This window comes from Flavonifractor sp. DFI.6.63 (genome assembly GCF_024462255.1).
GTDB lineage: Bacteria > Bacillota > Clostridia > Oscillospirales > Oscillospiraceae > Lawsonibacter_A > Lawsonibacter_A hominis.
Genome location: NZ_JANGBE010000004.1, coordinates 55851 through 109782, shown reverse-complemented (window position 1 = coordinate 109782; position 53932 = coordinate 55851). Strand labels below are relative to the sequence as shown.

The 53932-nt window shown below is 55.2% G+C and carries 69 protein-coding genes (2 of these 69 only partly in view); 3 read left to right on the top strand and 66 right to left on the bottom strand.

Annotation, left to right across the window (positions count from 1 at the left end; translation table 11 throughout):
* From NE547_RS03405 to NE547_RS03220, 38 genes are all read right to left on the bottom strand, one after another.
* On the bottom strand, positions 1-2806 hold the 5' end (the start) of the coding sequence (locus NE547_RS03405; protein ID WP_256174754.1) for a DUF2185 domain-containing protein. 3407 nt of this gene lie to the left of the window's left edge; the window shows 2806 of its 6213 coding nt (coding positions 1-2806); the start codon lies at positions 2804-2806; its stop codon lies beyond the left edge, outside the window.
* Between the two features lie 3 nt (positions 2807-2809).
* A complete protein-coding gene (locus tag NE547_RS03400) occupies positions 2810-3280 on the bottom strand; it encodes a DUF4259 domain-containing protein (RefSeq protein ID WP_119979909.1) in 471 nt (156 codons plus the stop codon).
* A 42-nt stretch (positions 3281-3322) separates the two neighbouring features.
* Positions 3323-4291: a hypothetical protein gene (locus NE547_RS18525; RefSeq protein ID WP_370866815.1), complete on the bottom strand. Its 969-nt coding sequence runs from the start codon at positions 4289-4291 to the stop codon at positions 3323-3325.
* Positions 4292-4963: 672 nt separating this feature from the next.
* Positions 4964-5269: a hypothetical protein gene (locus tag NE547_RS03390; RefSeq protein ID WP_256174752.1), complete on the bottom strand. Its 306-nt coding sequence runs from the start codon at positions 5267-5269 to the stop codon at positions 4964-4966.
* Positions 5270-5434: 165 nt separating this feature from the next.
* On the bottom strand, positions 5435-5845 hold the full coding sequence (locus NE547_RS03385) for a hypothetical protein (RefSeq protein WP_256174751.1): 411 nt from the start codon (positions 5843-5845) through the stop codon (positions 5435-5437).
* A gap of 14 nt (positions 5846-5859) precedes the next feature.
* Positions 5860-6546 carry a hypothetical protein gene (locus NE547_RS03380; RefSeq protein ID WP_256174750.1) on the bottom strand — a complete coding sequence of 229 codons (687 nt, stop codon included), beginning with the start codon at positions 6544-6546 and terminating at the stop codon, positions 5860-5862.
* Between the two features lie 16 nt (positions 6547-6562).
* Positions 6563-6859, bottom strand: a complete 297-nt coding sequence (locus NE547_RS03375; protein ID WP_256174749.1) for a hypothetical protein — start codon at positions 6857-6859, stop codon at positions 6563-6565.
* Positions 6860-6877: 18 nt separating this feature from the next.
* Positions 6878-7207 (bottom strand): hypothetical protein, encoded by a 330-nt coding sequence (locus NE547_RS03370; RefSeq protein ID WP_256174748.1) that lies wholly within the window; start codon positions 7205-7207, stop codon positions 6878-6880.
* Positions 7197-7640: an Imm51 family immunity protein gene (locus tag NE547_RS03365; protein ID WP_256174747.1), complete on the bottom strand. Its 444-nt coding sequence runs from the start codon at positions 7638-7640 to the stop codon at positions 7197-7199. The genes NE547_RS03370 and NE547_RS03365 overlap by 11 nt, the downstream gene beginning before the upstream one ends.
* Before the next feature lie 10 nt (positions 7641-7650).
* Complete coding sequence (locus NE547_RS03360; protein WP_370866813.1) at positions 7651-7902, bottom strand: hypothetical protein; 252 nt, start codon at positions 7900-7902, stop codon at positions 7651-7653.
* Entirely contained in the window at positions 7899-8498 is a 600-nt protein-coding gene (locus NE547_RS03355; protein ID WP_256174745.1) for a hypothetical protein, read from the bottom strand. Before NE547_RS03355 ends, NE547_RS03360 begins: the two co-directional genes overlap by 4 nt.
* Before the next feature lie 31 nt (positions 8499-8529).
* A complete protein-coding gene (locus tag NE547_RS03350) occupies positions 8530-8946 on the bottom strand; it encodes a hypothetical protein (protein ID WP_087237206.1) in 417 nt (138 codons plus the stop codon).
* Positions 8947-9034: 88 nt separating this feature from the next.
* Complete coding sequence (locus NE547_RS03345; protein WP_256174744.1) at positions 9035-10516, bottom strand: hypothetical protein; 1482 nt, start codon at positions 10514-10516, stop codon at positions 9035-9037.
* 15 nt (positions 10517-10531) lie between these two features.
* Positions 10532-10768 (bottom strand): hypothetical protein, encoded by a 237-nt coding sequence (locus NE547_RS03340; RefSeq protein WP_256174743.1) that lies wholly within the window; start codon positions 10766-10768, stop codon positions 10532-10534.
* Positions 10769-10776: 8 nt separating this feature from the next.
* Positions 10777-11736, bottom strand: coding sequence for an NTF2 fold immunity protein (locus NE547_RS03335; protein ID WP_256174742.1), 960 nt, complete (start codon positions 11734-11736; stop codon positions 10777-10779).
* A 14-nt stretch (positions 11737-11750) separates the two neighbouring features.
* Entirely contained in the window at positions 11751-12515 is a 765-nt protein-coding gene (locus NE547_RS03330) for a DUF4241 domain-containing protein (protein ID WP_256174741.1), read from the bottom strand.
* Between the two features lie 3 nt (positions 12516-12518).
* Positions 12519-12869, bottom strand: coding sequence for a hypothetical protein (locus tag NE547_RS03325; protein ID WP_256174740.1), 351 nt, complete (start codon positions 12867-12869; stop codon positions 12519-12521).
* A 5-nt stretch (positions 12870-12874) separates the two neighbouring features.
* Entirely contained in the window at positions 12875-13099 is a 225-nt protein-coding gene (locus tag NE547_RS03320) for a hypothetical protein (RefSeq protein WP_256174739.1), read from the bottom strand.
* Positions 13100-13104: 5 nt separating this feature from the next.
* Entirely contained in the window at positions 13105-13431 is a 327-nt protein-coding gene (locus NE547_RS03315) for a DUF5713 family protein (RefSeq protein WP_256174738.1), read from the bottom strand.
* Positions 13432-13445: 14 nt separating this feature from the next.
* Positions 13446-14447, bottom strand: a complete 1002-nt coding sequence (locus NE547_RS03310; protein ID WP_256174737.1) for a DKNYY domain-containing protein — start codon at positions 14445-14447, stop codon at positions 13446-13448.
* A complete protein-coding gene (locus NE547_RS03305) occupies positions 14444-14998 on the bottom strand; it encodes an SUKH-3 domain-containing protein (protein ID WP_256174736.1) in 555 nt (184 codons plus the stop codon). The genes NE547_RS03310 and NE547_RS03305 overlap by 4 nt, the downstream gene beginning before the upstream one ends.
* Positions 14999-15020: 22 nt before the next feature.
* Positions 15021-15617, bottom strand: coding sequence for a hypothetical protein (locus tag NE547_RS03300; protein ID WP_256174735.1), 597 nt, complete (start codon positions 15615-15617; stop codon positions 15021-15023).
* A gap of 55 nt (positions 15618-15672) precedes the next feature.
* Entirely contained in the window at positions 15673-16083 is a 411-nt protein-coding gene (locus NE547_RS03295) for a hypothetical protein (protein WP_155817720.1), read from the bottom strand.
* Positions 16084-16099: 16 nt separating this feature from the next.
* Positions 16100-16603: a DUF2004 domain-containing protein gene (locus NE547_RS03290; protein WP_040343324.1), complete on the bottom strand. Its 504-nt coding sequence runs from the start codon at positions 16601-16603 to the stop codon at positions 16100-16102.
* Positions 16604-16616: 13 nt separating this feature from the next.
* Positions 16617-17456 (bottom strand): DUF2262 domain-containing protein, encoded by an 840-nt coding sequence (locus tag NE547_RS03285; RefSeq protein ID WP_256174734.1) that lies wholly within the window; start codon positions 17454-17456, stop codon positions 16617-16619.
* Positions 17457-17468: 12 nt separating this feature from the next.
* On the bottom strand, positions 17469-18089 hold the full coding sequence (locus NE547_RS03280) for a hypothetical protein (protein ID WP_256174733.1): 621 nt from the start codon (positions 18087-18089) through the stop codon (positions 17469-17471).
* A 4-nt stretch (positions 18090-18093) separates the two neighbouring features.
* The gene (locus NE547_RS03275) at positions 18094-19173 is read right to left on the bottom strand and encodes an ankyrin repeat domain-containing protein (RefSeq protein WP_256174732.1); all 1080 of its coding nucleotides are present in this window, start codon (positions 19171-19173) and stop codon (positions 18094-18096) included.
* A 7-nt stretch (positions 19174-19180) separates the two neighbouring features.
* Positions 19181-19525: a hypothetical protein gene (locus NE547_RS03270; RefSeq protein WP_256174731.1), complete on the bottom strand. Its 345-nt coding sequence runs from the start codon at positions 19523-19525 to the stop codon at positions 19181-19183.
* Positions 19526-19562: 37 nt separating this feature from the next.
* Positions 19563-20702, bottom strand: coding sequence for a hypothetical protein (locus NE547_RS03265; RefSeq protein WP_256174730.1), 1140 nt, complete (start codon positions 20700-20702; stop codon positions 19563-19565).
* A 10-nt stretch (positions 20703-20712) separates the two neighbouring features.
* Positions 20713-21300 carry a hypothetical protein gene (locus NE547_RS03260; RefSeq protein ID WP_256174729.1) on the bottom strand — a complete coding sequence of 196 codons (588 nt, stop codon included), beginning with the start codon at positions 21298-21300 and terminating at the stop codon, positions 20713-20715.
* On the bottom strand, positions 21291-21686 hold the full coding sequence (locus NE547_RS03255) for a hypothetical protein (protein ID WP_256174728.1): 396 nt from the start codon (positions 21684-21686) through the stop codon (positions 21291-21293). The genes NE547_RS03260 and NE547_RS03255 overlap by 10 nt, the downstream gene beginning before the upstream one ends.
* A gap of 249 nt (positions 21687-21935) precedes the next feature.
* Positions 21936-22766 (bottom strand): hypothetical protein, encoded by an 831-nt coding sequence (locus NE547_RS03250; RefSeq protein ID WP_256174727.1) that lies wholly within the window; start codon positions 22764-22766, stop codon positions 21936-21938.
* A 13-nt stretch (positions 22767-22779) separates the two neighbouring features.
* Positions 22780-23004, bottom strand: coding sequence for an Imm17 family immunity protein (locus NE547_RS03245; RefSeq protein WP_195446563.1), 225 nt, complete (start codon positions 23002-23004; stop codon positions 22780-22782).
* Positions 23005-23022: 18 nt separating this feature from the next.
* Positions 23023-23865, bottom strand: a complete 843-nt coding sequence (locus NE547_RS03240; RefSeq protein WP_256174726.1) for a DUF2262 domain-containing protein — start codon at positions 23863-23865, stop codon at positions 23023-23025.
* Between the two features lie 10 nt (positions 23866-23875).
* On the bottom strand, positions 23876-25258 hold the full coding sequence (locus NE547_RS03235; protein ID WP_256174725.1) for a DUF6138 family protein: 1383 nt from the start codon (positions 25256-25258) through the stop codon (positions 23876-23878).
* A gap of 14 nt (positions 25259-25272) precedes the next feature.
* A complete protein-coding gene (locus NE547_RS03230; RefSeq protein ID WP_256174724.1) occupies positions 25273-26388 on the bottom strand; it encodes a hypothetical protein in 1116 nt (371 codons plus the stop codon).
* Positions 26385-26579, bottom strand: a complete 195-nt coding sequence (locus NE547_RS03225; protein ID WP_081958389.1) for a hypothetical protein — start codon at positions 26577-26579, stop codon at positions 26385-26387. The genes NE547_RS03230 and NE547_RS03225 overlap by 4 nt, the downstream gene beginning before the upstream one ends.
* A gap of 49 nt (positions 26580-26628) precedes the next feature.
* Positions 26629-27117: a hypothetical protein gene (locus tag NE547_RS03220; RefSeq protein ID WP_033120494.1), complete on the bottom strand. Its 489-nt coding sequence runs from the start codon at positions 27115-27117 to the stop codon at positions 26629-26631.
* A gap of 193 nt (positions 27118-27310) precedes the next feature.
* On the opposite strand from NE547_RS03220, the gene NE547_RS03215 reads away from it, so the two are divergent.
* Together NE547_RS03215 and NE547_RS03210 are read left to right on the top strand one after the other, a co-directional pair.
* Positions 27311-27634, top strand: coding sequence for a helix-turn-helix domain-containing protein (locus NE547_RS03215; RefSeq protein WP_006876442.1), 324 nt, complete (start codon positions 27311-27313; stop codon positions 27632-27634).
* A gap of 192 nt (positions 27635-27826) precedes the next feature.
* Positions 27827-28969: a DUF4317 domain-containing protein gene (locus tag NE547_RS03210; protein ID WP_033120495.1), complete on the top strand. Its 1143-nt coding sequence runs from the start codon at positions 27827-27829 to the stop codon at positions 28967-28969.
* A gap of 180 nt (positions 28970-29149) precedes the next feature.
* Here NE547_RS03210 and NE547_RS03205 read toward each other — a convergent pair whose 3' ends face one another.
* From NE547_RS03205 to NE547_RS03140, 14 genes are all read right to left on the bottom strand, one after another.
* Positions 29150-29371, bottom strand: a complete 222-nt coding sequence (locus NE547_RS03205) for a hypothetical protein (protein WP_006876437.1) — start codon at positions 29369-29371, stop codon at positions 29150-29152.
* A 12-nt stretch (positions 29372-29383) separates the two neighbouring features.
* Positions 29384-29638: a helix-turn-helix domain-containing protein gene (locus NE547_RS03200; RefSeq protein ID WP_033120497.1), complete on the bottom strand. Its 255-nt coding sequence runs from the start codon at positions 29636-29638 to the stop codon at positions 29384-29386.
* Between the two features lie 14 nt (positions 29639-29652).
* Positions 29653-31461: a type IV secretory system conjugative DNA transfer family protein gene (locus NE547_RS03195; protein ID WP_370866812.1), complete on the bottom strand. Its 1809-nt coding sequence runs from the start codon at positions 31459-31461 to the stop codon at positions 29653-29655.
* Positions 31462-31751: 290 nt separating this feature from the next.
* Entirely contained in the window at positions 31752-33197 is a 1446-nt protein-coding gene (locus NE547_RS03190) for a DUF3991 and toprim domain-containing protein (RefSeq protein WP_256174723.1), read from the bottom strand.
* 179 nt (positions 33198-33376) lie between these two features.
* Positions 33377-35104, bottom strand: coding sequence for a MobP3 family relaxase (gene mobP3 / locus NE547_RS03185; RefSeq protein ID WP_256174722.1), 1728 nt, complete (start codon positions 35102-35104; stop codon positions 33377-33379).
* A 22-nt stretch (positions 35105-35126) separates the two neighbouring features.
* Entirely contained in the window at positions 35127-35534 is a 408-nt protein-coding gene (locus NE547_RS03180; RefSeq protein ID WP_256174721.1) for a hypothetical protein, read from the bottom strand.
* Between the two features lie 71 nt (positions 35535-35605).
* Entirely contained in the window at positions 35606-35881 is a 276-nt protein-coding gene (locus tag NE547_RS03175) for an LPD11 domain-containing protein (protein ID WP_256174720.1), read from the bottom strand.
* Between the two features lie 440 nt (positions 35882-36321).
* Positions 36322-36999, bottom strand: coding sequence for a hypothetical protein (locus NE547_RS03170; RefSeq protein ID WP_256174719.1), 678 nt, complete (start codon positions 36997-36999; stop codon positions 36322-36324).
* Between the two features lie 148 nt (positions 37000-37147).
* Positions 37148-38590, bottom strand: a complete 1443-nt coding sequence (locus NE547_RS03165) for a hypothetical protein (RefSeq protein WP_256174718.1) — start codon at positions 38588-38590, stop codon at positions 37148-37150.
* On the bottom strand, positions 38587-38850 hold the full coding sequence (locus NE547_RS03160; RefSeq protein WP_033120317.1) for a DUF6103 family protein: 264 nt from the start codon (positions 38848-38850) through the stop codon (positions 38587-38589). The genes NE547_RS03165 and NE547_RS03160 overlap by 4 nt, the downstream gene beginning before the upstream one ends.
* 13 nt (positions 38851-38863) lie before the next feature.
* The gene (locus NE547_RS03155; protein WP_256174717.1) at positions 38864-40327 is read right to left on the bottom strand and encodes a hypothetical protein; all 1464 of its coding nucleotides are present in this window, start codon (positions 40325-40327) and stop codon (positions 38864-38866) included.
* Positions 40328-40348: 21 nt separating this feature from the next.
* Positions 40349-41095, bottom strand: coding sequence for a hypothetical protein (locus tag NE547_RS03150; protein ID WP_256174716.1), 747 nt, complete (start codon positions 41093-41095; stop codon positions 40349-40351).
* Positions 41096-41100: 5 nt separating this feature from the next.
* The gene (locus NE547_RS03145; RefSeq protein WP_256174715.1) at positions 41101-42186 is read right to left on the bottom strand and encodes a M23 family metallopeptidase; all 1086 of its coding nucleotides are present in this window, start codon (positions 42184-42186) and stop codon (positions 41101-41103) included.
* On the bottom strand, positions 42183-43577 hold the full coding sequence (locus tag NE547_RS03140) for an ankyrin repeat domain-containing protein (RefSeq protein ID WP_256174714.1): 1395 nt from the start codon (positions 43575-43577) through the stop codon (positions 42183-42185). Before NE547_RS03140 ends, NE547_RS03145 begins: the two co-directional genes overlap by 4 nt.
* 149 nt (positions 43578-43726) lie before the next feature.
* Between NE547_RS03140 and NE547_RS03135 the strand changes: the two genes are divergently transcribed.
* Complete coding sequence (locus NE547_RS03135) at positions 43727-43924, top strand: hypothetical protein (RefSeq protein ID WP_006876421.1); 198 nt, start codon at positions 43727-43729, stop codon at positions 43922-43924.
* Between the two features lie 101 nt (positions 43925-44025).
* On the opposite strand, the gene NE547_RS03130 is transcribed toward NE547_RS03135, so the two are convergent.
* From NE547_RS03130 to NE547_RS03065, 14 genes are all read right to left on the bottom strand, one after another.
* A complete protein-coding gene (locus tag NE547_RS03130) occupies positions 44026-45852 on the bottom strand; it encodes a type VI secretion protein (protein ID WP_256174788.1) in 1827 nt (608 codons plus the stop codon).
* 135 nt (positions 45853-45987) lie between these two features.
* The gene (locus NE547_RS03125; RefSeq protein WP_256174713.1) at positions 45988-46569 is read right to left on the bottom strand and encodes a hypothetical protein; all 582 of its coding nucleotides are present in this window, start codon (positions 46567-46569) and stop codon (positions 45988-45990) included.
* Positions 46566-46856 carry a hypothetical protein gene (locus tag NE547_RS03120; protein WP_033120321.1) on the bottom strand — a complete coding sequence of 97 codons (291 nt, stop codon included), beginning with the start codon at positions 46854-46856 and terminating at the stop codon, positions 46566-46568. Before NE547_RS03120 ends, NE547_RS03125 begins: the two co-directional genes overlap by 4 nt.
* Positions 46857-46867: 11 nt before the next feature.
* A complete protein-coding gene (locus NE547_RS03115; protein WP_033120322.1) occupies positions 46868-47434 on the bottom strand; it encodes a hypothetical protein in 567 nt (188 codons plus the stop codon).
* Between the two features lie 18 nt (positions 47435-47452).
* Positions 47453-49429: a DNA cytosine methyltransferase gene (locus NE547_RS03110; protein WP_256174712.1), complete on the bottom strand. Its 1977-nt coding sequence runs from the start codon at positions 49427-49429 to the stop codon at positions 47453-47455.
* On the bottom strand, positions 49429-49818 hold the full coding sequence (locus tag NE547_RS03105) for a DUF4406 domain-containing protein (RefSeq protein ID WP_033120324.1): 390 nt from the start codon (positions 49816-49818) through the stop codon (positions 49429-49431). The genes NE547_RS03110 and NE547_RS03105 overlap by 1 nt, the downstream gene beginning before the upstream one ends.
* On the bottom strand, positions 49815-50720 hold the full coding sequence (locus tag NE547_RS03100; RefSeq protein ID WP_256174711.1) for a conjugal transfer protein TrbL family protein: 906 nt from the start codon (positions 50718-50720) through the stop codon (positions 49815-49817). The genes NE547_RS03105 and NE547_RS03100 overlap by 4 nt, the downstream gene beginning before the upstream one ends.
* A gap of 119 nt (positions 50721-50839) precedes the next feature.
* A complete protein-coding gene (locus NE547_RS03095) occupies positions 50840-51268 on the bottom strand; it encodes a hypothetical protein (RefSeq protein ID WP_033120326.1) in 429 nt (142 codons plus the stop codon).
* Positions 51269-51282: 14 nt separating this feature from the next.
* On the bottom strand, positions 51283-51828 hold the full coding sequence (locus NE547_RS03090) for a DUF4259 domain-containing protein (protein ID WP_256174710.1): 546 nt from the start codon (positions 51826-51828) through the stop codon (positions 51283-51285).
* A 44-nt stretch (positions 51829-51872) separates the two neighbouring features.
* On the bottom strand, positions 51873-52337 hold the full coding sequence (locus NE547_RS03085) for a hypothetical protein (RefSeq protein ID WP_256174709.1): 465 nt from the start codon (positions 52335-52337) through the stop codon (positions 51873-51875).
* Between the two features lie 34 nt (positions 52338-52371).
* Positions 52372-52713: a DUF3852 domain-containing protein gene (locus NE547_RS03080; protein WP_033120328.1), complete on the bottom strand. Its 342-nt coding sequence runs from the start codon at positions 52711-52713 to the stop codon at positions 52372-52374.
* 356 nt (positions 52714-53069) lie between these two features.
* Positions 53070-53312, bottom strand: coding sequence for a hypothetical protein (locus NE547_RS03075; protein ID WP_256174708.1), 243 nt, complete (start codon positions 53310-53312; stop codon positions 53070-53072).
* A 154-nt stretch (positions 53313-53466) separates the two neighbouring features.
* Positions 53467-53799: a hypothetical protein gene (locus tag NE547_RS03070; protein WP_369699396.1), complete on the bottom strand. Its 333-nt coding sequence runs from the start codon at positions 53797-53799 to the stop codon at positions 53467-53469.
* Between the two features lie 12 nt (positions 53800-53811).
* On the bottom strand, positions 53812-53932 hold the end of the coding sequence (locus NE547_RS03065; RefSeq protein ID WP_256174707.1) for a hypothetical protein. 1574 nt of this gene lie beyond the right edge of the window; only the last 121 of its 1695 coding nucleotides appear in the window; its start codon lies off the right edge, out of view; the stop codon is at positions 53812-53814.

Here is a 53932-nt window from a genome sequence, read left to right as displayed (position 1 = left end):
TACACTCCCGAATTACTGCCGGGGCATTTTCGTCCTCGGGGTCCAGCTCCGCCCACCGCTCGGCGTAGGGGATGGCCTTTTCCTCCTGACCATAGAGATACTGATAGCCATAGGCCATCCGCATATTCCACTCCGCCTTGTCCTGGCCTTCCTCCCGGACGGACTCCAGCACCTCAATGGCCCTCAGAAGGGCTTTGTCTCCCTTGGATTTCAAAGTACCTTCGTCATGGTCCCCGATGATGGCGTAGTTCTCCAGTGCACGGGCCAGGGCGTAGGCGGTGCGGTAGTTCCTCCAGTTCTCCGGGATGGCATTCAGTGCCTGGATACAGCGGGTGTACTCGTCTTCGTCGTTCCACTGCTCCAGCTGAGCGAAGAATGCTTCGGCGTTCTGTTGGGTGTAAGGAATATAGTCCATGCCCGTCAGCGTTTCGTCCAACTCGTCATCCTGATTCTCAGTTTCTGTCCCATCATCTTGTTGCTTTAGGGATACAGAACCGGCTTCACGGCGGAAGGTGTGGAAGATGGCCCATGGGATGTCCGTGCCTTCAAAGAACTCTTTCGCCATGTTCAGCGCCTCTTGGATGTCCCAGGCGATGAAGTCCACATAGCCACAGTAGAGGCCGGTAGCCCCGCCGGTGAGAGTGAGCACTTCCGATCCTTCATCAGTGGTAAACACTTCTTCCAGCTTGTCCCGGAAGTCGAAGATCTTCTGACTGTCTTCCTCCTCCCGCAGGGTATCCAGGGGATAGCAGAAGAAGCCCGCCACCGTGCCGTCGGCGTGGAGATCGTCCATGAAGTCATTGTCGGCATTCAGATAGCCGTTGATGAGCGGCACACAGCAGGTAGAGCCCACCATGGTATCCAACCGCCAATCGGCGTCGGGATCTTCATTGGGTTCCATTTTGTAGCCAAGATAGCTCTCCAGATAGGCTTTCGGATCAGTGGAGAGCTCCAGGCCCTGCTCCCGCAGTTTGTCGGGCAGCTGGGACAGGAGGAAGGACGGCTCTGCCTTGGGTCCCTCCAGCACATCAAAGCTGTCTATGTATCTCATGTGGGGGATCTCGCCCAGCACCTGATCGGTGAGAGTGGTGAGCATCCACCAGGCCCGGCCTTCCTCCTCCCGGAGCATAGGCAGCAGTTTTTCACAGTACGCGGAGATGGCGAAGCTGTTTTCGCCCTGCTCCTCCAGCCAGATCTGCACATCCTCCCCGGAGATGTCCCAGCCATCGTCGGTGCGCAGTCCGATGTTCTGGAGGGGCTGACGGCCTACCAGGATGTTCCAGTGCTCCAGCACCTCCTTGGGGGCGTGTTTCTGGAAATAGACCAGCTCAAACAATTTGACCTTATCCCCCTCCGGGGTGAGGATCAGCTCATGCTTTTCGCCATTGAACCCCATCTCGAAAGAGATCTCATCAAAGACCAGATTCAGGGTTTCCTGCATTTGGGCCACGAGTTCGGCGCCGCGGGTGTGATCCTTGTCCTCGTCCATCATCTGGCGCAGTTGGGCCTCCTGCTGGGCAAAGTCCTTCCATGCAGATTCCGTCCGCTCCCGGAAGCACTCCCAGAACTGCGGCAGAGAAATACCCTTCTTGCACCGTTCGATAAACTCTTTGGTGTCATCGTCACCAGGGCGGGCTTCCAATGCCTTTTCAAAATATCGCAGAGCCCGGCCCTCCTGATCCAGATAAAAGTAGGAGTAACCCATGCGGAAGTTCCAGTAATAGTCGTCCTCGAAGTATTCCTCATGGGGCTTTAGCAGAGCGAGGGCCTTTTTGAGCATTTCTTTGCAAGTTGGCTTATGTGGGTCTGCCAGATTGTTATAGGCACGGGCTAACTCGCTGTCCATCTCAGGGGTACGCTCCTCGGCGGGGATGGCCTCCAGCGCATCAATAATTTTATGTTGTTTGCTCTCCTCATGCCACTTCTGGCACTGCTTCAAAATATCCATATCCGGGTCCTCCTCGTCCTCGTCCGGTTTCCAGTTTTTGATCTGCTGGAACACGCCGTTCTCATCCCGCTCAAAGGCGCAGGGGGCGGGGGTGTTCAGCAGAGGAATGATGTCGGGATCGTCGTTGCAGATCGTATTCAGTTTGTAGATCCCGGCGTTGTTGGGATCGTCCATGTACGCCTCACTCTCGTCACCAGCGGTGAAGCGCCAGCCACTGTCCCAGCCGCCGTCCGGCTTCTCCCGGTAACAGTAGCCGACCTTGTAGCCCTCCACCGTGATACGGTTGGTGGCGATACAGCCATCGGCACCCTCCCAGTCAGGGAGCAGATGTTTTACATCTTCCGCCTTTACATGGTAGTTCCGATTACGGCCGGAGGCTTCGTACAGCTCTTTCCGCAGCATCTCCACCTGATAAGCCATATCTGTGATCTCATCCTCGCCCATCATCTCGCTGATGTCGTATTCCAGCGGGTTCTGGGCAAAATCCGCCAGGGACTTGTTCATTGCGTCATGCTCCTCTGGCGTAGCAGTGATGCGGATACGGCGGATGGGGGTGTTGTACTCGTCCAGATCCTGAAGGTTTACACTGCCACTGACGCTGCACTCCAGCAGGATGGCGGCCAGGTCGGTGACCACATCAATGGCGAAGTGGAAGTCCATTTCCACGCCATCGGAATGTGTAAACTCCAGGTACTCCACGGTTTGGCGAAAGTCCCAGTTCTGCTTGTCCAGACCGATCTTGGCGAAAATCTCGCTGAGGGGGATCTCCTCCTTTTTCTGATCCTCTAAAAATGCCACAAGGTTCAGACTGTCATCGGAACCGCCAATAAAGTTGCCCCAATATTTTTTGATATACATCTGTCACGCCTCCTGTTCTGAATCCAGTCGATCAATGAGCTGATTCAAGTGTTCCAACCACGCAGGAGCGATCTCACCGCTGTCCTCGTTCTTCCAAAGATCCACAATCTCACGGATGCCGTCCTCGTCCGGCACCTCATTTTTGATGTCGGTGAGCTGCCGCAGCAGGAAAGCAAGGGCTTCTTTGGATGCTGTGAAACCGGTGACTTTATCCCATATAGCTTCTTCATGATCGTAGTCCAGTTTGCTGTTATCCTTCCATTGGAAATACAGCTCCGCCAGAGCCATCGCAGTATTGTCAAAGAGGAAGTCGATTTGTGAGAAGTCAGATCCCAGCATGACTTCCTCTTTCATCAGTTCGATCATCTCGCCCAGATCCATTACCGGATGCTCCGGTACATATTCATTTTTGAGGATGTCCAGTACATCCAGCCCTTCGTCACGCTCTAATGCTTTTATGCCCCATGCTCCCATGTCGGCACCTCTCTTTCTTTATTTCGTATCAAGCTTCTATTGTCAATCATAGTTCTCCAGACGAATGATAGGCCGATAAAAGTCATAATCTCCGTTTAGTTCATTGTCCTCCTGCACTTCCGGCTTACAGTGAGGCGAACAGGGCAGGAAACCGAGAAATGGGCCCAGCCCACCACAGATATTGCATCCGCCGTCACCGCCGCAGGTGGTAAGTCTATCAGCCTGCACCACTTCCCGCATATAGGGATCGTAGGCGATGGACAGGCCGAAGAAGTTGGGTTCCTCCATGTCATAGGGCCGGTTCTCATCCTCATCCATGTCCTCAAACCAGTGCAGACGCATGGAGTAGTCTAACCCATCTCCCCATGGGAACAGGGTGCGGCACCCGCCGCCGCACAGGTAGGCCCACTCGTCCGCCGTGGGCAGCGAAAGGCCCTGTTTTTGCAGCTGGCTCCGAAAGTCCGAATAGTTCATCCGATGGTAGAGGGCGGCCTGCCAGCCGTCCCCATCCCGCTCGAAGCGGGCGTGGCCCACCAGGGTCAGGCTGTCCCGTCCGGTCAGGGCGAATTGCCGAAACTCCTCCAGCCACTCTGGGCGCAGGTGGGGATCGTCCAGCGCCACTGGCTCCCAGCACAGTTCCTCCAACTCCCGGCCTGCCAGCATGGGGCCAATGGCTGCCTGCCGAACAGGAGCCATGCTTTCCCGGATCATCTCCTCCGGGTCCTGTTCCATCTCCCATTCCCGGAACAGATACTCCAATTCCTCCCGGCTCTCCTGATTCAGTCCCACGGCGAACCGTTCCCAGCCCAGGGTGACGGTGTCGCCGGGGACAAAGACAAACTCCCGGCCATCTTTCTCGAAGATGCCGGTGGTGCAGCTCTGGCCCCAGTGGTCAAAGGTATGTAGACCGAGAAAAGTCATCGTATAACGAGCAGCAAGGCTTTCCATCAGCGCCTGCTTCTCAGTAGTATCCATTTGATTGAATTGGGGACGGGACAGTTTTTCGTTCATGGCAAGTCCTCCTTCGATTCGTTTTGCGTGTTCCAGCAGATAGCGCCGGCCATCCTGCTTGGCCTGCTCCAAGTATTGTGGAAGCAGGCCGGAATGGATGGCATCCAGCGAGACCAGAACCGCGATCCGCTGGTATTCCTGTAATTCGAGGGAATAACAGTTCCGCTCCCAGAACAGCGGAGCGAACTGTTCCACACAGTCAGGACGCAGAGCGGGCATCGCCAAAAGCGCTCGACGGCTCACATATTCATTGGGGTCCTTTGCGAAGTCCAGGATCATGTCTTTGACTTCCTGGCTGCACGGACATTCTGGCAGATAAGCGGCAAACTGCCACTTGACCTCACTCTCATTGGAGGCTGCGGCCCTGCGGCAGAGGCACTCGAACCATTGGGGATGGGAAGTGGTCTCCTGTATAACCCCCTCAGCTTCGTTGTCCCTGGCGATCAGATAGACCATCTCATCCAGTAGGACGCTGTCTGCCGTTTCTGCATCCATTTGGGTCAACACATGGCAAAAGGCATCAAATATATCATTCCACGCAGGGTAATCGACCTCCCACGCACCGCCAATCTCCTCGGTGGTTTTTCCGGGATAAGTGATTTCTTGCCACTGATGAAATTTTCTTGCCTGCTCCAGCAGGCACTCCCTGATGTCCTTTGCCATGTACTTACCTCACAATTCTTTGCACAGGTTTCCCAGTTCTAATGCCTGTTCCACAAGGTCCAGGAGCAGGCTGGAAAAATTCTCGGCAATCTCCTCCAGATCGGCATAGTCACAGTTATAGCCCCGGACTCTGCCGCTCTCCAAGTCGATAAATACGATACTCCCGTCACCCAATCCTCCGATTGGAAAGGCGGGGCTGTGGTCATATTTGCTCATGTAATCCTCATAAGCCTCTTGAAAAATCGGGTAGGCTTCTTCCAACTCTTTCAGTGTGAAGATCCACGGCTCCGCCAAATAGCAGCCGCCGAAGTTCAAAAGCAGCCAGCGGTACTCTGCGGGGATGGGAGTATACCTGCTTTCAAATCGTTTCCCAGCATCCTCCGGTTCTGGGCAGGTACCCTTTGTGAAGGGGCTTACTTTATAAGCAGTTTGAATTTTACTGCGTTTTTTTCCAAATTCATGTCATGCATTGTATTTCCCTCACAGAGCATCCAGGTTTTCCTGTAAATCGCCCTGCATCAAGTGCTGGGCAATGGCTTGGTTCAGTGGCTTATGGGGGTGATAGGCTGCCTGCTCTACATCGTGCAGGCACTCCTCCATCAATGTCTCTGGCGAAATGCCTTCCCGTTTGCCATAAAGATGGCCGAAGGCATAGCACATGGACTTGAGAAAGCCGAAAATATAGTCATGATTTCCACGCATACTGGGCAGGTCATTGAACGAGCCCATGCCGCCGTATGCCCGAAGATGGTGGGCAACCTCACGGCGCTGGGTCCAGTCCTGAATATCCCTCTCCAGCCAGTCGATCCAGTTCTTGAATTCCGGATGGTCTGCCAGAAGGATGGATCGCAGACAGATCAGAGCCTCGGTATAAATATCTGTCTGTTTCATCAGATTCCTCCTAACTATTCTCCGAAATGTTCCAGATACAATTCCCGCACAGAATAAGGGCCTACAAGAGTCGTTTCCTGCCGGCCATCCCAGGAATACACATGAATTTTGCCTTCATCCCCCATGTACTGTTGTTCCTCAAAGGAGGCAGGGAAGGGGAATCTCTCTACCACGCTCCAGTCGATCTTGGGTTTCAGCCAATCAAACTCCTCGCGCTTGAGCCTTTTGAAGTTAAACACCAATACTGCCCCAATCCCATCGAACAGCAAGTCTGTGTATTCTCTGGGAGTGATGCTCTCGCTCACATTGGCAGCGTCAATATTGACATCCAGAACCTTGTTACCGCAGTTTGTCCAGATTTTATCGGGAGCGAACCAGGAGGTGCGTTCCTCAGAGTCTGCAAAGTCCTCACGGGGATACCATCCGTTTGCGCTGTCCGGCTTGACGCCTTCCCGAAGCGTCCCGTTGTACGAGGAAAGCGGATAATATCGGTGCCTCACCGGATTAAATCGATTAAAGGAAATTTTCAGCAGATACCCATGCTTTTCGCTGCGCATGAGCTTATGGGGCTTCACGATATGTTCTTCGATCAAACTCCAAATGTACTCATCCACATGGATGGATACACGGGGGCGGCCGAATAGTGTGATTTTGTTGGTGTCTGTATCCACATTGATCCAGACGCGATTGATCTCAACCATTGTCATTCCTCGCTTTTCAAAATGCTCCGCTATAAAATCGGCTTTCCCAGATGGCCTCAAATTCCGCCTGCTCTATGATGCAGGCGTGGAATTCCTCGCCCCAGACATGGACGTTCAATTCCTCCACGGTGGGGATCGTCATGATCTCGATGACACCGTCGTAAAGGTCAGGGATGTTGTGGGTGCGGCCATCTGCAAAAATGTCGATGGAGCGATGGGCCAGCCGCTCATTTTCGGTATCCACTTCATAGAGGATGACCGATGGTTCTCCCTCCGGTGCGCCCTCCCAAAAGAGCTTGATGTACTCGGTCATCTCGATCCCCTCATCGTATCATTTGAAATAGTAATACCAATTCCCGCCAAATTCCCGGTCACATTCCTCCTGTGAGGCAAAGGTGCAGTCCTTGATTCCCTCAATGGGGTAATGACGCTTTATCATCTGCTCTCTGTGATAGGAATTGATCTGTTCTGTCAGGCCGCTCCGCCGCGCTGTCTCTAATTGCGAGTCTGTGGCAAAGATGTAGGACACAAAGTAGTTGTCCGGCTGGATGTAGCAGCCAAACTCAATGGCCTGCTGGATGTCATCGAAGTGGTGTTTCACATCCTCCATGCAGGCTTCTATTACTTTTCGCCATGCCATCTCCTGCTCCTTATTTCTCATGTTCCACCTCACCTATACCCAGATAAGTCCCCATCGTTTTTTCGTTGTCACAGGTTGCCCGGATCATTTTGGACAGCAGCATCAAATCGTCGATGTATTGGGAGTACACGCAGAACACATCTTCGTCGGAGTCGAAGTGAAACAGATCCACGCCGCTGTTATTTTCCTCGAACTCCTGGATCACGCCTCGGACAAGCCGCTCCCAGTCTCCGCTGCTACCGGTCAGTCCCAGCCGGCAGAATTCTTTTGTCCGGAACCCATCACTGATCTTCAGCAGAAGGGAGATCGCATAGGGGTGGTGGGGAACGAGAAAGAATGGTGTGATCTGCTCCGGCTTCACCCAGATTTTGAATGGCGGGCGCGGGTCAGGTATCCAGGGCAAGATTTCCCATTCGTCCTCCGGCCGTTTTCCATATTGGCAAAGGTCTTTCATAGTGTTCTCCTCATTCGGTGTCGTTTCGTTCTTCTTTTACATCCAGTGGAGCACCGTCCAGAGATGTGATCTGTGACAGTTCTGTTTCCGTCAGATTCTTCAGGAAAATGCAGTATTCGTCCGGGTGGCCTCCCACAAATTCCATTTTGGGCATCCCGATCTGCTCCGGGTCGGTGATCCACAGGCAAGGTTCTCCTGTTGCCCAAAACCGGGTCAGAGTAAGACGCTGACCACGATAAAGGACATTCTGATCCATCCTCATCCCTCCTGTAGCTTCTTCAGCCGCTTCACGATCCGCTCCCGGTTCTTTGCGGTTTTCATGAAGGTGGGGAGATGGTCGGCCTGGGTCATTTTCGCTCTTCCCGGCGGCTTTTCCCGCAGGTCGGCGCTGAGATAGTCGATCAGATAGGCAAGGTGCTCCCGGTTGAGGGCCCAGACCGGCTTACCCTGGAATGAGGTCAAAAACCACAGTTCCAGGCCGAACCAGGGGTCCTTGCCGCCCTGAATCTCCCCGCCATAGGAGAAAGCCTCCGCCGTCTTGTGTACCTCGCCCGGCATGGTTGTTCCGCAATAGGGGCAGGCCACATGGAGGACGGGAAAATGCTGCCTTGCCCCATCTTCAATATCCACCCGATAGTACCTGCCGCAGTTTTTGCACTGGTTATGGACATCATAGCGGTAGATCGTCCGGTCGCGGGTCTCCTGATGGCCGCAGCTCAGGCACCGGAAATAGGCGTTATCATCGTCCGCTGTCACCACACCCGCGCCATGGCACTTGGGGCATTTTACCTGGATGCCGGTGGTGAAGGCGCTGTAGGCACTGTGGGTGAAATAGGGTTCATCAACGATTCGGCTCATGCGACCGCACATTCCTTTCTCTACGACTGAACTAAAGATGCACAACGATTTCTTCCTCGTCCTTCCTGCCGAAATAGACAAGATATACCTTTGGATGTTCTTTGATATAGTCACTCAATCCGGAAATCTGTTTCTGTTCCAATGACTCGCCACAGATCGGGCAAACTTGAGTGGAGTCAATGTAGAAAAATGCATTGCCGCTAAAAATTTTCTCCGCCCGCTTTGGCATGCTGTCATTCCACCCAAAGCGGAGCTCATTTTCGGTAAGCTCCATAATCACAAGGGTTGATGACTGCGGCGCATAAACACTGCTAAGAAATATTGGCACCATATCGGTATCCGATGTAGATACAGCCTGAACAAACACATTCTTGCACTTTTTACAGCTGTACCTATGAACTACCATTAAACAAAATGTAAGTCGCCTGACTTGTTCGTTACCTTTCATGAGGTTTGTCCTCCCTTAATGGCCGTATTTGATGCCAATGCTGAACTCATTCCGGTGAAAAAGACACCTCCATAAAGACAATGCCGCATCAAAAATCATGAAGCTCATCGAACTTCGCAATCAGGGCATCTTTCTGGAGTATATCGCCTGGCAGGGCATCCAGGATACCCCGCAGGGCCATATAGATTTCATCCCGCTCCTCAGTTTCGATAAAGCCCATCTTGTTGAAGGTCTGAGTGTAGGCTGCCACCGCATCCAGTGCCTGGGCCTGAGCGTCCTCGCCCGGCTCAGTGGCCAGCTTCATCAGCTGGGAACGGGTCTTGCGGTATTGATTGGCTGCCTTTTTCGCAGCAGAAGCAGGGATATGCTCCGCACCGTCCCAGCCTCGGAATGGATTATCCAGGTTTTGCGCCAGCCACTCCGGTTTCCGGGGCTTGGTGATCCGCAGATCCATTCCCGGCTTGCTTTTCCAGAGCTGTTTTGCCGCTTTTGCCGCCGTCTCCGGCAGGCTGGTCATCCAGAACCAGCGAAGTTCCGGCATCTGCGCCGGGGTGGGGATGTCCTCCGCCCCGAAACCAAACAGGTCGAAGGTAGAGAGATTCGTCAGTTCCCGGAACCCTCGCACAGCGGAGAAGTTCCCCAGGTTTCCCGGCGCACCCCAGAGCCTCAGTTCCTTCAGGTGGGGATGAACAGCAGCCAGTCCGGTGAGATCAAAGTCCTTCAGCTCGATGCCATGCAGCCCCCGTAGGTTCGGCAGTTCCGTGTGCGGGCGGTATTCCCCGATAAATTGGAGGGTCAAACCGCTGCCATCTTCGGGGGCATGGATGGCACAGGCGTCCGGCCCCTTGTTCTGGAACAGGAGCAGCTCCGTTCCCTCACACAGCCACAGCTCCTCCAGCCCGGTCATGTCCAGCATCAGCTTTCTGATGCTGGTGCCTCGCAGATCAAGTGTCCTCTGACCGTGGTTCAGCAAAGTCACTTCATCAACAAAGGGGGTTTCCCGCAAAAACTCCAGCAGATCCGGGTGCCACCGCTCGCAGATGAGGGTGGAGAGGCAAGGCAGCGCCTTTAGTTCCAGCGCCGAATCGAATGGTGCGTACTGGTCCATTACACGATGGCTGCTGACCTTTAGCGGGATGCCGCCGATCTCCGTTTGCTCGTCGCTCTCCATGGCCTCCTTGAAGGCCCGCCGCCGTTTTTCCGGGATGGCCTGCCACCGCATCTGCAAATATACCTCATAGCCGTTGTCCCAGCCGCCGTAGGAGCGGCAGGGCTCATCGGTGAAGGGCGGAAGTGTACCCACCAGCGTGTACTGGGGTGGGATTTCTACCGGCACCCGCAGTAGGTGGAGGTCGCGGGACCAGTACATGAAGTCCTTGTAGAGCGGACGGAGATGGGGCAGTTCCTCTGCCGTCAGAGGGGCGTCACCCGCCCAGTCCAGAGAGAGGACCACCGCCCAGGGTTCCTTGCTCACCGAGTCCGGCGGCGCAATATAGGCCACCTGGCAGGCGGTGTAGCGTTTCAGATATTGGTTATAGACTGTATAGACCTCTCCGGCATTGGCTTTCATGGATTCACACTCCTCTCATCCGTTCTTTTCCAGATAGAATCCCCATACGCAGTTGGAGAACTCCCCGGCAGCAAAGCGGCGAATCTGCCCGTTGATCTCCACCTGCCAGACCTCGAAGGTATGGTCTTGGTGATAGATCGGGTCTTTGACTTTTACTCGCTTGCCGGTAGTTTGCCAGTCGTAGTCAAAGATGTTCACACCAAACAATTTGCATTGACCGTCTGGGCCAAAAGTTTCATATTCCCAAGCCATGTGATGCCTCACAATCCCGTGCGCTGCCAGCCGTCCAGCCGCTCCTGAACCCCGTCGATCCTCCAGCCCTCGCCCACACGCTTCATGAGGAAACGGCGGTCAAAGCCGGTGTTTTTCTCTCTGGTGTAGATGTAGTGCTTGTTCTTGGTGATCTGCTCCGCGTCAAGGAATTCTTCCCCGTTGTAGGTGCCCTGAGCACTGTATGAGAGGCCCAGAGGCCGGTAGCCCGGACGGGGCTTTTCGCTCACATACTTTTCCCAGATCGCCATCAGGCGGGGCACAGCCTCGGCATCCTCAAACCCGGCCTGCTCCATGTACTGCTCCCATTCTGTCATCTCGGCAAAGAAGGCGGACAGCACTCTGCGGCATTCTGCTGCCGCCTGTTCGTCCAGCTTGGTGGGCATTTTGGCCTTTTCCCGCTGCAGCTGGGAGAAGTGTTCCATCTGCTCCTTGGTGAATTGCACATGGGCCACCGGCTCGATGCGGCTGTTGCCGGCGATGGCCAGCAGGCCCTCATAGGTAACGACGGTATGGTCGATCTGAATGTGGGAGAGTTTGGGAATGGAGGCCGCCTGGAGTAGACCGGCATCATCCAGCCCGGTGCGGTTGAGAGTGATAAGGTCCAGCTTGCAGCCTTGCAGGGCGGACAGGCCGCTGCCATGGATGGCGGCATTGCCGTCCAGCAGCAGATAGCGTAGCTTGGGCATAGCGGAAAAAACAGGGAAACAGGCGTCGGTGAGCGCACCGTCCTCCACGCCGAAGTTGGCCATGCTTTTATGTCCGGCAAAGGGGGCAAGCAGTTCATCCGTCACCGGATAGCCTTTCACATGAAAGCCCACCAGGGCGTAAGCGGCCAGCTGCTCCATGATCTCTGCGGTCAACTCCGGGATTTCAAATTGCTTTTCGCCGTCTAAGGTCAGGACACCGCTCTCCCAGTTCGCCGTCCGCGCCCGTTTCGGCCATTCCATCACTGTTTCCCTCCTTACACCTGCTCCTTGTAACTGGCTTCAATGTCGATGAAGCGCACATACACAGCACAGACTTCGCCCTTTGCGTCATAGCCGAAGTAGACAGGATAGTAGCCGTCCCCCCAGCCGGAGGCGAAGATGGGCAGATTGCAGTCTGTGTCCGGCACCGTCCAGTTGAGCCAGTCGCCATAGTTCCCTTGATATTTGGGGTGGGCTTTGGCGTTTTCCTCAAGAAGATCGCAGAACAGGTCGTTGTAGGGGTCGATGTCCGGGTCTTCCTCCAGCTGCTTGGCCCAGTATGTCTTGAAGGCCGCCTGGGTCTGGATGTCCGCAACGCAGCCCATCCCGGCGTCTACGCCAAAGCCAAAATAATCGTCCTCGCCCAGTTCCTCGTCCAAATCCTCTTTGCCGGTCATGCCCAGTTCATAGCGGACAGGCTTTTCCCCGCTGACCTCTACCTTGACACAGGCGTAACGGTCGCCATATTTCTCACTGGGCACCACGCAGATCTTTACGGGATAAGTCCCGGCGGGGATCGTCTGTATAAAGGGCGGTGTATCCTCCAGCTCCACCAGAGGATCGCAGGCAAAGATCATTCCTGTGGGAAAATGGACGGCGCCGATGTCCAGCACATCCACGCCCATGTTCCCAATCACTTTCTCTGTGAAATGAGCGTCCAGGTCTGTTTTGCAGGCCAGTTTGTCCTTGATGGATTCGTATTTGTTCAGCCACTCGGCAGTCGGCATGGTAGTTTCCTCCTGTTGATTCGGTTTAAGCATCGGTCAGCTCTCTACAATGCGGACCGGTTTTCCTCCAATTTCAATTTCCAGCTTTACGCCGTAGTCCTCCGCCCAAACAGGGCACTTGCTGAGCAGGGCCAGGATGCGCTCATCTGGCTCCCGGTCAAGGGTCACCCGCAAAATTACGAACCAGTCCCCATATTCCTTTTGAAATTCCTCGCTCTGGGTGTGGTTCAGGTAGCCCTCCATCTTATCCAACAGGGCCTTCTGTGTTTCCGGGGAGCCGTCAATGAAACCGTTGCAGACGAGGACCATCAAAACTTGCTTTGTTTCGGGTTTTTCCGCCAGAATGTCAATCTTGTGCAGATCCCCGAACATATCTTCAATCGCCATCGCTTTCACCGATCCTTTTTGACGCAATCTTTTTCCAAATGCTTGATGTACTCGCTCTTTGAGCCGTCCCAGTAGCAGTTCACACACCGGCCATTCAGGAAACGATGGGGACAATTTGGGTAGCCATAGAGAACATGAGCACATTCCGGGCACAGTCCCATCATCTGTGAGGAGCCTTTGAAAAACAGGCTGCCGCACTCATCACAGACGGCCAGCTCTTTTTCTGCCATGAGGTTCACCAATCCCTTTCCCGGATGGCCTCCTCCATATCAATGGGAATACCAAACCATTTCAAAATGTAGTCCACGGTTACACCGATGCAGTCCCGCGCCACAGTTTCGATCTCGCTGTCGTTCTCGTCAAACTCCTCTTGGAGATCATTGATGCCGCAGACCGCCTCGTCCAGTGTCTCCTGCACCACTTCGGTGTCGGTTTCGCCGCTTTCCAGCAGGTCGATGACCTTCTGAAGTTCGTCCTTTACCTTGTCCACCAGAAAGGCAGGATAGTAATCGTCTTGATACATCTCGTCCAGCAGTTTATAATTGGGGTCAAATGCTTTCATAGAGATTGCTCCTTTCATTTTTCCTGTATTGCTTGAAGCCTTTCCCGCCACAGCGGTTCTTCAATCATCTCATCATTTTGGTAAAAATGGTCTTTGTCGCGGGCCAGATGATCGGCAAGTGGAGGCGCGTCCAGCGGGGTGCATACCGTAAAACTGTCCCAATCCGCCCCCTTAATCTCCCGGTTGAGGTAATACACCCGCTTAGCATCGCGGGAATACCAGTGCCCAAGCAGTTCCCAGGAAGTCAGCTCTGCCTTGGGAAGCTGTTTGCCGTAGGCATAGATCCGTTTCTCATCTCTGGCAAAATAGGTGTCGCCCAACGAGCGGAAAGAGGAAACTTCCGCGCCCTTGATGATCTTCACCTTGCCGTCCCCGTTGTGGAAGTAGACCTGCCGGCTGTCCTTTGCATATCCCTGGGGCGCACCCGAATCGTTCTGGCCGTTGTCCAACACCTGGAAGGCTGCCAGCTCTGCATCTGGGATTCTCCTGCTGGTGGTGTAGACGGCTGTTTTGTCCATCGCGTAGGCATAGTTTAACACCCGAAACGATGCCGGGTCTGCTCCACGCAGGCGAATCCCGCCGAGAAAGCAGGCCGTAGAGGATTTGCCCCAGTAACGCCAGCAGCAGAAGTCTTTGGGCGCAACACCTTTGAGCAGACCGTTTTCATATAGGCCGGAGAAATAGACCGCTCCATCCCGAAGAAAAAATTCGTTGTCCACCGGCTCTGTGTTGGTGATTGGTTGCAGCGTTTCTTCGTGCTCGGCTGTGATGCTCAACTCGATCTCATCGTCGCTGTAAATTAAGTAGAGCCCATGAGGGGCCTTTCTATCGAAATGCAGTTCAATGTCATGGTATTTGAGGATCAAAGGTTTCCCGTCGCTTCTCATGGTGGAAACGGCATCGGGATTCCCGAAGATTTCTATGACCGCATCCTGCGATATTCCGAATTTCAGCGGTGAAATGTCCCGCGGATTCTGCAATATTTGATTGCGCCAAATCGTAAAGTCCTGTTTCATCGTTTTCCGTCCAGTGCCTCCACAGTTTTCATGGCAGCGGAATCAAAGTTGCACTGCCGCAGTTCCCGTTCGATCAGGGCAAACACATCGGGGAAGCACTCGATCTCGTCCTGATACTCATATTTCGCATACAGTTTCCCGTACTCCGAGATCCAGACCTCTGCCGGGTAGTAGTAGCCGATGTGACCGATGGGCTGGCACTTCTGACCGGCAGCCTGTTCGACTTCCGCCAGCTCACAGCCGGACATATCCCGGAAATAGGCTTCTTCCAAATGGTTTTTGATCCCGTTGACCAGGTAAGGGAACAGAGCAAACTCAAAGTCAGCCGCCCATTTCAGCTTTTTCTGCGCCAAGTACCACTCGCAGCACAGTCCGAAATATTTGCGATAAAACCGCTGGGTGGTCTTCATCATCGGGACGCCATGATCGGCGTAATACCGCTCCGCAATGGAAATATCCACACTGCGGCCTTCCTGCCATCCGGCGTACTCCATCAGCTGCTTGACCTTGCTGCCCAGGTCGCCAGAGATAGGGATGCGTTCTTTGATCATGGTAGTATCCTCCTGTTTTTCGTCACCACAGCCGGTCGATCTGGGTATATATCTTATTCGGTTCTCTGTCCATAAAACTGGTCAATGAGTCGGTGGGCTCCGTAAGCGGCATCACATTCAAAATGTCCAGCACATAATACCAGATCCCGGTGTCCCAGTCTCGGAACCTCCCATTGCAGACAGCCCGACCATAATCACCAGGAATCAAATCCAGTGCCAGCTCATTGAGGGGCTGTTTTTGCCTGGTCTTATCGTAGGTATATCGCTCCGGCATCGCACCAATATGCCAATCATAGCGGTAACGCATCTGGATTCCGGACTCCTGCTGAATCAGTTCAAAAGGATGAAGCCGCATTGTGCCATTAGGTTTCCATTCCATCAGCCTGCGACAGTCCTTATCGATCTGAAATCCATCGGGCCTCTGTAAGATAGATACACAGTGTGTAGGCAGGCCAAAGGAATAATAAGAGAAGAAGTCTTTCGGCAGCCGCATGGCTTTGGGATACTGGTTCCGTTGTGCGGCGGCGTTTCCGCCCCGACAGTCTTTATACCATTGCAGGCGGATCTGCTGGATCAGAAGCGTGGGCAGATATTGTGGCCAATTGCTATTCTGTTTCATCGCCGCATCTCCTTCCTGGCTTAATCCTTCCAATGATGGTTCATGTTTCAGGCATTTACAACTCTGCCGCAAACTCATAGGAAACCGCAATGATGTTGTAAACATCATCGTATGTAAACAGCCGATAGTGCCGATAGATGTTTTTATTAAAATCCTCCCGCACTGGCAAGGACTTTAGCCAGGTGCTATCCTCGATCAAGTCAAAAGAACTGCCATCCAGACGCCCCGTCCCAGCCAGATTTTCATAGGTGTCCAATTCACAGGCAAAATAGGCCAGTACTCGCCGGAAGGTAAGCGTGTAGGGAAACCAGTCTTTTTCGTCCCTGTGCTGGGAAATCAGATGGCCATTGATGTCCCCCATAAAGGTCAGATTGTTCAGATCATCCTGTTTCACCTGATCCAGATAGATGCAGTCCCGTCCCTTCAAAACACCTAAACAGGTATTAACAGCGGTCGTTTTTTCCATAGGTAACGCTCTTTCCTCAGCTCTCATGAGTAATACAAAAAATCTCCTTCTTCAAATCAAAGTAGATCACCATCAGCTCATCGGTGATCTCCGGGTTGAAGGACAGATCCAGAATGAAAACTTGCTGGTTCATCTCGCTATCCACCAGGCTGCCAAACCGCTTGAGCCGCAAAAAGTCCACCATCTCGGCAAAGGACAGCTTGGCTGGGTCGGTTCCCGGAAAGAGTTCCGCCGCAATATCCGGGCCTACATCGTCTCGGTGGAACTCCATGAAAAATGTCACAACGCTATGGTAGCGGCTGTCCTCGTCCGCCAGCGCCGCTTTGATGGCAGTTTTGGCCTTTTCTGCCAATTTCTCCGCCTCATCCAGCATTTCTCCCACCGCATCCATAGCGGCAGGATCAGCCGTCAGTTCTTCCTCTACATCGAAAAGAAAGGGCAGTCCCGATTCATCGGGAAAGCTGAAGATTTCCTCGCCGGGTGTATATGTAAAATCAATGCGTTTACAGTTCAGTTTCATAATATTATCCTCCTTACCCCTCAATGTTGGCAGTTTTGAGACCCTTTTTCAAGGAGCCGTAGACCGTCACCGCATGGTCGGTGAACATCTCGTCGCAGTCAAACCAGGCCGTGAAGCTGCCACCGGAGGTGACGGACAGGCTCGTCATGCTGATCCGCCGGGCCAGTTCTTCCTCTGAGATGGGGTCGGTTTCCGGGTTACGGGGATTTTCCTCATCCTGGGAAAGCCAGTTGTTGGCCAGCCCGGTCAGTTCCTTGGCTGCAAGCTCTCGCATGGCCTTGTCCCAGGTTTCACAGTCGGCCAGCAGCTTTTTGGCGGCACTGCGGGCGCGAGTCCAGGATGGCTTGCTCTCGGCATTGACCTCAAGGGAAAGGAGCACAGCCTTTCCGCACCACTGGATCTCACCCTCAAAGACATCATGGTCCTTGTCCAGTGTCAGTTCTCCCAGCACCGCATCCTGGATCACCACCGGCTTGTGGTACTCGTCCAGAATGGCCTGAAGTTCCGGGCAATCCTCGTGGGCCTTGACCACCTGGGAGATACAGCAGGGCCGTACCATCAGATTTTGCGCCCATTCCTCTTTCATCCGGCGGATCTTCAGGCGGCAGATCTGCTCGCTTTGAAAGCGTCCCCAGCCCTTGTCACTGTTTCGTTCCTCGTCGGTGACTGGCCACTCCAGCCGCTCCTCTTTGGTGGTGACCTTGCCGGTGTCACAGAACACCATGCCCAGCGTCACGACGGTCATTTGCCAAAAGCCACCCTTGTTGTTATATCCGCCCCCGATGCAGCGATTGATCAGAGCGACCACTTCCTGCTCCTCGGGCTCGTACATCTCATAGAATTCTTCAAACATAGATCATTCTCCTCATCCCTCTATATGATTGCGGTACTCCTTCTCCAGCGCGATGTACCACCGATTCAGCATGGTTTCCAGAGTGGTTTTTCCTTTGCGATCTGTAAAAACGAGGAACTTCTGCATTAGTCTGGGGAACAGATATTTGCCCGCTTTTGTTAGGTCCTGATTGAGATAGACCATCCGCAGGATACGGCCCTGCCGGTCCAGAGGGTCCTTTTTCAGCAGCTCCTTTTCAAAGCAGAAGCGCAGGAATACCACATTCTCGTCGTAGAAGTCCTCCACCACAGCCGCGCCAATGCTGGTGTATGTGATGTCGTACACCAAACGGCTCCAATCAAATTTCTCGGCATAGAGAAGTTTCAGTGCCCTCTCCCAGTGTTCCTCCGGAATCACCAGCATCCTGTGCTGGGCGGTGCTGGAGTAGCCGCGGTAGACGGGTTCCGGCTGCCCCAGGAGTTCACTCACACTGTCGGCGTAGACGAAGCACAGTTCCTCATCGAACAGGCCGCCGATAAAGTTGCCGTTGCAGTACAGCATGAAGTTTTTGGACTTGGCTGGAGAATAAGAGAGGCTGTATTCCTGCGAGTCCAGGTTTTTATGTACCTTGTTCAGAAAGTCTATTGATGTCATGGCTTTACTCCTCAAACTCACCCTCGATCATCCCGTTCAGATACCGGCCGGGATCTGCGATGAAGTCATCCCATTTGGCCAGAGGGTGGAATTCCTCATGCTCGATGTCCAGATACCACAGCTTTTTGTCCCTGGGGCTCCACAGCAGCAGATAGTCGCTGTAGTTGTCCATCTGCACCATCAGGGAGAGTAGCTTCTTCCGTTTCCAGGTCATCTCCTGCACATCCATGAAGGAGTAGAGCTCCGCCCACTTCACCCATTCCTGATCCGGGAACTCCAGCCGCAGAGGGCCGGTCTTCAAGTATTCCACCAGCTTGGCAGGCAGCTTGTAGGGCATAAGCTGCCGGAGCTTCTCCTGCTCGTTGTGCCATTCCTCCGGTTCCAGGGCTTTCAGGTAGTCGGCCAGCTCCTGATTCTTGTTCTGCACCGCCACACTGTAGGGACGGTCGCTGTATTTGTCAACAAGGGTGATGTCCGCTCCCTGTTCCACCAGCCAGCGCACCATGGGGAAATTGTTGGAGCGGGCGGCCTCGGTGACAGGGGTAGAAGCGTAAGGGAACACCATGTCCGGCTTGTGGTAATTGATATCCGCCCCTTTTTCCAGCAGCAGTTTGGCAAGCTCGGCCTGTCCATCGGACACCGCCGCCCGAAACGCTTCGCCGCCAAACTTGTCCACTGTGATCCCGGCTTGCTCCAGCACCGGGATATTCTCCGGGCGCTTGCCCCAGCGTACTTCCTGGAAGGCCCGCTCTTTCTGCTTCGGGCTGAGTTTTGCGGCCTGTCCAGCAAAGAGCGCCACCACCTCCGGCCCACAACAGCGGGCGGCGGTGAGCAGCAGGGACTGTTCCTCTGCCAGACCGGGATCAGCTCCATGCTCCAGCAGGAAGTGGATCATGGGCACATCGTTTTGAAAAACTGCGATTTCCAATGGCATCAGCTTGATGTATTCGCTGAGCTGGATAGGAGCACCCAAATCCAGCCCGCCTTGGAGCAACGCCTCCAACTTGGGAGTGTCATGGTCACAGATGGCGGCAGCCGTTTCCGGGAGGGTCTCCCAGCGGCCAATATATGCAATTTGGTACATAAGGCACCTACTTTCGTTGTGGCTTTACTTTATATGGTATCGTCCGGCCCAGCACCCGGCCCTTACCAACGACATTGGCTCCCTCATAGATCAAAAATTCCGCATTGTTTTCCAGCGGGCCGTAGTCCACAGTGTCCGGGTAGAGGGGCTGAACATTACCCAAAGCCGTTTCATCAAATGCACAACGCTCCGTTCCATCCAGGAAGCACACACCCAGATATTCATTGGTTCCTGTGACAACAAAATGGGGACTATACTTTCCACTGACCAGGCTGGGGGGAGCCTTTCTCTTGCCGCCCCAGAAGATGACCTCCACATGGAGCACCGCCCGGTTTTCATCTGTCCCAATCATGCTGTATCACTCCTTTGGCCAGTCCCTCTATTCTCGCTTAATCGCCAAACCGCTCAGCAGCATCTTTGTAAACAGTAATACTTTCTTCCACTTTCACTTTTTCGCTGCGAATACGGAAGTATTCCCGCAGAACGCGCTTCAGTTCCGGGTTCTCCACCTTGAGGGGCAGCAGGCTGATGAACATTTCGTCATAGCTTCCATACAGCACACCGCCCCGGTTGTAGGTCTGCCATGTCACCGTAGGTTTGCGGCCCTCCGGGTCCTTGGCCAGATCAAAGAGCCACCGCTCATCCAGATCCACATAGCGTTCAATCATAAACCTTGTGTCATAGATTCCATAGCTATAATAACCCCAAAAAATCAGAGCGATCATTCCATCCGGGCCCAGGCGTTCATAGGTCCAGCCTTCCGGATAACAGCGGTAATGGAGCATTCCCAGCGCATGGTACAAATAGCCATTTTGCGGCGTATCCAGAAGGGGCGAATAGGTCTCGTACACCTGCTCCTTGGGCTGGGTGATGATTGCCTTCATAAAGACTGGGATCATCCAGCTGCCACCATAGCATTCATTCAGTTCATCGGCCAATGCTTGCAACCGCTCATCCGGGTTGCGGATCAGGGATGCGGTCAGCACCACAGCGGGAATTTTCTCCTTTTCCTTGGGTGTGGCATCCCAAATCCGAAGTCCGTCTGTAATCCACCAGGAGGTGCAATCATCATCAGGATAAACAGGCGCGCGTTTCAGCTGGGCGATCCGCTGGGTGTTTTCCGCAAGAAAACGGTAGACCTCCAGCATTTTGGGCGAGGCTTTCCCCAGCATCAAATGGAAACAGAAGTTCAGCTGTTCGATTTCCAGCGGCTTTGTGTCCCCCTCGTCCAGCAGCTGGGAGAGAGTCTTCAGAATAACCGGGGCAATCTGCTCCGATACACAGTCGGAACAGGCATCCGACATGATATTGCTGCCCATCCATTTGCCCTTGACCAGCTTGGCCCACAGCGGGGCAGCAGGGGCATACTCCAGCTGTGCCAAGGCCTTCTGAGCAGCCGTTTTGCACTTGCCCTTTTCTGTATTCACAAGCTGGAGAAGCAGTTCGCCGTTTGCTTCATCCTTGCCCAGCTCCAAAATGGCCTGTTCTCGCTTTACGCCCTTGGGAGGCAGTTGTTCCAAAGTCATCATTCATTTCCTCCTATCCAACAATGGTGGTCTCCTTGACGACCAGATTGTCGTAATTCATGGCGATCAGCTTCCCGGCGGCTTCTGGGGTACACATGAACCAGGTACTTACGCCCCAGGCATCCATCCTTGTAACGGTGAAGAAGTCAGTTTGGGCAGAAACAGGTTCTCTTGCGTCAAGATAGCGGTCGGAATAGAGGTAGACCAGATCCACCTCCCGGTCAGGCAGCCACTTGGCCCGGCGCGCACGCGGTTTACCATTTTTCAGAGTCTTTTCTCTGGGGTTCTCAAACCACGCCAGTTCCTTGATCTTCAGACCGGTGAAGGTATCCATGAGCCGCTGGGCGATCTCCCGGTGGGTAAATACTCCGCAGTCCCAGGAGCCCATCAGCCATGTCTGTATAAAGTCGCCCACCTTGCTGCCAGGAGCAGGCGGCCCATAGACGCTCTCGTCCGCCCACATGACCTCCATTTTCTCGCACTGATCCGGCCGGGGACAGAACTTCTTGTTGCCATAGCGGTACATGATATTTACATAGCCATAGTCTTCGCCGGTTCGGTCATGCCCGACGGCTTCCACTTTATAGGCAGTTATGGACATTGCAGTTCCACCTCCTGAGCCAGTACAAATCCGCACAGCCCAAGGGAAGAGTCGATGACAAATACCCGGATGTGCTCCCGTTCCATGCGCTTCCGGAGTTCCTCGATGCTGCAGCAGGCGGGAAAGCCGTAAGAGATGGTCCCGCCCAGCAGGTCTTTGTACTGCTGGAAAAACCCGTCCACGGTGATCTCGTCCATGCCGAAGAGGATGTTGTCCTGGATCACATTCTCAAACCAGTGGGCCAGCAGGCCGGTGAAGTGAACGGATACTTTCTCTCCGGACTCGGTCTGGGTATCCATGTGCAGGGTGTGGGCTTCAAAGTCAGCGCAGTAGCGCAGGACTCTGTTGTCGTGCAGGCCATCAAAAGAGCAAATCAGCGTACTCATAAGCATTCCTCCTCATCCATGAACTGTTCCTGGACCTCTTTGGGCAGGTCGTTCCATAAAATGTCGTATGTAAAATCCCGAATCTCCGGGTAACACTCCCGCGCAGTCTTTTCCGCCGTTTCCCGATCCAGGTAGTGCATCTCTTGATGGAAAAACAGTTGAGCTTTTCCATCAGCCGATAGAGGCGGATCTGTTCTTCTTGGGTCATGGGACACCTCCTCGGATTAGCAAAGGATAGAATAGCTGTACTTACGCCAGCTCTGCGTCCAATATCTGGACTGGTTTTCCTTTCTCGTTCACATAGTAAAGGGCGATATAGTCGATGCCGTCCCGCTTGACCTGTTCCCAAGGCATACGCTCGCCGTTGATCAGTTCCACAGTATCCGCCTCATCCGGTTCGAAGTCTTCTTTTTCGTCCTCGTAGTCCACGCTGTACCCCAGCTCCAGCACCAGCTTGGAGGCGGGGATCTCATACCGCTTGAGGGAGCGGTGTTCCAGCTCGGATGGATCATGTTCATCGCAGAACATATTGTCGTAGCCATGCCGTCCAGCGTCAAAGATGACGAACTCCTCGCCACTCTCCGGGTCACGAGCTGTCACAAGTTCGGGAGCGAAATAACTGGGAACAATATATGGCTGTGGTTCTTCGTTTAAGGTCAACAGGTCACCGTAGTACCAAACCTCCAGCAGTTCATTGCCAGTGGTAGAACACAATGTCACGGTGGGCAGGCGTTTCTGCGCCCACTCCTTCACATGGCCGGTGAGCCAGGTGGGATAACAGGGAGAGGGCTGGGATGTGACTTCTTTCGAAGATACGCCGTGTGTGCGGTTCCACGGCTCCATATCTAAACTGACCGTCCAGTCGCCGTCTATATATTTCATTTTGGAATTGGCCTTGATGTAGTCCTCTCCCCAGAGGGCTACATCCGCCTTGCTGTACCATGTCTTCATGGTGATACCGTCGCCTCTAAGGATCTCGCAGCAAACATGCTTCTCCGGCTTTGCATTCCGCAGTTTGAGCATACGCAAAATTTCCGTATCTTCCGGGGTGATCTCCCGGAATGTAAATTTGAATGACATTTTGTTGTCCCCTTTACAGTACCCAGGACATGATGCTGGTGACGATCAGCACGATCCCCAGCAGGAAGAAGATCACCCGCCGGGAGCCGCGTCCATAGCGGTGGGAATCCGGCTTGCCGGTAGGGTCGCACATCCAGTTCCAATTCAGAATTGAGCCAGCCACGGACACAATGCCCATGATCAAAGTCACCCACTCCCAGTGTGCCTGTAAAAAAGCTGTGATCTGTTCGCTGTTCATTTAAGTCTCCTCCTCTCCTTATCCCTGCATATCGGCGCCAACGGGGCCTTTTTTCAGCGTTCCATCCACAGTGATCACATGGCCCCAGAACATATCGTCGTCCTCATACCAGGCGGTAAAACGGCCACCGGGAGATACTGTAAACTCGGTGAGCAGGATGCGCCGGGCGAACTCATCCTCAGTGATGGGGTCTTTTTCCGGGTCACGGTCGGTCTGGGCATTGTCCGCCAGCCATTCGTTGGCCTGAGCAGTGAGCTTCTGGGCAGCCATCGCTCGCAGGGACTTATCCCAGGTTTCCTGGTCTGCCACCAGTTTCTTCATCACATTGGTGACACGGGTCCAGGACGCTTTCTTTTCAATCTCCACATCCAACGAGATCCGGACTTCTTTTCCCATCCACTTACAGGTCCCCTCGAATATGCTCATCTCACGATCCAGCGTGAGGGTTCCCAGCACTTCGTCCTCCAGAAGAATGGGCTTTGTGTATTCCGCCCAAATCTCCTCAAGTGCCGGACAGGGTACGCCTGCCTCCAGTACCTCCGTAACATACCACTGAGGTTCGTATAGGGCATCACCTTTCCAGCCGCGGGCTTTGATCCGGTAGATCTGGCCCCTGGCAAACCGCTTGGAATAGTCGCCAGCATCCCGTTCCTTGTCCGTCAGCGGCCAGCTCAGGTAGCATCGACCGGAGATCGCCTGTCCGGTCTGGACACCCGCCATGGCAAGGGCATGGGTATGCGCCGCCCAGAAGGTGTCCAGAAAGGTTTTGTCCGCGCTGACACCGTCCTGGATCAGTACCAGTTTTTCCTCATCTTCCGGGGCGTACAGGGCGATAAAGTCCTTGACCGTTCTCTTTTTCATGGCGTTCTCCTTACGCAAATACTTGATGGTATTTCTCTTTCAGTTCCTTCGGCGCCGACTTGATGACCTTGCTGCCGCCGTTTTCGGAGGACGAGCCCCAGATGGCCCAGAGCAGGCTCCGCCAAGCGGTGGCCCGGAATTTCGGGTCCTTGTCCTCTTCCGGCAGGAGATAAGCGGAAAAGCGGCGTTTGACTGTCAGCAGCGCATCCAGGCTTTCCTCATTGGCAATCAAGCTGCGGAATTCCCTGGCAGGTTTCAGCCACTGCATGGACAATGCACCCCGTACCAATACGCCCAGTGTCCATGTTTGAAAACCAAACTTCCGGATCAAGGCATGAAGGAATTTCTCTTGCAGGGAGGAGTGCTCGTCGTCACAGAGATCCAAATACTCTGCTACCAGCGGTGCCCACTGTTCTCCCTCCAGCCCCAAAGCGAACACAGCAAAAGTGCCGGGCATCGCGCAGAACTCATCAGCAAAGTTTTCATAGTACTCATACTCCCGCATGGCCAGACGAGCGTATCGCTCTATAGCCGGATGCAGATCGGGGTGCTGCACAGCGCAGGCAAAGAGCTGATTGATGCCCTTCTTGGGCAAGCCGGGAATGGGCAGATAGATTTTCTCCTTTCCTCTGAATTCCACCGAGTAACTGCGGGGGAATTCCTCCTGCTCCAGCACCGCACACAGGTAGTCCAAGATCTCGGCATAGCACTCCTCGGTGGAGTCCTTGGCGGTGATTCGGATGGCAGCAAACGCATCATTGGCCGATGCGGTGAAATGCTCCGTCTTACGCTGCTGGATGTCCTTTGGTAATTTGCCGCTGCCGGCTGTTTTCAGTTGCTTCACCATATCTGGGCGAAGCTGGGAGACCAGGCCGAGGATGTGCTCGGTGGTGAGGGATTCAAAACTCTGCCCGTACACCGTATGGCAGACCGCCACATAGCAGGCAAAGCGCAGCAGGCCTTCATCCACATCCTCCGGACGCAATTCCGGCCACACGGTGCAGGGTGGAAAGACGGTAAAGCCATCATCCCGCTCTCCCACAAGGAAGAACCGCTCCTGTACCTGCTTTTCTATGTATTTCTCCAATGTATAGCGGATCTCCTGCCAGCCCACCAACCGCCGCAGGGCATCGCAGAATATAACAGCTTCCTCATAGGGAAATCCCTTCAAAGGCAGTTTGGACAGATACCGATCCAACAGCTGGCTGGGAAGAAAGGGTGTCCCGTTGTGATTTCGCACCACGGTCGGGTAGGCGGAGTGATTTTCACGAGCGGTTCCGTTCAGCACATCCTGAATGCAGAGATCCGCCTCCGCCAGCACCTCCGGGGAAGTGTCCGGCTTGTGGATCAGATAGTAGCGGTCATGTACGCCATCACGCTTTGGCAAACTCATGGCAAGGTCTCCTCTCAGGTTTGCTGATGCTGCATGGATACGATTTGGCAGTCTGGACAGAATTCCACATAGAGCGTGCCCTCCGCACAGTCAAACACCGTATCCCACTGGATCTGCGCCAGATACTTCATAGGTTTCCCGCAGTGGGGACAGATGGTATATTCCGCGTCCTGTACCCAGTTGGCAAAGCCGCCGATGGTGTTCACATCCTGACAGGCCGCGCCGTAAAACAGGGGCACAGGCATCTTGCCCAGCACAAAGGGATTTTCCGTGAGGGCCTTGTAGTCCTCGGGACTGACATAGCAATCCGTCTTCTCCGCTCCGTCAAAGAGTTCGGAGGGAAAGACCTCCACGCCGCCATCCAGAGTGAACCGGTTGAAGGCGGGGCCTTTGAGGAATCCCACGCAGCTGGGGCAGCAGGTGGCAGTCAGGACACCATCCAGCCCCAGGAACCGGAGCCGCTCATCCCGGCCATCCAGCACCAGCATGTCCACCATGCGTCCGCCACAGTGGGGGCATGTGTCCTCCCGTGCCCGGCCGATGCGGACGGGAGATTTCTCGCCGGTGGTTCCTTTGACCATAGGATAGCAGGTATCGAAGTTGAGTTGGATTTTCTGGCCCTCCTTGTCGAAGGTCCAGCCGCCGATCTGTGCATAGCTGGATGGGTCCACATAGAGGCCCTTGCGCCAGGGCCGGGGATTTCGCTCCAGCTCCAGCAGCGTCTCCATTGCCTTGTCATCTCCCTGCATAGCAAGGCAACTCATCAGGTTAGAAGCCGCGCTGGAATATTCCGCAGACAACCGCGCATGAATCAGACCATCCCGCACATCGGCGGGAGCGTGATAATAGATTTCACACGGCCAGAACACCTCTGCGGCCAGTGCCGCCCGCTGAATCTCCGGGGTGATGGCATCATGGTACCCCAGCAGCTGCCAGAAGTCGGTGAACTCCGGGTCCTCCATATCAGCCAGCCGCTGGATGTTCTGAATCAGGTTTCTTTGCTTTTCTGTGATTTGTTCCGGTGTCCAGGCCAGAGCAGCCTTCCGCTCCTGTTCAGCTTTGCATTTCCAGCACAATCCCTCATAGCCCAAGGGTGTCCCACAGCCGGGGCAGGTGTACTTCAGGCTCATATTCTTTGACTCCTTTCCAAAGATAGAAAAACGCCCTGCGACACGCTGTCACTTGGACAGGCTGACGCAGGGCGCGAAAAGGCCGCAAGGGAGACGCCACATCCACCAGCGGATGTGGTTTCTTCTTCAGCCAAAATCAATTTTTCATATTTGAACAGGACAGCCGTGGACTGTCCCCATTTTTCTTCCATAGCAAGACCTCGGGTTACCAATCTCAAAATGGGTAAACTTTACTATTTATTATATCACATCATCTGTTTTCTTTGGAAGAGGGATTTGCCCCTCAGCCAAATTTGTGATGTGGATTTTTCCTTTTCTCTTTCCCGTCCCGGCATACTCCAGCAGTTCTCTGGCATTGCTGGCCGGATGCCGCACATAGGCAATGAGAAAATCGCTGCGCTCCACCATGTATCGGTTTGCGCGGACGATGGCAAGCCGTTTGGGGACTGTCTCCATATCCGGCGGATAGAACAGAGCGTCGAACGCCTCCGGCAGATCTACTTTTCTGTTGACTGGGTAATATGGGGTCATCAGCATCAGCGTAATATCCGGGTACGCTCGCTTGATCTGCGACAGTGCCCGGATCACCAGGCGGTCGAAGTTTCCATACTGGCCCACCACAAATTCAGATACGCCATATTCTGCAATATGGCGCTCTATGGTTTCAAGCAGGGTTGGGTACACCCGATCCGGCGTCTCCCTATGCCCTATAAAAAAGCAGCTTCCCATCTGACAGCCCTCATACACAGTCGCAGTCATATTTTATTGATTGTGATTCATAATAGAAATATAAAACTCGCGCCAATTTTAATAATTATATCACTAATTATTCGTTGTGTGAAGCGAAAGTTGATGATTTAAGTGCGAACCCGCGCCGCTCCCTTATATTAAAATAATAAGTAGAGATTGGAGGGAGAGGATCATGGACGATAACCGCCGCTATGAAGCGTTTGTGCGTAACCGCATCACAGAGCTGCGGGAACAGAAGGGCGTTTCTGAGCATCGGATGAGCCTGGAGCTTGGAAAGAGCGGCTCCTACATCAGAAGCATCACCAATGGAATTTCTATGCCCTCTCTCCGGGAGCTGTTCAACATCATGGAATACTTTGATTTGACGCCAACTCTTTTCTTTGCTCCTATGGACGATCCGGATTCCCTGCGTGGGATCATAGGCAAGAAGCTGCTTGCCCTGCCGGATGAAGACTTGGAGAAAGTAGCTGTTTTTCTGGACTGGATCAGAAAATAACCGCTCCTACTGGCGTTTGACATGAAAAATATGCCGCTCAGTCAGTTTCTGATAGTTTCTGACATGGGCGGTTTCTTTTTTGCGCTTTTGGGGGAAAGAACTTCCGGCTATTGAAATTTCAAGCTCTTTCCACTAAAATGGATTTCATCGTCTGTTATTAACCGTTCCGATTACAAAGCGAGGTAGGAAAAAATGAACCAAAAAGAAATCAATGAGCTGCGGCGCCGTTTTCGCCCGGAAAAAAGTGCCATCAGCCGTGTTTATGGATGCTATGTCAACAGCAGTAAAGAGATCGTTTCCGATCTGGACGAATCCCTGGGCATGATGCCGCAGGAGGAGTCCGAGAAGTATTTGAGCCTTTTGAAGAAGGGACTGTCCGGTTCCCTGGGGAAAAACCTCATTGACATCGTATTCTCCACTCAGCAGGTAGTGGACAGTGAGGAACACCGCCTGCTCACCACACTGCGGGATTCCCAGCTTAAGGACAACGAGGCTCGCCAGACCTTTTACCACAAGGTAATTGACAGTCTGGACATGGGGGACAGTAGTTACCTGCTGCTCCTGACCTGTGACAGCTACGATGTTCCCCATCGGGGCAAGGATGATTCCCTGCAAGCGGATGCCTCGGATGAGGTGTTCACCTACATCGTCTGTGTGGTGTGCCCCATCAAGGAGGGCAAGGTAGAGTTGGGATATTTTCCCGGTGACAATGAATTCCACTGTGCTGCCGGGCAAACCGTCGCTCCTCCTGAGCTGGGTTTTCTGTTCCCGGCATTCGATGACCGGGCAGCAAATATCTATAACGCTCTCTTTTACAGCAGGAAGGCCAATGAAATTCACCAGGAGTTCATTGACGCGATCTTCCATGTGGAAGCGCCGATGTCTGCCGTTGAGCAGAAGGAAGCATTCCAGTCAGCTTTGAGCGATGCGTTTGACTGCAGTCTGGAAGTGATGCAGACTGTTCATGAACAGCTGCGTGAGAAAATCAAGGAGCACAGGGAGAGCAGGAGTTCGGAACCTCTGGAGATGAGTGCCTCAGAAATAGGGCAAATCCTTCAAAGCTGCGGGATTGCGGATGAACAGGTGGCAGCATTCCAGAAAAACTGCGGCGAGCAGTTTGGTTCGGGGGTTGTCCTGAATCCGGCAAACCTGATCGACAGCAGCCGCTTTGAGATCAAGACGCCTGAGATCACCATTTCGGCTGATCCAGAGTATAGTTACCTGGTGGAAACTCAAATTATCAACGGGCGCAAGTACCTCCTGATCCCCGCAGAAGATGGCGTGGAGGTCAACGGTTTTGCTGTCGGCATTACAGCTGCACAGAAAGACGATTAAATTTCAAAAGCCGGACACAACGCAAGGCGGTATAACCTATAGGGCCAGATGTTGTTTGTTATTTTCTGTCTTAAATAAAATCCTTAGAGTGGGCGCTTCTGGTTGGTTCATCACGAACCGGGACTCGGTTCACACGATATGTAAACCCTCCCCTTGGCGGGAGGGTTTGCTTTTTACAGGCTATCTCACCAGACGGTTCCTTGCTTCCAGTGCTGATGCGCAGTCATGGCCTGTCAAATACTGTGCCGCATCCAGCCATTCCCGTTCGCTGCATGCACCTAAAGGGATCGCGGCAGTGAGTCTGTGCAGCCGTTCACTTTGCTGGGACAGCCGAAGATCAGAAAGAACTCCGCATCCCATTTGATAAGCCAAATAATCCAGTAAATCGATCTCAACCAGCATTGGACACCTCCGTCATACCACATGATACAGATTGGAAGTAAGACTCCCATTCTCCCGCCAGCGGGGATCTTTGCGGAGCAGTCCAGCTTTCACGAGATCGTCCAGCGCTCGCTTAACCGTGGAACGCGAAAGCCCCAGCTCCAGTGCGATGGTCTTGATGGCCGGCCAGCAGCGACCCTCGCTGTCTGCCCGGTCCTTCAGGTACATATAGACGCTTCTGGCTCTGTGGCTCAGATCGGAAGCATAGATATTTCTAAAGCTGTTCATTCTGTTCCCCTCCCTCAAGGCCGAAAGGCCGTCTTGCGTGAATCTGGACTGGCCTGCATACCCTGACTCATGCCTCCCGCAGCAGAGGTTGTTTCCTGCGACGGCTGCTCGGCCACAGTGCCATAGTTGCGCCGGATGATAGACTCCTCCAGTTCCTGCTTGTCAGCATAGGCAACGGACCGCTGGGCCTTCTCTGGCACCTCATAGGGCTTGCCGAACCGGATGCCCCAGTCGAGGAACAGCCGCAGCTTGACCTTCATGGGATGGACGCCGGTCTTGGCCACAATAAAGCTGCCCTTGGGCATGGATTTGAGTTCGTCCGGCGTCATGAGGGGGCGCTCCATCATCTGGAGAGACTGGCTGGGGTCATTCCTCCCACGGGAGATACTGCCGCTCATCACCGTCCGGCTGCCGAGGGCTTTGGAGAGCTCCACCGCTGTCTGGCTGGCCGGGGCAAAGCCACCGTATAGGTTGACCTGGCAGTTGTCCACGATGATCTCAGAGCCTTCCTTCCCATAGTTCTTCTGAAGCTGTCCCGTAATGCTCTGGACGATAGGCACCAGCATGAGTCCTCTGGACCGGGAGGCGGAAAACATCAGTTCCAGCGACTGAATGGGCGGGCAGGTGCCCAACTCGTCCGCGAAGAAGACCACCCGGTTCTTGAGCCGGCCGCCGTTCTCGTCAGCCACAGTGAGGATCTCCCGATACAGGTTTTGGAGGATCAGGCTGACCATAAAATACTTGGTCTGGTCCTCCTCGGGCAGTACGATAAAGATGGCGGATTTCTCATTGCAAAACTTCTCCGCGTCAATGGCGGTGTCAAAGCAGAGGATCTGCTCCATCTCCGAGTCGAGGAAGGCGTTTAGGCGGGACAGTACCGTTGAGATCACGGAGGCCATGGCCTGCTCCGCCGTGTTGAGGGCGGACCCGGCAAACCAGCGGGCCTTATGATTAGGCGGGAGCTTTTCCAGCAGAAGCTGGAACTGATTCTTTCCCTTCACCCGGCTGGGAGCCAGCAGTTCCTGCACCAGCTTGAACACCGACACGATGTGGCGCTTTTCAATGGGATTTCCGTCCGCGTCCTCGGTGGGCAGATACTCGGCCACCAGCAGGAACATGGCAGTCAGCAGGCCCTCGGCGGAATCGTAGAAAAAGGCGTTTTGCCCATACTGGGCGCTGTCGCCGCCGCTGGTGTTGATGAGCGTCTTGGCGAGGATCTTGGAGTATTTCTCCGCCTTAGCCTTTGCTGCCAGGTTTTTGGGGTCGGCCTTATAGATATCCATGTACTTGTTGATCAGATGAAGCAGGTTGTTGCCGTCCGAGCGGGTGGGATTACGCAGATCCAACACGGCGATTTGGTATCCGTAGCAGTCCTTGGCAATACCGGCATAATTGCGGAACAGGTCGCCCTTGGTATCCGTGCAGAGGAAGGACATCCCGCTGGCGAGGGCATATTCGATGTTGGGGTACAAAAAGAACGCGGTCTTTCCGGCGCCGCTGGCGGCGGTGACCATGGCGTGGATGTCATCGGTGTCCACCAGAGCTGTAACATGGTCTTTGGGCCCTTCGCAGCCAAGGACAAGGCCCTGCTTTTCCGGCAGATGCTCTCCCTTGCGCCACAGCTCCGGTTCAAAGGGGATGTGGGCATAGGTCTGCCGAATCTCCTGTTTGGTAGCCCAGCGTGCGGTTCCGTGCTGGCCGTCGCCCACAGTCTTGGATTTGATTCCGTCAAGGGTATAGTAATGGGAGAGAAACGCGAGGCCGCCGATTACGAGAAACATGATGGCGCCTATCACGATAAGTGTTATAACTTGCGTTGGCACATGATCCTCCTTTTGATATCTACGCCTTAATATCAGAAGGGGATGTTCAGTTTTCGCTTTGTCTGCTATAATAAATTGGTATGAGGTGATTGCTTTGATTTGCGCATGTGACCATTGCTACTATCTGTTTGAGGCGCCGGAACTGCCGAAGCAATGCCCGGACTGTGGAAAGCAGGCAACCCGGCCAGCCAATAAGCAGGAGCGGGCAGAATATCTCAGCAGACAAACAAGCAGCCAGGAAGAAGCGGAGGAGTGGGACTGAGCCATTCCTCCGCTTTGCCGCTTCAGGCTTAGGCCATCACTGGCTCAGCTTCCCTCTGGGCCTTTTCTTCTTTCTGCCGTCTCTTGATTTCATCCGCCTCATACTTGATTGGCACCTTGGCGCAGGAGATGGCCAGCTCCAGCCATGCGCTGGCCGCCTCCTTTTTCTCTACTTGGGTACGGATGCCCTGGCGATTGTTCTTGGCCAATACACTTTGGAACTGCACGGCGATCTCATCCGCCCGGTTTTTGAGGATGCCCCGGTTCTCATGAGGCAGGATGCGGCTTTCCAAAAAACGGGCGCCCTGCTCAGCGGTCAGCATAGTCCCCATCTGTTTGCACTCCCGTAGCACCACCGAGAGGGCCAGCGCCGCCATGGTCTCCATGCGGTCCATGGCCTGGTCAAAGCGTCCCCAATGGAGGTCGTTTCGGTACTGTTGGAGCAGATTGGGGATCTGATAGACCGCACGGTCCGGCTGGGCCTCTTGGCACTTGGCCCCGATCCGCCGGCAGACGGGACCCGCCGCCACAAACTGCGGGTGCTCCTCGGCTGCCTGGGCCTCCAGCCCATGCCGCGCTTTCAGATCCTCGTCCCAGTCCTTGTACTCGGAGCGCAGCGGGGCAACCTGTGTATAACCATGCTCCCGCAGGATATCGGCGAGCCGCCCCGCAGCCTCGATCCCGGTGGCATCGTGGTCCAGGCAGAGGATGACTTTCCGCAGATTCGGATTTTTCTCCAGCATCCACAGCATGGCGTGTTCCGCCGTGCCGCAGAGGGCCGCGTAGCTGTGCCGCTGCCAGTCCTCCGGGTACAAGGTCAGAAAGGCCAGCAGGTCGATGGGTGCCTCAAATACATAGAGGCGGTCGCTGGTCCCGGTCCAGTGGAAACTGCACCGGGGATCACTGCCCTCTATGTTGCCCCGGTAGCTCTTGCCCTGGGTGTAGAGGCCCCGCTTGTGGGCGTGACGGGCAGCGCCGTGTTCATCGAATCCAACGAACACAGCGTTGTGGTACTCCTTTGTCTTGTCTTTGGATGGCTCCCGGCTCTCATAGATCAGCCCCTTCTGCGCGAAAGCATTGAGAACCTCCCGGCTGATATGCCTCTGCTGGAGCAGATAGGCATACACCCGCCGCATGGTCTGATTGGCGGGTGGCGGGGCAAATTCCTTCGGCTCGTCCCGTTCCTTTTTCTGAGCTGATACATACACTTCGCCTTTCTCACCGCCCAGCAGACGGGTCACCGCTTCGGGGTAGGTCAGGCCGTAGAAATTTTGAACAAAAGAGATAGGACCGCCGCCCTCCTCAGCCTCATGATCGTACCACTCACTGCCACGAACAGTAATACTGTGATCTGATGCAAGGCGTTTATCCCGGCCGGAGGGGATGAGCTTCTCTCCCTGCCGGCGCAGGAACTCCACCAAGTCGACAGAGTTGGCCCGGAGTTTTTGCTCATCTGTGAAGTGGATATAGGGCATGGTATGCCTCCCTCCATCATAGAAAACTCACTGATTTCGCCCCCCGCACTTCCGATGGAATGGGACGGGCCTGTTGGGGAGCCGCGGTTGTTTCTTCCGGTTCCGCAGTTGCTCCGTCCACATCGGCGGCGCCTGACTTTTGACTGCTTGCTTCCCTTTCAAAAAAAAGACCTCCTTCACTATAGCTGCATTTCCGGCTCATGGTCATCGGCCTTATGCCCCTGCGCGATCTTCTTCGCCCTGATCTTCCGCAGGAGCTTCCGGTCCACCGCCACCCGGATACCGCCGGAGGGCGGCGGCTGGTTTTGTTCCTGGAAGATGTTGGCCAGATGATGGAGCAGCGAAACAATGGCCGCCACGGGCGGCTGGCCCAGGCGGTCATTCATGTGTTCCAAAAAGTATTGAGCGTACTCATTTCCCTGATCCGCCGCCAACTGGAACCACTTGATTGCGCTGCCCCTATCTTTTGGGATCTCTTTCCCGAGCAGATAGAGTTTGCCGAGGGCATACTGGGCATATTGATTTCCCTGATCCGCAGCGGCAGTAAGCCAGCGCATGGCTGCATTCACATCCCTCGGCACATTTTCCCCCTGGAGCAGCAGCTTGCCCAGCCGGTACTGGGCAAACTGATTGCCACGGGCTGCTGACTGTTTCAAGAGTTCCAATGCCTTTGCGGTGTCTTTGGGGACACCATCTCCCCTGAGATAGGCCAGAGCTAAGGTATATTCCGTGTCTGCCGCAGGTTCGCTGACCCCCTGGTCATCCGGATGGAATATCTGCTGGTGAGCCCCAAGCTTTACTGCTTCCCCAATGACGATGTTTTTGATCCGCTTGAATTCCTTCTGTTGGGAAAGGGGCAGGCGCTGGGGGAGGTCGTCCTTGTAGGTGCGGAGCACCTCCTCCCGCAGCTCGTACCACAGGGCGTAGGCCGCGGCGACACGGGGGTCCTTGGCCAGCTCGTCCACGATCTCATCCACCACAGCCTTCAACGGGGCCTTGAGGTAGCCGTACTGCTTCCTGCCTCCGGTATGCCGCAGGCGTTCCGCCAGATACTCCATGAGCTCCTCCATACGGCCGCTGTCCCCGGCGCCGCTCCGCATCTGCTCGATGAGCTGTTCCATCACCCAGCGGGCGTCCTCGTTCAGCGCGTCCCGGCTCTGGGTCTGCTTCTGGTAGAGCTCTGTGAGCTCCTGCCGGAAAATATCTTTTGCCAGCCCCGACTTGATTTGGGCGATGCCTTGTTTGGTCAGGAATCCTTTGGATGGATCTGCACTGTAGCAGACCATGTGGACATGAGGGTGGTGGGCCTCATCGTGAAAGGCGGCGTACCATTGAAAATCCTCCCAGGGGATCTTCATTGCCGCCGCCATTTCCATGGCATACTTGGAGAGCAGGGCTTTCCATTCCTCCGCCCTGTCATAGCCGAGGCGGGCGGCGTCCTCCCGCCGCAGAGAGATGATGGGCAGCCACACATTGCCGGGGTGGGCCGCAACCGCTTCCGCCACCCGTGCCAGTACGAGATGATCTTCTTCGCCGGTAAACAATCCGTGGGAGCCGACGCGCTGGGTGCGGGGGCGGGAGGCAATGTACTTCAGATAGTTCTCCTTCTTCGCAATCTGGTCATAGTTGTCCTCCAGGGCGCGGGTGATGAACTCTGATGCGTTGGCACAGGTTGGCGCGGCCGCGTAGTCCTCGTATTCAAACATCCCCCGGCTGAGCGGGAAGTCCCGCAGGATCTGTTCCACCAGCTTTTTCTGGTTTGACGTGGCCGGCCACCCGCTGCGTCCCGGATCGACGCGCTCCGCACCGCTCCGTGTGGCCATATACTTCACATAGTTTTCGAGGTGTGCGGTGGCGGCGGAGGTGCCGCCCTTGATGTAGGGGCATTTGAAGATCAGGCGGGGCACAAGCTGTCACCACCTTTGCGTATCATTCCACGCCCCGCTGGTAGTCGATAGCGTCTTTGAAGCTGATGCGCCCATTGGTCTGCTTCACTTCCCGGACAGACCGGGCGCGGAGTGTCTTGAGATCCTCATCGCTGATCTCCATGCCCGCCGCCAGCACATTCATCATCATGTTGACCTCCACCGCCAGCTTGAAGAGCAGACGGGCGATGCGGTTCTCACTGTCCTGGACGGTCCCGCGCATGGCGGTCACCAGCGCGGGCGGCAGGTACGCCGTGGCCTCCTGGCCAGAAACATAGCCAGCGTAGAAGCGGATTGCCTTTTCAATAAACTCGTTCTGGCTCTGGCAGTTATCCCTTTCACAGAGTTCTTTGACCAACCGCTGCGTTTCGGGCGCTATGCGCAGAGCAAACTTGATTTTTTCCCTCGCCATACTTTCCTCCAATCAAAATGTCCTGACCTTCGCATGGTCAGGGCTTCGTCTTTTTGAACGGTCTCCTTACTTCAAAGCTGGATGCATCCCATGCTCTGATTTTGGGGACAGAGCATCCTCTCCTCATAACTGAGGATCTTCTCCATGGTCAACCACTCCGGCTTGCCGTCCTCCGGGAAACTGTCCCACAATTTTTTCATGAGTTCAATCTGCTCACTTTCATCTCCCTCCCAAAGATATTTGCTCTCACGGTCTCCGTCACCGAGGTAGTACTCGCAGTCCAACCGCATGCGATCTAAAAGCATATATCGAAAAATTTCATCTTGCTTCAGTGGGTCAAAATCCATACGGATATCTCTCCTTTTTCTTCTCATATCCCTGTTTTAATTCCGGATAAACATTGGAGTGATGGGCAATTTCAGCCGTGGTGACCCCCGGACTGATCCCATCCCCTGAAAAGTGACCCCCGCAAAACCGTTCCCCGACCCGCATTGCGGGGCGGTGTGAGCCGAGTGGGGGCGCTCCGCGACCCCCGCTCTTTATCCCGCACTGTTTTCGACCCCTCGGTTCACCCTCGCTAAAAGCGGAGGCGAGAGGCCATCAACGCAGGACGGCTACTGCTCATTTTGGGGACTGCCGCACAAGCCCCCGCAAACCGCTGGGAGGTGCCGCGGGTGTACGGATGCCATCCCGCCTTGGAAAAGGGCACACAGGGCCGTACAGGGGGCAACGGCGGGGAATGTAAAACTGCCGGCGCAGCAGCGCCGGCAGTTGCGTGAATTGATATTTAGCTGAGCTGTGGTTCGTTATTTTGCCCTGCAATCATGTGGGCAACCTCGTCCAGCTCCGCGCTGAGTTCGTCCATGGACATAAACATCCGGCCATCCTCCAATTCCTCCCGCGGCTCGGTCAGGCCGTGCAGCTCATCGGCTGCCGCTGCCGCTTTCTCCAACAGGACCCTCCGGCTCTCCACATTTTCTGCAGCCGCGGCTTCTAAGAAAGCGGCCCAGATCTGGTCCATCATTTCGACGGCATCGTCTCCGCAGTTAAACAGGCAGTCTCCCATGCCGCACATATCGGTGGTCGTTCTGGCCAGTTCCAACAGCTTCGTGCGGGTTTCCTGTTCATCGGTTTCCGCAACGATGTGGAAAAACTCCAGTGTCATGTCTATCTGCGCATCGATATCAACGGTTCGGACAAGTTGTGAAGTGGGGATCAGATGCGTAACACATTGGGGCGTACCTGCTGTCTGCTTGAGGTTTTCAATCTCCTGATCGATCCACTCCAGATGCGTTTCAACGCCTTCCCCCGTACCGGCTGCGGCGGCCAGCATGGTCAATCCCTTGCGCATTTCCAGGGCGGGGGGGATCGCATCGTCATCCACTGCTTCGAGAAGTGAGACGGTTTCATGGGCAACGAGGTTGTAGAGATCTGTGATTGTAACCTGCCTTTTTTGTGTTTTCATTGTGTGAACTCCTTTCTGTTTTGTGACGGGTTGATGGTTTGCTGCAAACACATTGCCACATTTTTTTGCAGAAATCCATTCATCAGCACCGACAAAAAGCTGCTTGTCACACTGTGCAGACTGAATAAAATTCGCTGTAGCTCTCCGCTTACATCTGGATTTCGGGGGTGTCCTCTCTCTGCTCCCGCAGCAGGGCGGCCCTGGTGTCCTCCAGTCCCTGCCCGGTCTGCTGGCGGCAGTAGGCGTCCATCTTCTCCCACAGCTGAACCTGTTCCGCGGGAGTCAGTGGGTAGGAAAACGCAAACTCATGCCCGTCAGCGCAGACGAGGTACACGGCCAGCGCGCTGTCCAGCCGTCCGGTTTTCCAGTCAAAGCTGGCGTATACATTCAGCCAGTCATCGTTGAAGGCGGAAGCAACATTGGTGCCAAATACCGCGTCAGGATCAAAATTTATGGGGATATAAAAGTTCAGCTTCCCATCGCACTCTGAGATCTCATCTGCAAATGATACCGCATCTGCCGGCAGTCTTTTAGTGCCCGCTGTGAGTTCAGGAGGGCTTTCACGCTCCAGATCCAACCGAGCATAGTAGTCGTTCAGCGTTTTTCCGGTTCTGCAGAGGCAGTCCACCTCCATCTGTTTCCGCAAAAGGGCCCGTTCTTCTTTCCCGAGGGGATAGGAAAAAGACTGCCGCACAGCCCCATCCCGATTGTACAGAGTGAGGGAGAGGCTGTGATCGATTTCCTGCCGCGCCACGTCATAATTACAGAGGATATCCAGCCAGCTCCCCTCGCTGGGGTGATCCAAGGCTGCTCCAAGAACCTCCCGCTGGGCCTCCGCACTGACGAAGTCAAACTGAAAATTCAGGCAATGCCCTGACAGAATAATTTCCTCCGGGAAGGTGAGATCACCCTCCCGCAGAGGGCGGATTCCTCTGATTTCAACAGGATCAAAGGTCTGGAGTTCAATGTCCCGCCCATATAGATAGTCTATAAACTTGCGCCATTGCTCGTTTCTCTGGCTGCTGCGGCTTCGGGTGGACTGGTAGGCGGCCGTAGATACATCCTTGATTTTGAAGGTCTGCCAACCGTCCGCGAGATTCAGCGCGGAACACCAGCCGGCATCCAGATCAATTTCAAACGCGCCGGCAACCTTGCCGGTATTTTCGAGGCGCAGAGCGGCTAATTCCTCAAACCGCACCCGTGTAATGGGCTGAGAATTATAAAAGTGGCGGGAGAAATCGCCCTTCACCGCCGCGGCGCCTCCTTGCAGATAACGGCGCAGCCGTATAGCCACATCCAGAAATTCCTCGCCGTTACACGTCGAGAAGACGCTGTCGTGGCCATGTTCCCGAATATGAAAGGCCGCGTAGACCCTCTGGTCTTCCGCTTCCCGTGCCGATTCCAGTTCTTCTTTTGTGATGGCTGTTTCAATCTGCGTCCACTGTTCTAATGGAACAGTTTCGTTGTACAGCGTTATCAGATAGTCCTGCAGATGCTGTTCAATATCGCTGCCCTGGGCCTTCAGCGCCTCCTCCAGCGTATCCCAGCGCCGCTGATCCAGCCACACCTCGGCGGACATGGAGCCTGTCATTCCCTGGCCTCCTTTCCAGTGCCGGGCGCATCCGGCGCCGCGCTCCGTGAGGCGCGGGGAGGCCGCTGGCGTGTCTGCTCGTCCGGTTCCGCCATGCTCTCGATGTACTCTCTGGTCTGGGACGGTACATATCTCTTATAGAGTTTCTCCATGAACTCATCCAGATCCGATTCCAAAGAGGTGCCGGTTTTTCCCGCGTAGAACTGGATGGCTTTGAGTTTCTCCTGATCAAATGAAATGGCAACCGTGGCTTTCTTCATCGTGACCCCTCCATTACATAAAAATCCCCAGGACATTTTCAGCCCTGGAGTAATTGGCGATTGCTTCATCATATCGTACCAGCATTTGGGACTCAACGCCGTCCAGTACTAATTCCACACCATAAGGGCCGGGGCGAATGGCGGTAACTTTGGCGTCCAGCAGGGCTGAGAATTCTTCTTTTCCTTGGGCAGTCAGCCGGGGGAGGTCCGCCGCGGGCACCCACCCCACATCCTCTGCGGTATGGACCAGATAGACATCGTGGTCCGGCAGGCCGAGGGTGAGCAGGTCCCGCAGATGGATGGCGGGGTCCTCCGCCAATGCCTGGAGCTGCTGCTCTTTTACCGCCTCCGGTGGAAAGTACACTCTGGTTTCTCTGCCGTCCACGCAGGAATAATCTACCTTTCTCCACTCACCGCCATGAGCAACCTGCAGCTCCCCGAGATGGCTGTATCTCCAGTTCCGATTATTTTTCTTGCACCACTGGACTACATGGTCGCTGACGCTTCCGGACTTCCAGTCGAAGGTGAAGAGGGTTTCGTCTCTTTGCCGGAGCAGTTCCGTCCACTGCACCCGGTCCGTAAAACCCATACTGCGGGCAACAAACGCCTCACACATCCGAATAGCCCAGTCGGACGGCTCCGCCTGACGCTCATGCTTTTTTCTGAACTCCTCTAACTGCCAGAGCAGATCCAACGAATCTTGTTTGATTTTGATGTTCTTTCCCTCCTCTTTCGTGTCAGCCTCCGATTGCTTAGCCAGCAGCGGATTGGTTCCGAAGGCTTCCGTCAGGCTCTCATAGATGCTCTCCGTATCCCATTCTCCAGCGGAGGACAGCCGTCCGGCGATCTCCCGCAGGGTCGTTTCCTGGGCGAGTATCTCATCGCGGGAGATAAACCAGGGCCAGATTTCCGAGGTTTCCTGTTCAAAGCGAATGTAGTCCACGATGTCCTGGTATGCGTCGCCGCAGTCCGGCTCATAGTGGTGGGCGAGATCAAAGCCCATGGCTTCGATCTCCTGATTGGTCAGTCTCAACTCATCGTGAAGCATTCTGTAGAGTTCCTCACTTCCGTCATGCTCCGCGAGGAAAGCTATGAGCCTATTCTGAATTCTGTTGGCGCCTGCCGTTGGAAAATGGTTTGCCAGGGCGTCCAGGCTCTCCCGCAGACTGCCGGCCCGGTGGTCATACTCCACCCGTATCCGCCCATTGTCCAGGTCAATGACCACCCTCTGCTCCGCGGCCCCGCCATGACCAAGGTCATGGATCAGGGCATCTGCTTCATCCGCAAACGCCCGCCTGAGCGGAGCGCCGCGCTCCGCGGCGGCAGTGGAAAGTGCCTCCGCAAAGCCGCTGTTCCCAGCTTTCGCGATAGCAGAGGCCCGCGCCAACAAGGGGTGCAGTTCCGCAAGCCCATCCCCATTTTCATTTACAAAGGCAGTATGACGCCCCTGTTCCACTATCTGATACAGCATAGACATGGTGTCCATTTCCTCCTTCGCTCACTGCATCGTTATGCCGCCTATCTGTTCCACCGGCTCATCCTCATATTCATCGTATAGGCAAAAGCCAAGGGCCCCAATCTCATCGTTGCGAATTTCCAGCGTGTTGTGAAGGATATCATAGAGGCTGCTGCCGTCAAAGTATTCCGCCATATAGTTGAGGATGGCCGACATGATTTTTTCTTTCCGGTCTGCTGAGAGGGAGGGCTGGCGATCCTCTGGCGAAAACTTTTTACAGTAGTCGAGGTAATAGCAGACGTCAAAACACTCGTCTGTCAAAGTGACCTCCGCCGTCTCCGGCCGCTGCTCCAGCTTCTGAAGGAGCAGAGCGTCGAAACCATTTCCATCCTCTATCACCAGTCCCACTTGCTCATAGAGTTCACTGAAATAGTAACACCAGCTGCCCTCGTTGGTGTTTTCTGTGCCTTCCTGGATGATCCTTTCCACCGCCTGCTCCAAGATGGAATCGACCATACCCCGCATATTGGGCAGATAGGCGAAGTGTTCTCCTGCGTCATAGGCAAAGACACCGTCCCCGCAGCCCTCTCCCAAAATGAGGACGCCCCGGTAGATCCGCTTGCCGTCCTCCTCATAACAGGATGGCTGTATGCCCCGGCATTTTTCTTTCCACGGCCAATTCAGAAAGGCTTGAAAATCGTTGGCCGGCAGGGTGATCAGCCGAACCGCCTCGCACTCGGAGATGCGGAGCCGGCCGGCCTTGGCCAGCAATTGAAGTTTCAGACGCAAAAATATCAACCTCCAGTCGTGGGCAGATAAAAACGGGGATTGGTGCGCTCTCCATTGACCCGGACCTCAAAATGCAGGTGCGGACCAGTAGACCGCCCGGTGGAGCCGGAGAGCGCGATAATGTCACCAGCCTCCACCGTCTGGCCCACCTGTGCCAGCAGGCGGGAGTTGTGGCCATAGAGGGTGGACAGGCCATTGCCGTGGTCGATCATCACATAGTAGCCATAGCCGCCCGCGTTATACTGCGAGACTGTCACCGTTCCGGGCAGCGCGGCGCGGACTGGGGTGCCGGTGGGGACCGCCAGATCCATCCCGGTGTGGCCCCGCGTCTCGCCGGTGAAGGGGTCGCTGCGATACCCAAATTCCGAGGTGACCACGGACTCCCAGCCTGCCCCGATGGGGGAACAGAAACCATCCGCTCCAATGAATGGGACATCCGCCCCTGGGAACCAGCCGCCGCTTTCCCCGCTGGGGCTGCCATAGAGGATGAGGCTATAGATGCTGTCAGCGTTGCTCTGGTGGTCCGTGGTAACCTCAATGCCCATGCCCTGGCTGATCCGTTCGTAAATTTCCGCCAGGTCTTCCACAGGGGTGGCCACTGTGTAGGTCTCTGTGGCCTCTGTTACGTTGCCATCTTCGTCGGTGATTATGACCGTCCTGGTCCGCTCCTCATAGTCCACAAAGCAGTCCGCAAATGTGCGGATGCCATCCGCCCCCGGCTGCTCCGCGGCGAAATACAGAGCATAAAAAATGGCCTTGACGCGGGTATCGTCAAGGCTTTTTCCGTCTTCACACTGGCTGTTTATCACCGCAATCACATCGTCTATTCGGGCAAAGCTGTTCCGCATCTCCTCAATATAACCTCGGTATTCCGGCGTAGCACTGGCGGAAATAGAGCCGCCGTGGAAACACAGCTCCACGGCGGACACATTGTGCTGTGAGGTCCCGGAGAGAATGGCGCAGAGCAGGACCACCAGCACGATCAGCGGAGAGAGAATGGCCACGATGACCCAGCCCACCTTTTTGCGGACCTCCTCATTGGAAAGGACCGCTATCGCCGCTTTGATTGCGGCCGCCGCGCCGACGCTCATAAGCTCATACCGCCCATGGGCGAATCCTCCGGCCGGGGGCTGTTTCGCGGTTCAGACCAATATGCGGCCAGCTCCTCCATGGTTTCCGCGTATCCCTCGCCTTTGGGCCGATACTCTGCCCACGCTTTGTACTTCTCCAGATCCATCCCATGGTCCAGCAGGAGCTTGGCGGTGCCGGGAGCCTGATTGCTGACGCAGGCATAAAGAGCGGCGTAGTTGTCCGGCTCCACTGGCATTCCGCGCTCCAGCAAGTGTTCCGCCATCCACTCCTGGCGCTGGCCCGTGAGGGCGCGCAGGATGCCGGCCGCCTCATCGCCCGGCTGGGCGCCCTTGTCCACCAGATCCACCGCCGTCTGGAAGTCCAGCTTCTCCGCGGCCCAGCGAAGAAGCTTCGGGGGGGCGGCGGCGATCTGCTCCGGTGTGCATTGGGTAATCAGGTCTTTGGCGATGCTCCGATGACCATCCGTGTAAGCGTACAAAATCACCTCGCCTGGGAGAGAAGGCGCTTGCTCCGCGAGGAGGTTTTTCGCCTCCTTTACCAGTGTCTGCACCCTCTGGCTGTCTCCTGTTTCCACTGCCCGCTTGCAGGCGGTGAGGTATGCATCCGGCGAAAATCGGTCTGCCGCCGCGAGAAGCATCAGGGTCATATTCCCTCCCACAACTCCGGGCCGTCCCGCCACCTCGATCAGCAGATCGTCAGCCCGGTCCGGTACTCTGGGATAGAGGTTTTGGAAAGCGTCAAATTCTCCGTCCCGAATGGCCAGTACTGTTTTATCATAGTCGCTCATGTGCAGGGGCCGCTGGCCCACCTCATCCATATAGGCGGTGATGCTCCCGGTCATCCGCCGCAGGAGCTGTTCCGTCTGGGACATGGCCTGCTCCTGCCGCTCCCGCTGCTCCACCAGCGCGTTGATGATGGTGCGCTGTTCCGCGGGGCTCAAGTGGACAATCATGTCCTCCGGCTCTGCCTGTTCCCCCAGACGGAGGTACCGGGCGTAGGTTCCGTGGTCTCCGTGGAACGCCTTGGTGATGGCGGAGGAGATGAGGAACATCCGGTCCAGATCCGCGCCGCTTTCACCCAGCGTCTTGCCGGTAATAAAACTCTTGGTGACCGGCCGGTCGCTTTCATACCACTTCAGATACACATCCAGATAGGCGCCCTCACTGCTGCCGTAGTCGGTAGTACAGAAGATATCCGCGCCTTTGGGGATCTCCCGGCCGTTCTCCCATTCCCGATCCATGAGGAAATATTCGTCCGGCAGGCAGCCCATGCCCTCCAGACGGTGCTTCAGTTCCTCAAAGACCTCTTGTGCGGTACGCTGGCCGGCATACTGCGTCTGCCGGGGATCTCCCGGCAGCGGCTCCCGGCGGGATAACTCAATTGGTTTCATTTTCATGACCTCCTTCGGTTTTGTAGGCTCATTTCATATCGTTGTGTGGCCAATCAAGGCCGAAAAGCCGGCGATATGACAAAATTCGGTTGACAAGGTTCAGCTTGTATTTTATGATAATCGCATCAAACAGAAAGGATGTGCCCTGAATGGCCGCTCGCAGCACTGAAGAACGTATCGCGCTAATCGACGCGAAGATTTCCAAAAAACAGGATGAGATCAAGGCTCTGGAAGCCCAGAAGCAGAAGCTCCTCCACCCGGTTACCATGAGATCTGTCATGGAGAAAGCGAAAGCCGCTGGCCTATCCGCGGAGGAGATCGCGGAGAAACTGGGGCTTGAAATGTGATGTCATATCCTGTGGAGATAGCCGGCGTATATCATGCGCCGGCCATCTCTTTTTTCATGTGGGGATAGCGGTTGCTGTCGGCCTGCCGGCCGGGGTCAGTCTTACCGCCCGCCCGCTGTGCCGAACAGCGCCTCCTTGTAGGCCGGGGCATGGACTTCCAGTAAATACCGCTCATTGCCGCATTTGAACAGGCACACGCCCCGCTGGGGGAAGCGGATGAGGTTGTACTCCGCCTCCTCCAACTGGAGCAGGTCCATATAAAAACGCTTGTCAATGGAGCCACAGTTGAAGATGAACTGGTGGGGCGGAATAGCGAACAGGGGCTTGGTCAGTTCCCGGATGCCCTCCCGGTCAAAGTCCTCCAGATTCTGAGAGGCCATGATGAGATTAGATTCCTTTTTGCGGACGCGCTTCAAGGTGTTGCGGATATACTCGATGATGGTGGTCCCCACCGACACATTGTCCGACAACCACACATACAACTCATCCAGCGTCGCCGTAGTATTGCCAATGGTCAGCAGGCGGTCGGACATATAGGAGAGGATGTTGAAGAGCATGGCCCCCCGCACATTCTTGCTGGCCTGCAAGAGTCCCTTTACGCCGAAAACAATAAAGCGGGAGGAGGTCACATTGGTGTGTCCATTGAAGAACTGTGCTTCGGCGCCCTGGCACATGGAGTGGAGGCCCAGCAGGATCTCCTGCAGCAGTTCCTTTGTGTACAGCTGGTGCTGGGTTTCATCGTACTCCCGGTACTCCTGTTCAATGAGTTCATAGAGGTCAGAGAGGATGGGATAGTCCTGGGGCTTGAGACCGGCGAAGTTGGTATTGTCGCAGATACCCCACCTGGCGTACAGCTTGCCCACCATGATCTCAATGGCGTCGATGTGCCGGTCTGAAAAATCCTTGTAGGCCCGGAAAAAGTCCTTGAGGAAGGAGATGTGCTGGCTCAGACGGGTGGACTTACGGAATGCCTCCGGCGCGTCCCTGTCCTCCGGGCCGCTGCCATCATCCCAGCACTTGGGCTCCAGCGGGTTGATGCGGTACACGCCGCCCATCAGGTCCATGAAACAGCCGCCCACGGCTTCACACATATCCCGCTGTTCATGCTCCACGTCCAAAGAGATCACAGACTTGCCCGCCTCGAGGAAGTTGAGCAGGAGCAGCTTGAGCAGATAGCTCTTGCCCTGGCCGGAGTTGCCCAGGATCAGGATGTTGGCAGAGGTCTTATCGTCATCCCGTTTATCAAAATCTACAAGGATATTGGCCCCGTACTTGTCCTTGCCGATGTAGAATCCGTGAGGATCGGTCTTTCCAGAATAATTGAAGGGATACAGGTTGGCCACCGAGCTGGCCGGAAGGACCCGTTCAAACTGGGCGCCGAAGGCGTTGCGGCCGGCCGGCATGACAGAAACAAAGCCCTCCTGCTGGCGGAGCATGAGCCGGTCCACATTGAGCTTGCTCCGCACCAACTCCGTCAGCACATCTGTCTGTAAAAGTTTCAGGGCATCGTAGCTGGATGCGGTCAGTTCCAGAAACACAGCACAGTGGAGGAGCGGCTCACGGTTACGATGCATGGTAGAGACCAGGGTGACCACATCCTGCAAATTGGCTTCCGCCGTGACCGTCTGCTGGAGATCCTCCGTGCTGGAGCGGGACATCCGGTGCTTGTTGGCGGCATTGTGGATGATCCGGCGCTCCTCGCTGGGGGTGACCTGCCGGGTGTAGATGCGGATGGTGACCCCGTCCATCTCGCCCAGATGCCGCAGAATGGCCTGCTCGTCGGTACAAGTGGGGTACTCTCGCAGCGCCCACACACAGCGGCAGGTGTTGCCGCACAGGTAGTGGTCCACCTTGAAGTCGATGACTGAGGGAGCGACCATATCAAGAAAATCCTTGATATACGGTTCCTCCGCCGCAGGCTGGGGCATATTCTTTTTTCTGTTTTTCGGCAATGAAAAAACCTCCTGTCCAGGCCGGCAGGAGAGCTTTCATCGCGCTGTTTCTTCCTGATATGGCCCGGAAGTTCTCCTGACGGCCATACTGATTGAATTGCGGGTCACAGATCAGTCATTCAGAATGATCCAGCGTTCCCCATCGTAATCCTCATACTTTTCTGTGGTGGCGTTCTGCTCGAGGTACACGCCCAGCATGCGCTTGAGATCCTCGCCGCTGGAGAGGCTTGCCTTAAACCCCTGATCTTCGAGGCTTTTCTGGACGCGGGAGAGGTGGGTATGCAGTTCCATGCCTGTTTCCTCCCGCATCCGGACCAGCACAAAGAACTCACGGGCAGTCGCCATCTGGATCTGCAGGCGGTCCAGGGATTTGGCGTCCGCCTCCAGCAGCCGGCAGATGACCGGTAGGTCCTCCTCAGCGGCCCGCTGGCGGTAGTGCCGCTTGTTGTCCTCAAAGCTCTCCTTGGAGTTGAGGGCCAGCATCTCGATCTCAGCCTGCCCCTTGAGGACGGTCATGAGGGCATAGATGCGGCTGCTTACAGCCTCCGGGGGCTGTACCGAGAGGTTGGTGGGTTTGATGGCAAAGAAGGTCAGCCGCCCGTGGCCGGTCTTCAGGCCGCTGTCGGTGATCTCGTCGATCCCGATGAGCTGCCGTGTGGTCTGCTTGGCTTTTGCCTCTTTTTTTCTGCTCATTCTTTATCACTCCTGTTCTTTGTTGAGCCGCACAGTCCCCAGGCATAGGTCTGCTGGCCCAGGAGAAAATATCGAATCGCATAGCGCAGGAAGTCCAAAATGCTGGTATCTTCCAGCCGAATGGAGAGAAATGCATAGGCCGCGGTGACCACCACCGGGGGCAGGAGGCCCAGTTGGGCCATGGCGAATACGGAGATCAGGGCGCCCACGCCGACAATGGCGATGTCCCGCAGCTCCCACAGCCATAAAACCGCTTTTGATTTCAGGTTGTCCGGATAGATATACACTTACGTTCACCTCACATTGTCATGCTCATTCCAAATCCCTGTTCATCCTGTTCAGGATCGGGTTCCTGACTTTGCGCTTCGTCTCGCTCCTGCGTTTCGCTCTGGTTTTGTTCCAGCTCCCAGGAGCGGAGCTCCTGAGCCACCACCCCCACAACAAAGGCCCGTTTGGACATACCTTTGTGTGCCTCGAGATACTGCTCAACACGTTGGAAAAGCGTCTCGGGCATGGTGATTGCCAGCGTCCGTTCTTTCTTGTTTTCCTGTATGGCCGCATCCTGGAGCGGCTCCTCACCCTGTTCCCACTGGCCCAACGCCTGATTCAGAAGGCTCTGGACAAATGCCTTTTGGGTGAGCGGTGAATGGGCATCCAAATACGACTTCAACTGCTGGAACATCTCCTCTGAAATCTGAACGGCCAAAGTACGCTGTTCCTGCCTCGGTGTGGCAGGCTGGTCCAGATAGGCGGTGAGTACCTTGGTGAGATACTCGCCATTGGTCATCTCCGGATCTTTGTTTTCCATCAGCCGCTTATGAAGTGACTCTGGAATCAAACCACAGAGATTTTTCATGGGTTCCATGTTAATAGCTCCTTTCACTTATTCTGTTGAGTCAGTAAACGCCAATGCGATCCCCCGCAGGACAAAGTCCACGCAGGGGATCGCCACAGAGTTGCCCAGCGCCTTGTACCGGGCGGAGTCGGAGGCGCCTGGCAGGTCGGTCCAGTGATCCGGGAACCCCTGGAGCCTCTCGCATTCCAGCGGGGTCAGCCGGCGGATGAATTGTCCGGTTCGGACTGGGTGAATAGAGTTGAGGGAACTTCCGGTGGCGCCCTGTTGAAGCGCACCGTGCAAATCGCCGTTCTCCCGGCCATTCCTGCAGTCTAACTCAGCCACATCCATTACCAGGTCTGTCGCGTCCTTATGCTGGCGGGCGCTCTGGGTGCTGGCTACTGCATCCTTTCGGAACACATCCACCCGCTGTCTGCTGAACATAGCGTGAGCAGGTTCTTGGGTTGGAGCACTTTCCTGCGCGATCAACGGAACATTGTTGCCGCCGGTTCCGTATCGGGCGGACATGGTGGGCGCTACGGCATGGGGGCCGGTGTAGCGGGCGTCGATGCCATGGTTTTCGAACAATACCGGCTGATTATTGCCGCTCAGCCCTGCCGCCGCGGTTATGGTTGGGCAGACGCCCACGCCGAGCTCCGCGCCGCCCTGCTGGGTGGCGAGCACCAGTGGCTGGTGGCCATGTTCCTGCGCCCGGAGTGTCCCAGCAACATCTTCACTACAGGCCATCATATTTCCGCCCTGGTCGTTAAGACAAATGACAGGCTGATGGCTTCCCATCTGCGCCCGCAGGGTAGCCGTCTTATTTTCTGTCAAATCCATCCGCTCTCCCCCCTGGTCATTAAGGCATAGAATGGATGGCATACAGTTTCCGCTGGCGGTCCCTTTTAATGTGGGCGCAATTTCCTCGCTATAGCCAATACTTCCTGCGGAAGCTCCGGCTCCAGCAGAAAAACCGGCCGTAAAAATGGCGGGATACCCCTGTCCAGGCATACCACCGCCTTCGCTCAGCGAGGTGTGCCGCTCCTCAGAGAGAAAGCAGTCACCGTTGCCTTTGGCCGTGATCCCGGCCACAAAGGTCTGCTGTTTCATCCCAGGCTGGGCGGTCAGCGCTGCGGCGACATCGCGCAGATCCCGCACCTCATCCCGCTGATTGGCGGCAAAGGCGGTGATCACACCGTTCCGTCCGGTGGACATCCCGCAGTTTACGCCGAGGGTGGCCGCCTTTTCTCCCACCAGGTCTCCGTTGTATCCGTCGAATCCAATGGAGGCTGTCCCGCCTGGAGGATCAGCGCCTCCCTGAGCTGGGGCGGAAGTTCTTTGCCTCTGGCTTCTGCCCGGCGTAGAATCCCTAAGCAGGCGGTCCTGCTCAAATAGTATTTGGATGGCACTTCGTCCTGCAAAATCCGCGACAAGGAAGATTCTCTTTCTTCGCTGGGCGACACCCCAGAATTGAGCATCCAAGACTCTCCAAGCCAGGCTGAATTGATCTCCCAGAATGATTGCCCCAGCAGATTCCCAGCGCCCGGAGTCAGGTCGAGGCACTGAACAGGAGCTGTCTTTAATTCGGACGATCTCCTCGAGGACGATGCGGAAGTCTTCGCCTTCGGCCGAGCTGAACGCTCCTGGGACATTTTCCCAGCACATATATCGAGGTCGAATAGCGTGAGCTGTTCTGCCGCGCCGCTCATCTGCATCCCTCATTTCTTTTACAACACGGATCTGCTCCATAAACAGGCCGGAACGCTCCCCGGCAAGACCTGCTCTGGCCCCCGCCACGCTGAGATCCTGACAGGGTGAGCCCCCTGTGATAATGTCCACCGGGGGGAGTTCGGCGCCGTTTAACTTCGTGATGTCCCCGACATGGAGCATGGAGGGGAACCTCTTTCTTGTCACTTCGATGGGGAAGGCTTCGATCTCGCTGGCCCACACCGGCTCGATGCCGTTGCGGACCGCCGCGAGGGGGAACCCTCCGATTCCATCGAACAGGCTGCCCAGCGTGGGCATTATGCCATACCCATGCTCTGCCCTGGAGCTTCGCTTTGCTCCATCTCAGCGGGCAGAGCCTCCTGCTTGATTTCCAGCTCCCCAATCTGTCGGATGGGGATGCCGAGCCGTTGGGCCTCCTCAATCTCACGGGCCATGCCGGAACTGATCCGGTCGCCGCAGCACCACAGTTCGTCGCAGACTTCCAGCACTCGATGCCCCAGCCGAAGCCCAGTTTCCCGTTCCGCGGGATCGCTGTCATCCAGCATCTGCGGGTAGAGCAGGTGGACGGCGATGGGAGTATGACCCTGGCGGATCGCATAGCGGCAGGCTTTTTTCGCAAACGCAATGTTCGCCTCAATCTCTCCGGCAAAGGGAGAAGCGATATAAATCAGTTTTTCTCTGCTCATTTCGCCACCCCCACTGCCTGTACCACGGTGCGGGTGGTGTTGATTGCCGACTGTGCCGCGTAGACGGCGGACATGATGTTGGCGCGGGTGGAGGTATCCAGCCCGAAGGCGCCGCAGATCCGCGGCACCTCACCGGCCGACAGCATCAGCCCAAGGCCCAGCAGCGCGTGGTCTTTCAGCACCAACAGTCCCGCTGTGAGGATGGTGGCCTGCAGGAAGGTGGTCAGGCACAGGCCGATGATCTGCTTGCACCACTGCACAAAGCCGTCCATGTAGCCGCGGGGCACCGAGAACATATACAGGGAGCCCACAGCGATCTGGATGAGCAGGATGCCGCCGCGCTTAAGATTGGAGAAAAAGCACTTGATGATGGCGTATCCCATCATGATGATAATGAAAATGACCATGATGGGACTGGTGATGCTGCCGATCCCGCCAAACACACCGGAGGCCGCTGCCGTTCCGATATCCACTTCTTGCAGGGAAGTGATGATATCTATGGAGAGGACGTCAAAGCTCTCCCCATACCCGGTGATCCCGGAGGTCAGGCTGGCCTGTAGGGTGACGGAGAGCTTGTAAAGCTCTACCGGCACCAGGGTAAAGCAACTCACCGCCATAAAACCCTTGATGGCGTTGAGCGCGGCGTCTTTGACATTGGCCCGTCCGGTCTGGTATTCGATCCCGACCTCGAACACGGCCACCACCAGCCCGACAACATACAGCGCCCAGGCCAGATAAGAAAAAAAGAGGACGATGGACTGTACCCAGCTCATCTCGAAGAGCTCAACGCCCATGTTCCCCATCTCGGCAAAAAAGTTGCCAAAGAAGCCCACGAGCTGGCTGTAGACCCAGTCGATGAACTGGTCCATCAGCCCGCCGAGGAAAAAGTCCAATATAAACATCTGGTGGTTTCACCCCTTTGCGTAAGGGGGACCGTGCCAGTATTGGACGTATACTCCTGCTCAAAGGCACAGGGGCCGTGACTTGGCACGGCCCCTGCTTGGATTCACTTCCTGTCTTCTTAATACATTTGCGGGCTGTGCTCCTGCGCCTCATCCTGACGCTGGAACACTTGCAGATACTCATCTACCGCGCCCGCCAGCACCCTGTAATCTGCCTGAGTAGGCTGGTACACATACCAGCCCACCTTCCCGTAGTCATCCCAGAGGTGCGGTAAAACGCCATTCGGGAAGTTGGGGTTGCTCACCTTTTTCTTTCCCAGCAGATCGCCAAAGCGGAGGATATTCACATCCACCGCGCCCTCGGTCCGGTTCAGAACCGTCAGCTTGAGGGCATTGTACTGGCTGGCAATGTTCAGAGAAACGAACTCCAGCCTGGCCCGCAGATCCGGGTCAAGCTGGATGTAGGCCGACCTGCCCGCAAAGGATACTGGGCCGCTGGTTTTGCACTGCGTGAGGATTTTCCTCAGCTCCTGCCCAAATGGATTCATGTTTCTTTCCCTCCCTACACGGTTAATTCCGGGGCAGCCGGAGCCGGTGGGCGGGCCAGCTCCAGCGTACTGCTTTCCAAGGCCAGAACACCGTCCAGTCGGTGAATAAGGCCCTCCATGTGTTTCTGCCACCTATCCCAATCTTTCGGATCAAACCAGCCGCCGGGCAGTTCGCCGGCTTTGATCTGTTGCTCCGCCCTGATCCTGGCATATTTCAAGGTGTCCGCAAGGTAATCCCGAAGTTCCTGGAGAGAAGATCTTGATGCTGTAAACGATGTAATAGACCGAAATTTGTTATCCGTGGCCGCCCACTCATCATCATAGTCCAAACTGCCGGGATTGCCGTCAAGATACCTTACAATGATCTCAGCCAGTGCCATAGGGCTGGTATGTGAACACCCCAGCTTTACATCACAGGGGGCATTCCATTGGTCTTTCTTTAATGGTTCAAGCATTTCCCCCAGGTCCAGCTGTCCGTCTTTCGATAAATTGTGCCAGATACACCCAACTGCATCCAGTCCATCGTCGGATTCCAGTGCGGTGATTCCCCAACAGCCCATAGAAACCGCCTTCCATTTCCGGCTTACGCCTCATCATTCTTGTCCTACATTTCCAGTTTCGGTCCAATCTGCTCCTGCTCATCCAGCCCAAATGCCTCGCGCATTTCCGCATCCGCCAGAATCCCGAACGCTTCCTGACAATCTGCGCAGCTCACGATCCAGGTCTTTCCTTCAAAGTACCGGAGCGTTTCCGCCAATATTCTGGTCTTCGGGTCCGAGGCAGAGAGAAGCTGCTCCACCCCCTCCCGCGAAAGATATTTGCGCTCTCCGCTCCAGGAGCCAATCACGCCGACAGTGTACTCAGGGATTTCCACCGGCAGTATTTTACAATCCAGAACCGGATCTGGATCAAAGGTGAAAAACACATCAATGGGAGTATCTTCTACCACGCTTACCCCGATGCCGTATGGACCTGCGCCTGCTCTGCACATCCCGGCAGACCGCTGGTACAACTCGTTAACCAATGAGAGCATTTTATTTCCGGATGGATTTGAAATTGGATATTCCATTGGTCCCTTCCTCCTGTGTTCTCAGAATAATTCTTTACATTCCCAGGATGCTCCAGACATAGGTGGGAGCCGTCAGGGTGAAAATGAGGCAGGCAAACAGAATGGCCGGCGCGGTCCACTCAAATTGGCCGTGCTTTCTGTAGTCAAAATACGCCATCCCCAATTTTGCAAAGAAAAATACGGCTAAAATAAGATCGATCACCGGAAAAATGACATTATTCACTACGGTTTTGATCTGCTCAGATGCCGTTGTCCATGTCCCCTCAATGGCCTCGGCCACATTTCCCGTTTCAGCAGCAAAGGCAGTCGTGCCGAGTAGGACTGCCAGCAGGAAGACCATTACAAACCCGCAGAGAACCTTTCTGTACTTTGTCATAAAATAATCCACCTTTCTTTTGAAAAGGAAAAGCCGCGGGAGTTATTCTCCCGCGGCACAGGTGGACCAGCACAACCAAGCCGCAAGGTATTTCCCACGGCCTGTCTCTTGTCTGCTTTTACTCTGATAATCGCTTACAGGGTAAGAATCTGTCCGTCAGATGCGGATAGTTCTTGGAACTTTTCTTTTAATAATGCTTCAAGCACCTCCTTTGCGAGTTTGCAAAACACCGAATACATTGGAAGCCCATTTTCAGCTGTGTCTTCGTATGGCTCCGGCAGCCGACCGTGCTTTAGAAAGAAACCATTTTCCGCCTCTATAAGCCGCTCAACAGACCACTCCCGTACTTCGTTCCGCTATACCAGGACGGTTTGAATATGGCGCTCATCTCTTGCGGAGAGAAGCGTGGGGTAGCGAAGTTCAGCATACTCCTGGGCGGTCATCCCCATGTAGCGCTCAAAGGTCCTGCGTGTTGGCAGCCCAAATTGGGGATTCATTTCCCGCGCCACCGGCAGCCTGCTGTTCTTTTCCGCGAATCCCGCGAAGGCTTCTTCGATTTTCCCCTTGGTCCATACTGCCGGGGGCCCTTTTTTACCCACTGTCAAGAGCCTCCTTACATCGAGAAAGAAATATCAAAAAACCGCGTCTGAGCAACCTCAACCAGCGGGGCCACTTCAATAACCTCGGGATTCTGTTGGAACTTCAGATCTCCCCGGAAGCCCAGCTTCAGGTTGCTGAATACCTCGGCGGCCTTCAGCAGTTCGGGCGGCGATCCCGGAGGCGTCTCCTACATCCAGCGCACCCACTCGCCAGTCTGATACCGGGGGTCAGCCGGAGGATCACATAGTCCTCCGGCACAAACTTGGGGTAGTGGCCGATGCTGCCGCCCACCTTGTAATAGGGCTTCCCCTCGCTCATGACGGTGGCCCGCATGAGCGTCAGGGTATCCTCCAGAGAGGCACAGAACCAGCACTCCCTATCGCCCATGCGCCGGATTCGACCGTCCCGCAGGATGCTGTCCAGATTCTTTCGGTGCGTGTAGTGGTAGACTTCGCTGGGCCGCTCATCTAATCGGATATATCCCATAGAGTCCACCTCCTACGGGTCAAGCGGGGCGATGTGCCAATCGTCCCACAGATTGCCTCGGATGCTCAGCGAATCGGTGAGGTTGGCCGACAGCATCCCCGCCGGCGTCCAGCAGTCGATGACCCAGGTGTTG

What these genes read in the sequence shown, in the direction of transcription:
- NE547_RS03400 (WP_119979909.1), bottom strand. Translation starts at nt 3,280, where the DNA reads ATGGGAGCATGGGGCATAAAAGCATTAGAGCGTGACGAAGGGCTGGAT.
- NE547_RS18525 (WP_370866815.1), bottom strand. Translation starts at nt 4,291, where the DNA reads ATGAACGAAAAACTGTCCCGTCCCCAATTCAATCAAATGGATACTACT.
- NE547_RS03385 (WP_256174751.1), bottom strand. Translation starts at nt 5,845, where the DNA reads ATGAAACAGACAGATATTTATACCGAGGCTCTGATCTGTCTGCGATCC.
- NE547_RS03380 (WP_256174750.1), bottom strand. Translation starts at nt 6,546, where the DNA reads ATGGTTGAGATCAATCGCGTCTGGATCAATGTGGATACAGACACCAAC.
- NE547_RS03375 (WP_256174749.1), bottom strand. Translation starts at nt 6,859, where the DNA reads ATGACCGAGTACATCAAGCTCTTTTGGGAGGGCGCACCGGAGGGAGAA.
- NE547_RS03370 (WP_256174748.1), bottom strand. Translation starts at nt 7,207, where the DNA reads ATGAGAAATAAGGAGCAGGAGATGGCATGGCGAAAAGTAATAGAAGCC.
- NE547_RS03365 (WP_256174747.1), bottom strand. Translation starts at nt 7,640, where the DNA reads ATGAAAGACCTTTGCCAATATGGAAAACGGCCGGAGGACGAATGGGAA.
- NE547_RS03360 (WP_370866813.1), bottom strand. Translation starts at nt 7,902, where the DNA reads ATGAGGATGGATCAGAATGTCCTTTATCGTGGTCAGCGTCTTACTCTG.
- NE547_RS03355 (WP_256174745.1), bottom strand. Translation starts at nt 8,498, where the DNA reads ATGAGCCGAATCGTTGATGAACCCTATTTCACCCACAGTGCCTACAGC.
- NE547_RS03350 (WP_087237206.1), bottom strand. Translation starts at nt 8,946, where the DNA reads ATGAAAGGTAACGAACAAGTCAGGCGACTTACATTTTGTTTAATGGTA.
- NE547_RS03345 (WP_256174744.1), bottom strand. Translation starts at nt 10,516, where the DNA reads ATGAAAGCCAATGCCGGAGAGGTCTATACAGTCTATAACCAATATCTG.
- NE547_RS03340 (WP_256174743.1), bottom strand. Translation starts at nt 10,768, where the DNA reads ATGGCTTGGGAATATGAAACTTTTGGCCCAGACGGTCAATGCAAATTG.
- NE547_RS03335 (WP_256174742.1), bottom strand. Translation starts at nt 11,736, where the DNA reads ATGGAATGGCCGAAACGGGCGCGGACGGCGAACTGGGAGAGCGGTGTC.
- NE547_RS03330 (WP_256174741.1), bottom strand. Translation starts at nt 12,515, where the DNA reads ATGCTTAAACCGAATCAACAGGAGGAAACTACCATGCCGACTGCCGAG.
- NE547_RS03325 (WP_256174740.1), bottom strand. Translation starts at nt 12,869, where the DNA reads ATGGCGATTGAAGATATGTTCGGGGATCTGCACAAGATTGACATTCTG.
- NE547_RS03320 (WP_256174739.1), bottom strand. Translation starts at nt 13,099, where the DNA reads ATGGCAGAAAAAGAGCTGGCCGTCTGTGATGAGTGCGGCAGCCTGTTT.
- NE547_RS03315 (WP_256174738.1), bottom strand. Translation starts at nt 13,431, where the DNA reads ATGAAAGCATTTGACCCCAATTATAAACTGCTGGACGAGATGTATCAA.
- NE547_RS03310 (WP_256174737.1), bottom strand. Translation starts at nt 14,447, where the DNA reads ATGAAACAGGACTTTACGATTTGGCGCAATCAAATATTGCAGAATCCG.
- NE547_RS03305 (WP_256174736.1), bottom strand. Translation starts at nt 14,998, where the DNA reads ATGATCAAAGAACGCATCCCTATCTCTGGCGACCTGGGCAGCAAGGTC.
- NE547_RS03300 (WP_256174735.1), bottom strand. Translation starts at nt 15,617, where the DNA reads ATGAAACAGAATAGCAATTGGCCACAATATCTGCCCACGCTTCTGATC.
- NE547_RS03295 (WP_155817720.1), bottom strand. Translation starts at nt 16,083, where the DNA reads ATGGAAAAAACGACCGCTGTTAATACCTGTTTAGGTGTTTTGAAGGGA.
- NE547_RS03290 (WP_040343324.1), bottom strand. Translation starts at nt 16,603, where the DNA reads ATGAAACTGAACTGTAAACGCATTGATTTTACATATACACCCGGCGAG.
- NE547_RS03285 (WP_256174734.1), bottom strand. Translation starts at nt 17,456, where the DNA reads ATGTTTGAAGAATTCTATGAGATGTACGAGCCCGAGGAGCAGGAAGTG.
- NE547_RS03280 (WP_256174733.1), bottom strand. Translation starts at nt 18,089, where the DNA reads ATGACATCAATAGACTTTCTGAACAAGGTACATAAAAACCTGGACTCG.
- NE547_RS03275 (WP_256174732.1), bottom strand. Translation starts at nt 19,173, where the DNA reads ATGTACCAAATTGCATATATTGGCCGCTGGGAGACCCTCCCGGAAACG.
- NE547_RS03270 (WP_256174731.1), bottom strand. Translation starts at nt 19,525, where the DNA reads ATGATTGGGACAGATGAAAACCGGGCGGTGCTCCATGTGGAGGTCATC.
- NE547_RS03265 (WP_256174730.1), bottom strand. Translation starts at nt 20,702, where the DNA reads ATGATGACTTTGGAACAACTGCCTCCCAAGGGCGTAAAGCGAGAACAG.
- NE547_RS03260 (WP_256174729.1), bottom strand. Translation starts at nt 21,300, where the DNA reads ATGTCCATAACTGCCTATAAAGTGGAAGCCGTCGGGCATGACCGAACC.
- NE547_RS03255 (WP_256174728.1), bottom strand. Translation starts at nt 21,686, where the DNA reads ATGAGTACGCTGATTTGCTCTTTTGATGGCCTGCACGACAACAGAGTC.
- NE547_RS03250 (WP_256174727.1), bottom strand. Translation starts at nt 22,766, where the DNA reads ATGTCATTCAAATTTACATTCCGGGAGATCACCCCGGAAGATACGGAA.
- NE547_RS03245 (WP_195446563.1), bottom strand. Translation starts at nt 23,004, where the DNA reads ATGAACAGCGAACAGATCACAGCTTTTTTACAGGCACACTGGGAGTGG.
- NE547_RS03240 (WP_256174726.1), bottom strand. Translation starts at nt 23,865, where the DNA reads ATGAAAAAGAGAACGGTCAAGGACTTTATCGCCCTGTACGCCCCGGAA.
- NE547_RS03235 (WP_256174725.1), bottom strand. Translation starts at nt 25,258, where the DNA reads ATGAGTTTGCCAAAGCGTGATGGCGTACATGACCGCTACTATCTGATC.
- NE547_RS03230 (WP_256174724.1), bottom strand. Translation starts at nt 26,388, where the DNA reads ATGAGCCTGAAGTACACCTGCCCCGGCTGTGGGACACCCTTGGGCTAT.
- NE547_RS03225 (WP_081958389.1), bottom strand. Translation starts at nt 26,579, where the DNA reads ATGGAAGAAAAATGGGGACAGTCCACGGCTGTCCTGTTCAAATATGAA.
- NE547_RS03220 (WP_033120494.1), bottom strand. Translation starts at nt 27,117, where the DNA reads ATGGGAAGCTGCTTTTTTATAGGGCATAGGGAGACGCCGGATCGGGTG.
- NE547_RS03215 (WP_006876442.1), top strand. Translation starts at nt 27,311, where the DNA reads ATGGACGATAACCGCCGCTATGAAGCGTTTGTGCGTAACCGCATCACA.
- NE547_RS03210 (WP_033120495.1), top strand. Translation starts at nt 27,827, where the DNA reads ATGAACCAAAAAGAAATCAATGAGCTGCGGCGCCGTTTTCGCCCGGAA.
- NE547_RS03205 (WP_006876437.1), bottom strand. Translation starts at nt 29,371, where the DNA reads ATGCTGGTTGAGATCGATTTACTGGATTATTTGGCTTATCAAATGGGA.
- NE547_RS03200 (WP_033120497.1), bottom strand. Translation starts at nt 29,638, where the DNA reads ATGAACAGCTTTAGAAATATCTATGCTTCCGATCTGAGCCACAGAGCC.
- NE547_RS03190 (WP_256174723.1), bottom strand. Translation starts at nt 33,197, where the DNA reads ATGCCCTATATCCACTTCACAGATGAGCAAAAACTCCGGGCCAACTCT.
- NE547_RS03180 (WP_256174721.1), bottom strand. Translation starts at nt 35,534, where the DNA reads ATGGCGAGGGAAAAAATCAAGTTTGCTCTGCGCATAGCGCCCGAAACG.
- NE547_RS03175 (WP_256174720.1), bottom strand. Translation starts at nt 35,881, where the DNA reads ATGGATTTTGACCCACTGAAGCAAGATGAAATTTTTCGATATATGCTT.
- NE547_RS03170 (WP_256174719.1), bottom strand. Translation starts at nt 36,999, where the DNA reads ATGAAAACACAAAAAAGGCAGGTTACAATCACAGATCTCTACAACCTC.
- NE547_RS03165 (WP_256174718.1), bottom strand. Translation starts at nt 38,590, where the DNA reads ATGACAGGCTCCATGTCCGCCGAGGTGTGGCTGGATCAGCGGCGCTGG.
- NE547_RS03160 (WP_033120317.1), bottom strand. Translation starts at nt 38,850, where the DNA reads ATGAAGAAAGCCACGGTTGCCATTTCATTTGATCAGGAGAAACTCAAA.
- NE547_RS03155 (WP_256174717.1), bottom strand. Translation starts at nt 40,327, where the DNA reads ATGTCTATGCTGTATCAGATAGTGGAACAGGGGCGTCATACTGCCTTT.
- NE547_RS03145 (WP_256174715.1), bottom strand. Translation starts at nt 42,186, where the DNA reads ATGAGCGTCGGCGCGGCGGCCGCAATCAAAGCGGCGATAGCGGTCCTT.
- NE547_RS03140 (WP_256174714.1), bottom strand. Translation starts at nt 43,577, where the DNA reads ATGAAACCAATTGAGTTATCCCGCCGGGAGCCGCTGCCGGGAGATCCC.
- NE547_RS03135 (WP_006876421.1), top strand. Translation starts at nt 43,727, where the DNA reads ATGGCCGCTCGCAGCACTGAAGAACGTATCGCGCTAATCGACGCGAAG.
- NE547_RS03130 (WP_256174788.1), bottom strand. Translation starts at nt 45,852, where the DNA reads ATGCCCCAGCCTGCGGCGGAGGAACCGTATATCAAGGATTTTCTTGAT.
- NE547_RS03125 (WP_256174713.1), bottom strand. Translation starts at nt 46,569, where the DNA reads ATGAGCAGAAAAAAAGAGGCAAAAGCCAAGCAGACCACACGGCAGCTC.
- NE547_RS03115 (WP_033120322.1), bottom strand. Translation starts at nt 47,434, where the DNA reads ATGGAACCCATGAAAAATCTCTGTGGTTTGATTCCAGAGTCACTTCAT.
- NE547_RS03110 (WP_256174712.1), bottom strand. Translation starts at nt 49,429, where the DNA reads ATGCCCACGCTGGGCAGCCTGTTCGATGGAATCGGAGGGTTCCCCCTC.
- NE547_RS03105 (WP_033120324.1), bottom strand. Translation starts at nt 49,818, where the DNA reads ATGAGCAGAGAAAAACTGATTTATATCGCTTCTCCCTTTGCCGGAGAG.
- NE547_RS03100 (WP_256174711.1), bottom strand. Translation starts at nt 50,720, where the DNA reads ATGTTTATATTGGACTTTTTCCTCGGCGGGCTGATGGACCAGTTCATC.
- NE547_RS03095 (WP_033120326.1), bottom strand. Translation starts at nt 51,268, where the DNA reads ATGAATCCATTTGGGCAGGAGCTGAGGAAAATCCTCACGCAGTGCAAA.
- NE547_RS03090 (WP_256174710.1), bottom strand. Translation starts at nt 51,828, where the DNA reads ATGGGCTGTTGGGGAATCACCGCACTGGAATCCGACGATGGACTGGAT.
- NE547_RS03085 (WP_256174709.1), bottom strand. Translation starts at nt 52,337, where the DNA reads ATGGAATATCCAATTTCAAATCCATCCGGAAATAAAATGCTCTCATTG.
- NE547_RS03080 (WP_033120328.1), bottom strand. Translation starts at nt 52,713, where the DNA reads ATGACAAAGTACAGAAAGGTTCTCTGCGGGTTTGTAATGGTCTTCCTG.
- NE547_RS03070 (WP_369699396.1), bottom strand. Translation starts at nt 53,799, where the DNA reads ATGGGATATATCCGATTAGATGAGCGGCCCAGCGAAGTCTACCACTAC.